Genomic DNA, 54,878 nt, shown 5'->3' on the forward strand with positions numbered 1-54,878 from the left:
TAATTGGTTTACCCATTGTTGTTACTGTACTTCACTAGATTAAGAAACGCTATAACATTAATCCCTATTAGGGATTGAAACTGATAATTCCTTATGAACAGAACTAAACTTTTTGTTGCAACTAACATTAATCCCTATTAGGGATTGAAACTTGATGTCCCTCAGCCAACAATTTCGGAATTAGCGTTGCAACTAACATTAATCCCTATTAGGGATTGAAACTTAAAAAACTGGCTCTTCAGTATCCATACTGCTCACTCAAAATCTTAAATACTGTTGCGCCCATAATGCTGCCTGAGTACGATTTTGTACACCAAGCTGACAAAGAATTTGAGTGATGTAGTTTTTTACCGTACCTTCAGTCAGATAAAGAGTTTGAGCAATTTCTCGATTGTTTTTCCCTTGACCCAATAGAGTTAAAACTTCTAGTTCGCGATCGCTAAACAAGTTTTGGTAGTTTGTGTGTTTAGATACAGGGGGATTAATTTGAGCAAAGACTTTGGGAGCGATGGTTGGCCCTAGCTGGCTGTATCCTTGATTCAGGGTGCGGATTGCTGCTGCTAATTGTCCGGAGGGAGTACTCTTGAGTAGATACCCTAATGCTCCTGCTTGTAGGGATTGCCAAATATATTCATCTTCATCAAACGTTGTTAGTACCAGAATCTTGATCCAGGGATAGCGTTGGTGAATTTCACGAGTGGCAACTACCCCATCACAAACAGGCATCCTTACATCCATTAGAATCACATCAGGCTGGAGTTTTTTAGTAAGGGCGATCGCTTCATTACCATCATTAGCTTCACCGACAATTTCTAAATCTTCTTCTAGTGACAATAAGGATGCTAATCCTTGCCGAAATAGATGTTGATCATCTACAAGCAAAAGCCGAATCATCGAGGAACTGTGATCCAAATATGAGTACCTTGACCAGGGGTACTTTTAATACTCAGCTTACCATTCAATATTTGTATCCGCTCTTGCATTCCTCGTAATCCAAAACCAGAATGAGGCAAATCAGGATTAAAGCCCAGCCCGTCGTCTTCTAACTCCAGGATAATGGCATCAAGCGTAAATTGTCCTCGCAGAATCACGTGAGAAGTATATGCATGTTTTTGAATATTTGTCAATCCTTCCTGAATAATGCAGTAAAGTTGATGACTCGTCTGAAGAGGTAATGGTGGCAAATTTAGATCCGCCTGCACCGTAAAGGATCGGTTTTGCTGGATTTGCGTAACTAGGACGCTGAGTGCCTGATTGAGATCAAAATCTGATCGGCGTATTGTTTGTACAGCACGACGTACATCTTGAAGGCATTGACTAGAAAGATACTTGGCAGTATCCAGTGCTTGTAGAGTTTGATCAGGATCACGTTGGTGCAATTTTTGGGCTAGTTCTAACTGAACATCAAGAGTAGTAAGAGTGTGACCAAGGGAATCATGGATCTCACGAGCTATACGAGTACGTTCCAAAGTTGCTGCTAAAGTTTCCACTTCTTTTGCTAACATCTCTGCTCTCTGTCGGCTTTTGCGCTCCGCCACGATCACAAAACCCAGCAAAATTATAAACAGGCTGGCTCCTATGTAATCTAGCAAACTGGTCAATAAAATTGCCTTGGCGTCATATACATACTCTGAACCACGGGATTGGAGTTTTGTAATGGTTTCTGCTATCCGTTGGGGAAGATACCAAGCTTCACTGGATAAGTAGCCAATTCCCGTGAAAATTGCTGTTAGGATGACATCTCTGCGACTGAGAAGAAAACAACTCTTGGCAAGAACAAAATACATAAAGATTGTAAACCAAAAACGTAGCCAAACAGCAGAGACAATTAATATTATTTCCACAGCAATGAAAGCTCGTCTTTGCCAGAGTGGACGCTCAAGCGGAAAAATAAAACTGAGTAAAAAGAACGCAATATTAAAAGCAATAAATAAGGGTAGTAAATGCGGGTGATCTTGAAAATAATTGCTGATCAAGCCGGAAAAGAGATTTGCTAGCAAAATCACCCATTCTACCCATCGCAATATCCAACGAAAAGAGAAAAAACGGTTTGCGAGCAGGTTCATTGAACTAGAGGCAGGGAAATATCTTCACGGGTAATATCATGCAATACTGTGTTGAATTTAAAACATGACTTTCGTCATGAATTTTAGATGACTTTTGATAAGGCGATCGCGAAGTTAACTTCGATACTCTGATGTGGAGATGATCGTTTGTCAGGAAAAAGCAAATGAAGCGCAAAATGATTCTAAATTCTTTGGTTGGGCTATCAATTCTTGTAACTGGTTTAGTCATTTCTTTTAAATCTGGAGCTGAACCTGCATCTGTTTTTAGACCTTTAATTGACGATATTCGCACTCAGTTACCAAAAGGATTGAAAATGCGTTTACCTTCTTCTCTCCCTCCCGTAGCTTCCAAGATCAAGCTTTATTCCTACATTGCTTCTGATAGTAAAGTCTTTGAAGTTCGCCTCCCAAATACATCGGATTGTTCTGCCTCAAACAACCCTTCTGCTTGTACTACTGGAGGATTTGGCGTCTTCACTCCAGAGGGAACTTCTAAAATTTGGCCTCCGAAAGGAGATAGTATCACTCCAGTAGACTTGGGGAATGGCATTAGTGGCTTTTATATCACCAGGGGACAAGGAAATAACATTAGCCAATACGTTTTTTGGAAGCAAGATGGACTGGAATACGTATTAGGATTGGGAGGTGGTTCAACTAGGGATGTGTCCCAACAGCAGATGATAGATATGGCTATCTCAATGGCAAATGAACCTGCAATTACCGGCGAGCAATAATGGAGTAATTAGTGAAGATATCAGGATGTGTTGGGGTATTGCTCAATACATTATGATCATCTATAGTATTCCTAAATAATTCGTGAACAACAAGATCCCCGACTTCTTAAAGAAGTTGGGGATCTGGATATCTCAATTTTGGCAAATTCAACTCCAAATAATAACCAACAATTTACCTATTTAAAGGCACTCTAATTAATTGATAAGCACCACTTTTTCCTAAAGTTTGATAATTATTTGCTTGCAAACCCATTTCTGGAAACTTTTTCGGTTGAGCTAAAACTAAAATTGAATCAGTTTGTGTTTTCTGCACAGCCTGAGTTCTCACATAATCTCCTGCGGCTACACTCATTTTGATGTAATTTACAGGACGGTGGCTATAAAAAACAACGGTGGGTTTTTTGAAGCCAACCATGAGTAATTCTTCACCTGGTTTTTCAGCTTTAACTGCGATCGCTGCCAATTCTCTTAAAGGTAACTGACGCTGTTGATCTATTAAAAACAAAGCTGGAGTCAAGACAAAAATTAAAGACAGCGCAAACGCCAACAAATTCACACCAATCAATAGACGCCAACGACGACGCAGTATTACCACTACTAATACCACAGCACAAACGAACCAGATCACACTGCCCAAAGTTGTTAAACTTGATTGTTGCAGCAGTTGGCGAAATTCGGGTGCAGCAGGATCAGCACCTATTAACCGGGGTACATAAAACAGCGCTACTGCGATCGCTGATACAAATACTACATTAACCCAGCCAGTCCAGAGGAGAGAGGAAGGGGACAGAGGAGTGGGAGAAGTATGGGAAGACAACACAGAAAAATTGCCTCCTTGTCCTCCTTGATCCCTTATCGCTTTGTCTTGGAAGAAATCGCTCCACAAAAGTCCCACCAGAATGGCTGCTGCTGGCATTAATGGCAAGACATAGCTAGGAAGTTTGGTGACAGCAATGGTAAAAAAGCCAAAGATGCTAGCAAACCAGAAAAAGGCAAATAAACCAAGTTGTTGCGATCGCTCTTGAGAACGCCAATACTGACGCTGCCAAAATTTTAGCCTTGCCATTGATAGGGGTAAGTATACTGAGTAAGGAGCAAAACCCAGTAATACTACCAAAAAATAAAAAAACCAAGGAGCTCTATGACCGTTGACTACTTCTGTAAAGCGTTCGATATTGTGGTAGCCAAAAAAGGAGTTAATAAAATTCCAGCCATTGCGCCAAATTACTAGCACGTACCAAGGTACTGATAAACCCAAGATAATTAGCATACCTAACAAGAGGCGCATTTCCCGCACAACCTCTCGCAATTTGCCCAGATAAAGCAAAAATACACCAATAATTAGCCCAGGTAAAACAATACCTACAGGCCCTTTAGTCAAAATTGCCCCAGCTATTAGTACGTAGCAAGCGAGATACCAATTATTGGGTAATGGGGATTGGGAAAGAGAAATTCCTCCTTGTCCCCTGTCCCCGTTAGCGTAGCGTTTCCTCTGGAGAATCCCCGATCCCTCCTGACTAGCATATCCAAGAAAAAAGCACAACAAAGCTGATGCTATACAGCCAGTCAGCAGCATATCTGAGACACCAGTTCTTCCCCATACAATCATTTCGGGATTGAGTGCCATGACAGCTGCTACTAAACCTGCTGTTAACCAGCGTCTGGAAGGACGAAAAACTTGTTCTAAGGCATCTTGTTTTGCCAGTTGCCATTGCACAGTGTAGAATGCTAAGGCAATTACACTCATTGCCGCGATCGCACTTGGCAGACGCACTGCCCACTCATTCACACCAAAAATGTTGTATGCGATCGCCTGACACCAGTAAATCAAAGCAGGCTTATCAAAGCGAGTTTTATCATTGAAAAACGGCGTGATCCAATCGCCTGTTACGTACATTTGCCGAGAAGCTTCAGCAAACAAAGGCTCAGTTTCATCTATCAGCCCAATACTACCCAAATGCCAAAAAAATGCGATCCCACCAACCAAAATCAACCACAAAGTTGACAGTGCGATCGCCAAGGCTGGACGTTTGCCAATCCTATTTAACAACTGGTCGAAAGCGCGAATTGTCATTTAGTCACAAGTCAATAGTCAATAGTCAATGGTCAATGGTCAATGGTCAATGGTCAAGGGCCACTAGTCAATACTCGTTTGACGTGATTTTTTGTTTTTTGTTCTCAAAACCAATACCAAATGATATGAGGTTTGCGGTTTCCCTGACCACTAACAAATAGACATCTGGTACAAAAACCAACAATCAACAATTAAAAACTAATAATTGACTATTGATCAAGAATTAATTCCCATTCTTTCTTTTGCGGATTCCAGACAGGAGCGGGAGTTTCGCCAACTACGTAAGGTCCCCAGTAGCGACGGGAACCATCCTGTGCAAAGGCGACTAAAACATCTCCCTTTTCGATTTTGATGCTACCGTTAGGTAGCGATAAAATTAAACCCTTTTCACTACCTTCTCCTGGAGCAAAATCCCAATGTGCTGGGACTGCATAATTTTCTTGAGAATTACTTTTAACTCCTGCTTTGCGTGCTAGTAAAGCAAGACGGACAGGTTGTTCAGTTTGATTACTCATTCGTAAACTTCCCTGGCTTGCTGCTTTGATCGTTGAGCCTTGATGATATGCAAATAAGGATTTTTTTTGAGATGTCGCTACAGAAGTATCTAAAGTAGAAGCGATCGCACTTTCTGAGTTAGTGTTTGATTGAGATTCAGAAGATTGATCCCCCTCAAAAGATACTTTCAGTTCATAGCAACCTACAGCTAACAAAAGCAATCCTAAGCAAGCAGCTGCGAGAACAGCATGACGGTAGATTAGCGGTTTCATATTGTATAGATATTACAAATAAGTATTTTTCTAGGCTCGTTCAACTGAACCCTACAAGCAGTAGACTTAGAAATAATCCGAACTAGGGAAACATTCGGTAGTCTGTAACAAAACAAGTCTCACGGGCTAGCCATCTTTTACGTTGAAAGCTGGTTCTTTCAAGCCCACACGCTCACTGTATTGAGTCAGTGTGGGTATGGGTAGTTGACATAGTAGCCTAATATCAACATTGACCAATGATTAAGTGAATATGCAAAGCATTTCACTGATCACAAATTACTGGTGACTCATTGAATTGAGGACTACAGACTTTTTGAGAATTATGGGTAGGATGTATACTTTATGCCATTATGAGCAACAATACTGAAGGAAGTTAGGAAAAATTTCCTTGACGCTTCATTTATTCGTACTAGCTCAAGATGATGATACTATATATTGATTTTTGTGTTCACCCTAAACCCAAAACAGCTTCAATTGACCTCTTGCAAAAGTCGAATGAACCCCCCTCAATCCCCCCGTGAACGGGGGGAAGATTTAGTTCCCTCCCCGTTTACGCTTAGGGTTAGGGTGGGGTAAAAATATTTTTGCAAGAGGTCTAATATTATCCACATAACTTTATGCTAAACCTAATATCTTCAAGATGGAAATATCTAATCAGATTTTGATCAATGTCACCATCATCAATCATGCAAAATACTCGTCTCAATAACTTATTCAATGCGATCGCTAGGAGGTTAGAACAGTGGATTTTCAACCCTTGGCGACGCATATCTATACTAATCATTAGTTTTTTATTTGGTTTTTTTCTAGGAAACGCACTTGCAACTACAGCTGGACAAACAGCAGAATGGGATATTGTAGTGGCTGGAACTTTAGTGTTGGCAACAGAAATTGCCAACAGGATATTTTACAATCGCAGCGTCTTAGCACGACAAGTATTTTGGGTGCAAGCAATGAACTATCTGAAAATTGGTCTCACCTACAGTTTATTTTTGGAAGCATTCAAGCTGGGATCGTGAGGAGTGGGAATCGGGGACGTATCAATTAAAAATTAAAAATTAAAAATTGTGAATGGGGAGAAGGGAGAAAATACCCAATGACAAATGACAAATGACAAATTTTTATATCCTGATGTGCTGGAATTTTGCCAAACTCATCTGCGGATGCAGCCCCAGATGGTGTCGGAGGTGTTATGTAATTTGTGGCTACCTTTAGCTACAAAGTTGGTGTCCCAGCGACAGCAATTAAATCGTCCGTTGATTCAGGGTATTTTGGGAGGACAAGGGACGGGTAAAACTACTTTGTGTAGAGTTTTGACCTTGATTTTTCAACACTTGGGATATCAAACGCTGAGTTTGTCTTTGGATGACCTATACAAAACCTATTGCGATCGCCAAATTCTCAAACAGCATGATCCCCGTTTGATTTGGCGCGGTCCGCCTGGAACTCATGATGTTGAGTTAGGCTTAACTGTATTAGACAAAGTTCGCAATTGTGAACTTCCAGTATCAGTTCCCCGCTTTGATAAATCAGCACACAATGGTGCTGGTGATAGAACTACTCCAGAAATTGTGGCAAATGCAGACATTGTGTTATTTGAAGGTTGGTTTGTAGGCGTGCAACCTATTGATCCCAGTGCATTTGATCACCCACCACCACCGATCATCACTCCTGATGACAAAGCTTTTGCTCGTGATATGAATCGTAACTTGCGTGATTATCTGCCACTATGGGAAAGATTGGATGGTTTAATCGTGTTGTATCCCCAAGATTATCGACTTTCTTTAGAGTGGCGCAAGCAAGCAGAAAGGGAAATGATTGCTGTTGGCAAATCAGGGATGAGTAATGCAGAAATTGAGCAATTTGTCAACTATTTTTGGTGTTCTCTCCATCCAGAATTATTCATTAAACCGTTAGTCGAATCTCCCACACTAGTTGATTTAGTGATTGAGATCAATTCCGATCATAGTTTCGGCAATATCTTAACTCATTAGTCAATTATTGATTGACAGTTGACAACTGTCATTGGTGTTTATTCTCCCCCTTGTTCTCCTTCCCAATTTTGAATTTTGTAGACGCGGAGCGGCTACTTACAGAAGTCGCTTACGCGCCTACCGAAGGTATTTTGAATTTTGAATTGATACGTCCCCAATCCCTAATCACTCGTTGATAAAGCTTGATTAATATGATTGAGTAAATCTTCCATAGAGATCGACCGAGGTAAAACTTGGCTTGCGATCGCACCGACAGCATTTTCTAGAGACTGTTCTTGAGTAAGATCAGGATTTAATTGCTGATCTAGTACTAAAACGGGTGGCAATTTTACTGGTAACTCTCCAAGTGTTTTCAGGGCTGAGTATACTTCTTTTTTGAGGCTGGATTCTTCTAAGCAAATTAGTAATAAGTCAACGCTTTTGTGACGGAGTTGTTGTAGCAGTTCTTCCCAAGATCTACCAATAGTCGCTTTGAGTCCGGCTGTATGTAGATACTGAATTAATGCTTGAAACCACTCTGAACCACGAGAGATAGTTAGAGGTTTAAAACCTTGATTGGGAAAATCTTTGACTTGAGAGTCTTTTTCTAAAGTTTTGCTAGTAGAATGCTTACGTTTTGCATCTGGTAAATCTGGTAGTGCTGCCAATTCTACAACTAATATACTGGAAGGACAGGAAATACCAACTGCTATTTGCAGCACTGACAATAAAGCATCTATTTTTTTGTTTTTATCGCTGTTGTTGGTATGCGATCGCGTTAAACAAGGAAACACGGACAAACCAGTTATTTGAGAAGCTGTCTGTGTAGTTTGAACATCACAGGTAACTATAGGTAGATTTGCCAAGCGAGGAAGCTTACTTAGTTTTTGCAAGTAAGCTGTTGCTGCGGGTACTTCTGGGTCTAGCAAAATGACATCAAATTGCCACACTCTACCTAGCAATTCTGCTTGTTCAATATCATCGACTTCTATAATTCGATGTTGTTGCAGTAAGGGATATAAATCGAGATTTTCTCCTTCAGGATGGACGAATCTAAGAATTCGCAGTGGTGCATGACTTAGAACAGGTTTTGTTTGTTTGTTTTGCTGCTTTTTTTGGGAAACTATATACAAACTTTCCAATAATGGTGCTAAGAACTGAGGTTCTACAGGTAAGCTTAAAAAACCATCTGCACGATTAGCAAATGCTTGCTCTTTCTCAGCTGCGGTTGCTGTCACAATTACAGGAATGTGGCGAGTTGTAGCATCAGATTTGAGTAAAGTTAGCACATCCCAACCCGAAAGCAGAGGTAGTAGGGGATTGAGAAATACAGCTTTTGGTTGCAAACGACGGGCTTTTTCTACAGCTTCACATCCGGATCGCGCTATTACTACTCGATAACCTAAACCTGTGAGTTGTTCGGTAAAGTCTTCAATATATCGGGCTACAGCTTCTACAACCAATACTAGTTGTTGGGAAGAGGTGGAATGGTGGGATGATGATGATGATGATGATGATGTAGATTTTTGTCCCCATCTGTGTTGTGTCCCCAGGCTTGAGGTAGTGGAATGGTGGGGTGAAATCTTTCTTTTGATCTCGCGATCTGGCGATCTCTTCTTCATCTGTGTCTCAATCTCTTCCTCTGCTAGTCTTCCTAACTCTTTTGGAGGACTTGGTGGTAACAACAAAGTGAACTGACTGCCTTTACCTTCGCGAGATAAAAAGTTAACATCACCACCATGCAGACGAGCAAGGGCCCTAGTTAATACTAATCCCAGTCCTGTACCTTCAAACTGGCGGGTAAGTGGATGTTCTAATTGTTGAAATTTTTGAAAGATCAGATGCTGTTGATGTTCGGGAATACCAAGGCCTGTATCCCAGACTGTAAATGTAATCCAACCTTCCCAGCGACTGACTCGCAATCCAATTTCTCCTCCAGTTTCTGTGAACTTGAAAGCATTGGATAGCAGGTGTACCAACATTTGACGCAGGCGAAATTCATCTGCGACAATTTCTTCTAAACCTGGTTCTATAGAAAGACTGAATGTGTGTTCTTCTCCACCAGCTTGAGGATGATGGGAAGAAACTGTGGTTTTGCGACTTTGAGCATGGATAGCTTTTGCTTCATCGACAGCGCGATCGCACACTGTACGAATATTCACAATTGCCAGCATCAGTTCCATTTGCCCTGTTTCCATGCGGGTCAAATCTAAAATATTATTGACTACACTCATCAAATGCCGCCCACTTTGATGAATTAGTCCAGCATAACGTGCTTGTCGCTCATTGAGTTCTCCTAATTGTTGATCTACTAACAACCGCGATAATCCCAAAACCGCCGTGAGGGGAGTTTTTAACTCATGGCTAATGCAGGCTAAAAATTCGTCTTTTAACCGATTTAGTTGCATCAAATCGGCATTTTTTGCTGCTAGTTCTTTACAAAGCTGCTGCTGTTCGGTGACATCTGTTGCTAACATTAACCACAAATCTGAGTTCAGCACGGTGTCGGAACTAGGATTTTTGACTTTCAGTTCTGGGCTGTCTAAAGGAATTTTGGCAAATTGCCAGACTCGTTCTTGACCATTTTCTACTTCTACAACACAGGTGCAAGTTCCATGCTGGCTATCTAAAAAGCAGCGATTTTTAGAAGGTAATCGTGTAGACAATATTGAACTTTCGGTTGTAGTTGTAGTTGTAGTTGTAGTTGTAGTTATTGGTAGTAGTACTTCACTACTAGTGGACAAATGATCATTTCGTACCAGAGTTTTGGCAACTATGGGCTGGGTTTGATAATGATCAGCATTATTGTTGGTGCTGATATCGGCTAGACTTTTGTGAGTTGCATATTCGAGGTTTTTGACAGCTGCGGGGTTGAGGATTGCTTCTACTTGTTGTCTAACGCCTTCTGGGTCTTTTAAAATTCCTAATTGTTCCCACCATGCTGGATTTTGAGTGACAACCTTGCCTGTGTTCGTTTGCAGCATTAAAGGCCAAGGTAATCTTTCCAAAAGTTGGATGAACGGATGATTAGGCAATGGTGCAAATGGGGGTGTTGTCTGTTTTGTCTGTTTTGCTTCTTTTGCAGTCTTGGCGGCGAGGGGTGCTTTGCGGCGACGGGATTTAGTTTTGTTAGTACTATCTTCGATTTGCGGTTGATTTTGTACTTTTTGCCGAAACACAAATTGCAGCAACCGTGAAGTATCTATTAACCCCAAAAATTTGCCTTCAGGGTCAATTAATGCCCAATCTCGGTTAATATTATTTTTGGTCTGTTGCGATCGCAATAAATGACTGAATTCCTCGATACCACAATCAGACGCTAAAGTCTGTATTGGTTGTATCAAGCTTGATTCCCGACTTGCCAATGGCTGCTGTAAGTTAAAAGACCCTGCTTGATTGCTATTTCCTTGATTTGCTGCCAAAATTTCTGGTAGCAAATGAGCAGAATAAATTACCCCAATGGGGTTTTGCTGCTCATTTAAAACTATCAAGCGATCGCACTGCTGCGCCTCAAAAATTTCCAATACAACTTTTAAAGTTGCTGTTTTTGAGCAAATGGGTACAGTGCAGACGAATTCGTATAGCGGGTACTTTAGCATTGACATAAGCTTTATAAGCTTTCGAGTATCATTCTGTCGGTATGGAAACATTTAGCATCACCAAGTAGTTAAGCTGGTGCTGTTCGCGTTTCCAGCCATATCTTCACTTTGCCATTGCGGGTTATAAGGCAATACGGTCAGCCTAGGGAATTCAAAAGTCAAAATTACTATTGTTTATGCAGCATGGCAAGAAATCATACAAAAGCTTATAGCATTGGTGTTATTTCTGTGAGCATAGCTGCTTTTAGCGTATCTATTGTTTGGTACTAAGTAGTTTGTATTAGTTATAACTACTACTAAAAATATAGCTTCCTGGTGTCAGTTGTGCTGTTGTTGTAAAAAACCCTCTTTAAGATTAGCAATACCTAAAACAATTATGGCTCCAAAGATTCGCTTTAGAACCTTTAGGAATTATAATGATTTACAACGCAATGATTATTTAACTTAGTTTAAGTATTTTATCTAAGGAGTAAAACTAGAAAATCTGTATTTAGTTAGATATGAAGAACAAGAGGCAAAATCTCGCTGATTTAGCATGAAACTAAATCTTTCCCTTTGAACTCTGATTTGCCTAAAACAGTGTCTAAGAGCAGGCATTTACAACTATTTACTCTGCGTTGATCTTCTCCTCAAAATACAGGTCAAGTGCTTGTTTGAAATAATATCTGTAACAGTTGTTAATAAGATTGTACAATTTGTTAAGAAGCAATCTTTAGGTAACTTTACAAAATGGCCATGCAGCCGATGGGACTGTGAGATTGTTTGTCAAATTACCAAATCATAACTTTATGTTCTGAGTTCAGTTGCTCAAGGAGGTACACATAAGATCATATTAATACTATGAAGCAATCAAACATTAATATTGTTTTGATATTATGATCCGATAAATTTTAGTTGGCATGATAAATAAGAAAGCTATTTATCTAATCACTATAACTAAACAGTTGAAAAAATCTCATCTTTTCCCGAATAATTAGTTACATTCAAAAGTAAAAAACAAACAATAAAATCGAAGATTTTAGATGTCACCAGATGCCAGCAGCAAGAACAATAGATTTTTTTTCAGCAAATGACGAAAGCCGAACAACAGGCATTTTTACAGGAACTTAAATTAGAATACCGCCAAATTCTTATAGATTACTTTACCACAGACAAAAGACTGAAGGAAAAAATTGATAAATTTATCAATGCAGTATTTTATGCTAATATTCCTGTGCCGCAAATTATAGAAATTCATATGGAACTTATTGATGAATTTTCCAAGCAGCTAAGATTAGAAGGACGCGGAGACGAGACATTACTAGACTATCGTCTGACGTTAATTGATATTCTGGCTCATTTGTGTGAACTTTATCGGCGATCGCTTCCTCAATAGATACATTTGATTTCAGGCTTATGCATGTTTGTGTATAGAGAGTTAGCGCTGATAGGCTAATAGTACTGTGTCAACCTAACTTTGAGAGGTTATAGATCCCCCACAACTTTTGCGAAGTCGGGATCTGGACACCCACAACTCATCAAAATAAATGGGACAGAGCAGTAGTTTTGGATAGCATCTCTATTTTCATGGCATTGTACTAGTATAGGAAAACAGAAGACAAAAAGCCTACGTTATAGCAAAGTTAAGCTTTTTGTCTTGCAGTGGGAGGTTTGCTACCACCCAAAGATTAGTACCTGAAAATGTTGTTGCGCTTGTTTGATAACTTCTTTACTCTTTATCCCAGACTCTAGCTGACTATGAATAAAATCAAAAAGAGTTATGTTCTCAAGTTGTACGTAGCAGGGAATACCGCCAACTCAGTCATGGCACTAAGAACACTAAAAAATATATTAGAACGAGAATTTAAAGGAGTGTATACTCTCAAAGTCATAGACGTACTCAAAAACCCACAATTGGCGGAGGAAGACAAAATATTAGCTACACCAACATTATCTAAAATATTGCCTCCACCCGTTCGGAAAATTATTGGTGATCTTTCAGACCGAGAAAGAGTATTGATTGGTTTAGACTTACTTTACGAAGAGTTAATAGAAGACGAACAATTTCAAGCAGAATAGATTATATAAATAGATAAAACATAAGTCTCAACATTTTATTAATATAATAACTGGGTTAAATTCCCATTTGGTAAGTATAAAACAAAGATGAGAGAAAACGACCAACCAGAGAAAAACAACACACCTTTATTTGGTGGTGTCGAAAAAATTCGTACGATGATAGAGGGGTTTGATGATATTAGTCATGGTGGATTACCTGTAGGGAGAACAACTCTGGTCAGTGGTACCTCTGGAACTGGTAAAACTTTATTTTCTCTCCAGTTTCTTTTTAACGGTATTAGCTATTTGGAAGAACCAGGAGTGTTCGTCACCTTTGAAGAATCCCCCTATGATATCATAAAAAACGCCTATATTTTTGGTTGGGATTTGCAAGGCTTAATCAATGATGGGAAGTTATTTATTTTGGATGCTTCTCCTGACCCAGAAGGACAAGATATTGTTGGTAACTTTGACCTTTCAGCATTGATTGAACGCTTGCAGTATGCTATACGCAAATATAAAGCAAAAAGAGTAGCTATTGACTCCATCACTGCTGTATTTCAGCAATATGAAGCTATTGGAGTCGTCAGGCGCGAAATTTTTCGTTTAGTAGCCCGACTCAAACTCCTGAATGTCACCACTATAATTACCACAGAACGTACCGAGGAATATGGTCCAGTCGCTTGTTTTGGAGTAGAAGAATTTGTTTCCGATAACGTAGTAATTGTCCGCAACGTCTTGGAGGGGGAACGTCGTCGTCGTACCATCGAAATTTTGAAACTGCGTGGTACAACACACATGAAAGGCGAATATCCTTTCACAATTACTAATGAAGGAGTCAATATTTTCCCACTTGGGGCAATGCGCTTAACTCAAAGATCTTCCAATGTACGTGTATCTTCTGGGGTTACAACCTTAGATGATATGTGTGGCGGTGGTTTCTTTAAAGATTCAATTATTTTAGCCACAGGAGCTACAGGCACAGGTAAGACATTATTAGTCAGCAAATTTCTGCAAAATGGGTGCAAAAACAGTGAACGGGCAATATTATTTGCCTACGAAGAATCGCGCGCTCAACTCTCGCGTAACGCCTCATCTTGGGGAATCGAATTTGAGGATTTAGAACGTCAAGGATTGCTGAAAATAATTTGTACCTATCCTGAATCAACTGGTTTAGAAGATCATCTACAAATTATCAAGTCAGAAATTGCTGATTTTAAACCTGCTCGGATTGCTATTGATTCACTCTCAGCCTTGGCACGCGGTGTAAGTAATAATGCATTCCGACAATTTGTCATTGGTGTCACGGGGTACGCCAAGCAAGAAGAAATAACAGGCTTTTTTACTAATACAACCGATCAATTTATGGGTTCGCATTCGATTACCGACTCCCATATTTCCACAATTACTGACACGATTTTGATGTTGCAGTATGTAGAAATTCGTGGAGAAATGTCACGGGCAATCAATGTATTTAAAATGCGTGGCTCTTGGCATGATAAGGGTATTCGTGAATACAATATCACGGCGGATGGCCCGGAAATTAAAGATTCTTTCCGCAATTACGAAAGAATTGTTAGCGGAGCGCCTACTCGCGTTAGTATCGATGAAAAAGCTGAACTGTCTCGAATAGTCAAGAGTTTTCAAGACAAAGACAGTAATGATGCTTCTAGTTAGCCTCGTGTTATATTCTGTGTGAAAAAACGGTATGAAGCCGCCTTATTGTTGTGTGAGGGGATGCGGTGAAAGGACAGATAATACTCTATAGTTTCTTACCTGGTGTAACAGCAGCAGTGTTAACCACTCAACCGAGTTGGGCGCAAAATGTTGTTAACCCCAGTATTTCTACCCTGAACGAGGGTGGAAACTTAGTAGCAGACAATACAAAAAATCAAGTTTCTGCTGGAAATAGTAGTTTTTCAACTAATTTGCCAACAACAATCAAAACACCAGAACCGACAGATTTTAAGACAATTAACATGCAGAGGTTTGGGAGTGATGATGTTGGGAAAATTGCTACTAAAACAATTGGTGTACCAATAGAAGAAATTTCTTTTCAAGATCAAAGAAGTACTTTCAGGGTGACATCAGCCCAATACCAAGCCCAGCCAGTAGATAGCAATCAGTTAGCCTCTGCGATTTTTGATGCCAACTTGCAGCCAGAAATTATGCAGGTAGCTCCCTTTGACTATGGTACTCAGCATCTACGCCAAAGCACTGCTGAGGCTAAAACTGGATCACCGAAAAACTCTGTCAAACCTAGATCGCCGTCTCAAGTTGGGCAAAAATTGCGTGAAGTCATAATTAGTAGAAGTTCAAATCCAGAAAAATTGCCAGTGGGTGTAAGTGATGCGATCGCTCCCCAGGAATTTACCAACTCTACCACTACACAAGCACCATCAAAGCAAAACCCTAACATCCAAGCTTCAGCTTTTTTACAAAATGTCGCTAGAGGTTCAGGTTCGGCAAAATTATTAGCGATCGATAATTGCTCTCAAGATACACTTAGTTGTCCTCCACAAAATCTCAGCCCGCAACTCGTATCGCAAGCAATTTCTCCGACAGCACCAACAATCAACAATCAGCAACAACAAACAACTCCACAAGTCCCCATCGTTTCGCCAATTTCCAAACCAACAACACCTGCACCTAATTACCTCAATCCTGACAAAAGCAATCCCTTGCTATTTCCTACCAAACCTGATGAAGTTAGACAAAAGGGAAACCAGCCAATTACCTTAGAACAAGCTGTAGATTTAGCACAGCGCAACAATACACAACTACAAATATCTTTATTGGAATTACAACGAGCTCAAGCTAGCTTGCGGGAAGCTCAAGCTGCTTTATTTCCCACCCTTGACTTGAGTACTAGCATTACCCGCAGCCAATCTGCTCAAAGTCAACTCACCTCAGAAATACGAGACGAACAAGAACGGGGTTTACCACCAGAACTGCGTACTCAATCCAACGACGATGAACCTGGTACATCCTTCAATGGTCAAGCACAACTTATTTATAATATCTTTACTTCAGGCAGACGTTCAGCCAACATAGGCGCTGCTGAAGAACAGGTACGCTTCCAAGAATTGGATACTATGCGTCAAGCTGAGGAAATTCGCCTCACTGTCGCCACAAATTACTACGATTTGCAAGAAGCAGATGAAAATGTACGCATCGCCCAATCTTCTGTGAGAAATGCTGAGGTGACTTTACGCGATGCTCAAGCTTTAGAAAGAGCGGGTGTAGGTACTCAATTTGATGTACTTAGAGCGCAGGTAACTTTAGCAAATGCTCAACAAGATTTGAGTGGAGCGTTATCTCAACAAAGAATTCGCCGCAGTCAGTTAGCAAGTACATTAAATGTTCCAGATGCATTAACTGTCAGTGCCGCAGATCCTGTAAGATTGGCAGGTCTGTGGAATTTGCCGCTAGAAGATACGGTTGTACTAGCCTATCAAAATCGTCCAGAACTGCAACAGCAGTTGGCACAACGCAATATTAGCGAACAGCAACGACGTTTAGCACTTGCAGAACTTGGCCCACAAATCAGCTTAGTTGCTAGTTATAACCTATTAGATCAGTTTGATGATAGTATTAGCGTCACCGATGGTTATTCCGTTGGAGTGCAAGCCACCCTAAATTTATTCGATGGGGGAGCAGCCAGAGCCAGAGCTAACCAGCAAAAAGCTAATATTAGGATTGCTGAAACTCAATTTAAAGATACACGCAATCAAATCCGCTTCCAGGTAGAACAAGCTTATTCGGAATTGAGATCTAACTTAGACCAAGTACAAACTGCAAATATTGCTTTAGAACAAGCTAGAGAATCTTTACGTTTGGCGCGTTTGCGATTCCAAGCAGGTGTAGGAACTCAAACAGATGTGATCGCAGCTGAAAATGACCTCACAAGAGCGGAAGGTAATAGTGTCAGCGCTATTTTGTCTTACAATCGCGCTCTAGCGACTTTGCAAAGATCTGTAACTGCTAGAGGATTAGCTAGGATTGCTCAATAGTAAATGGGGATTGGGGATTAGGGATTAGGGATTGAGGAAGGTAGAGACTCCACCTCCTCCTGCTCCTGCTCCTTCTTGATCCCCGATCCCCGATCCCCGATCCCCATTCCCCATTCCCCATTAAATTCCCGTTGTTCGCTCCCCGTAACGTAATAGCTTTTCGATCGCCACCAAACGATTTTCCCAAGCTTTGACTTGATAGGGTTCATTCACAGATTGCGATCGCATCCAGACGCGAAATTGAGACTGGAAACGAGCCAGAGTTGCTTTTGCTAGCCTATATTTACTTGCATTTGGTTCAGCAGCTAGTTGATTTAAAGTACTTTGTAAAACTTCTGCTTGAGTGTGAAAGTCCGAAACTGCGATCGCTGATAACTTCAGTTCGTCGTTTTGGTCAACAAATTTCCATTCATTTACCAAGGCATTATAACGGGCAGCAGCAGCAGCAAAAGGCTGACGAGAGGGAATCGGTTCTTTTTGCGTACCTTGTCTTCTACTTTGTGTGCGACTGAAAACTTTGTGTAATTCGTTGTTAAAATTCTCAGTAGCAAACAGAGCATAACCACTAATTGGCAAATCTCTGACTAATTGGATTTGGTCAAATGCTCCAGCAGTCGGTAAAGAAAGCAGACGAATTCCTGGTACTAGTAAGGTAGAGCCTAATTTTGAAGAAGCAATCCAAGGTTGTGCTAATCGCTCAAAGCGGAGGGTATCTTGAGCATAGGTCATGGGAATTATGACATCTACGTCACCTTGTCTTGCCCACACTTCCCAATCTTGTTGAATTTTCTGAATGCGTTCTTGTTCTGGTAAGGGAAATACTGCTACCGATAATATCAGGTTAGGTCTTTTCGCTCGCAAATTCTTGGACAATTCTGCAACAAAGCTATTTACTTGCTGAGTACGAAATTCTGTCCATTTCTGCCATAATTCCCTTTGGCTGGGAGAGATATTGATTGGATCTACACCCGTAAGTTGTTGAAACTTGGCTCTTGCTGCTTTACCATAGCCATAAGTCCTTCCTGCATTTGGATCTTGGAAAGGATAGCGAATATAGTCTAGTTGTAGGCCATCAACTTGATAGCGGGTAACAATTTCTTCATATAGTTGCTGTAAGTATTGTCGCACTTGTGGATTAGCTTGATCAAAAAAGGGTTTACCTTGACCTTGAGGAATCATTTGACCACGCTGATCATAATTTGCCCAATCTGGATGAGCAGCAAGCACTGGCCCTGGATAATCAGGTTTAAGGTTGAGAATTTGATTATGGCGTTGATTACCAGCTGCGAAAGTCCAAACCCAAGCGTGTAATTCCATACCTCTCTGGTGGGCTAATTTCACACTTGCTGCTAGGGGGTCCCAACCACGAATCAGGGGATTTTGTTGGGGTGCAACTTGACTAGGGTAGATGGTGTAACCAGAGTTGACTGTTTCAAAAAATACTGTGTTAAATCCTGCTTGTGCCAAGCGATCAAAAATTTTAGCCAATCCCTTTTCGCTACCAGCCCGCACAATTGTACCCCGATCAAGCCAGATTGCTCGGATTTCTGGTTGAGCTAATCTCTGATCAACAGGAAACTGTTGCAACAATGAAGACTTGGCCATGAACCAATTTGAGCGTGCTTGAGCATACTGTTTTTGAGCAATTAGCTGTGGCAAGTTTTTGACAACTTCCCTTGCTTGTGCTATTACCTGCTCAGTAGTCTGGACTGGTGCGCCAGATTTCACCGAAGCAAATTCTGCTTGCTGTACCTTAACAATTTGGGAATTACCATTTTGTACCGCAGCTGCTAGGTGAGCGCTTTCTACTCGACCGATGAGATTTTCTAACTGTTGTTGGAGAGCGATCGCTTCGTTACGACTAATAGGTGCATTAGATCTAGGTTCTATATCCAAACGCACTCTCTGCTCAAGTTGGTCAATAGCCTCATCGGAACGTGGGAACGTAATATTAGGTAGAGGTCTGGGTTGAGGAGCAGTGGCTGTAATTTGAGGAGGGGGTGTGCTTGGAGTGGGGGGTTTGTTTGGAGTAGGAGGAATACCTGGATTGACAGAAGTGCTAGCAATGACGGAGGTAGAGCAGTTTGATGAACCTCCTGGTACTTTACTAATAAAAATAGAAAACTTTTTGAGATGACGTTTGAGTGCAGCTTTTAACCAAGCAGTATCTGTCTGTACACCAGAAGCAGCGTCTACTCCCCAACGCCAACCTAACAAAGTAGAGCGTTCTGTGGTTAACACTGCTGGAGGTTTATCTTGAGCATCCCAAACAGCACCTGCTTGCGACGCCATAGCATTGGGAATCATGACGCCACCACGCACTGTACCCAGCAGATCATCTTGGTTGTCTAAATTACGTGTAATTACTGCTGATGGTTGTAATTTTTGGGGAGAGTTGAGGCTAAATCCCCAATATCCACCTAACAAAGATTCCAGCAGTTGGCGCACTCCCGGCGCTGATGAACTCCCCACTGGGCCACTAGCGATCAAACGTCCACCATTTCTCATCCATTCTTCGAGAGCGATCGCTTGTACTGGTGAGATACTCTCTACATTCGGCAAAAATAACACCGGGCGATCGCCCCAATCTGCTGCACTTTTAACGCTATCTAAAGAAATTACACAGTACTTGGCTCCGATTGCTTGTAAGCGATTTTCAATTCCCGCCCACTGACTGGCATTTTCTTGGGTATGGACAATACTAAATACAGGTTCTTCACTAGTTGCAGCTATTGCTGGTGCGATCGCGAATAGATTATGTAGTATAAATATAAATTTTATTTTAAAAATAAATAATCCAGTTGTTTTGATATTTTTTAATTTATTTTTTTTTATCTTTTTATTTAGCACTTCACTATTTACTCCTCAATTAATATTGGTCATTGGTCATTGGTTATTGGTTATTGGTCATTAGTAGGTAGTTAATTTCAACAACCAAATAATAACAAACCAACTATTTAATACAGGTCTTTATCAGTTCCTCTACTCCGGCAACGGGAAAGATGTTTGTATCCAATTTACGGGCTAATTCTTTCATATTTATATCATCTAAAAATACCAACTCACCATGCTTTAGCATGATACTTGGCAGCAAGATGCCATCTCCTAAATCTTGACCTTGTAAATTTAACAACAAATCATGACCAGTAAGCAAGCCTGTCACGGATATATTTTGTCCCCAATAATCACTATTAAGAGCCTGCATATTTACTTCTAAACCTTCTACCGAATTTAACCGTTCTAGAATTGGTTGAAATGCTTGTTCTACAGCGTTACCCACTACCCAAGTAAATCTTTTTTGCTCTTTTATTTTTGGCGGTAGTAATTGATCCGCAGTTTGCATAAACTGCTTGATAAACAAGCGAATCGAGCCGACACCGTTATCGATTTGGGGATAGTCTTCATATTCAGATTCACATGGTAATTTCTCTCCTGCGATTAAAAACCATTCATCAGCTAACCAAGCAAATGTAGAATCAAATTTTTGTCGAAATTGCTGCTGATGCGATCGCACTTGTTGAATCACTTCTTGAGCTTTTTCTGGTGTAACTGGTGTCAGTTCGTCTTTTGAGGGACGAAACTTGGTTAATCCCACTGGTACTACTGCTACCGAAGCAACAGCTGGCACTTCACCAGTATGAAATGACGCTAATTCTGTTAGGGTTTGTTCCAAGTGCTTGCCATCATTTATACCAGGACATACTACTACTTGGGCATGGATTTGCAGTCGTCTTTGTTGAAACCACTTGATGTGCTGCAAAATTTGTCCCGCGCGAGGATTTTTTAAGAGTCTAATTCTCACTTCGGGTTCTGTAGCATGAACCGATACATATAATGGAGACAGGCGCATTGCTTCAATACGTTGCCATTCCCGTTCTGTCAAATTAGTTAAAGTCAGGTAAGAACCATACAAAAAGCTCAAGCGATAGTCGTCATCTTTGAGATACAAACTTGAACGCTTACCTGGTGGTTGTTGATCGATGAAACAAAACGGACAACGATTATTGCACTGAATTAAATTATCAAACAAAGCGGTTTCAAATTCTAACCCCAAGTCTTCGTCGTAGTCTTTTTCAATTTCCAGATGATGAGTTTTGTCAGTAGCGTCTAAGACTTCTAATTCTAAAATTTCATCAGCGCACAAAAACTGATAATCAATTAAATCACGGGGAGGCGTACCGTTAATAGTGACGATCGCATCCCCAACTTCAAAACCAATTTCTGCTGCAATAGAATCGGGTAATACTTTGGTAATTCGAGCCGGACGAATAGTAGTCATTGGTCATTGGTCATTGGTCATTGGTCATCGGTCATTGGTCATTGGTCATTGGTCATTGGTCATTTGTTTTAAACAAATGACTAATGACTAAATAACTATTAAATATTTATCAACAATCCCATCCTAGTTGCAGCCAGTATTAATATGCCAAATATCAGCCTATACCAAAAAAGTTATCCCCGTTGCCACCTTTCCATGCGCTGCTAAAGAATTCCTGCACCAATTGCACCCAGAATTGCTGCTCCAAACCCCAGGCGATACCATACAAATACCCAGCTGCTACGTCGTTGCAGGAACTTCAGCAACCAAGCAATTGATAAATAGGAAAATACGAAGGTTGAGGCGATACCAATCAATAATGGCAGGAATATATGCGATTCTTGGAGTACGTCTTTAGTTTGAACAGCTGTGGCGATCGCCAGTGTTGGTAAGCCTAACAAAAATGAAAATCGAGCAGCAGTCTCTCGTTGTAAGCCAATAAATAAGGCTGTTGTCAGAGTTGAACCAGAACGTGAAGCTCCTGGTAGAAGAGCTATCATTTGCCCTAAACCTACAATAATTCCATCTTTAATTTTTACTTCTTTAAAACCACGCTTGCGCGAGCCGAATTTCTCTGCTAAACCCAACAATATCGCCATCACGATTGACATGACTGCAATCATCAAAGAACTTTCCAATTCAACATTTAAAATCTTGAGTACTAAACCACCTAATAACGCAGGAAACGTCCCAATCGCGATCGCCACAAACATTTTCCACTCAGATCGCTGCCATTCCTTATGCTGAAATGCGAACCAAGCACCCCCTAAAATATTGTGAATGTCTTTCCAAAAATATATTACTACTGCAAAAACGCTGCCAAGCTGAATCGCATCAATAGCTGCTTTACTCCATGTCACCTTCCAACCTAAAATGTCTCGAAATATGATCAGGTGGGCGGTACTGCTGATAGGTAAAAATTCTGTAATACCTTGGACTATACCTAAAATAAATCCTTGCACTATTTTCCCAATCAAGTTGGATTCACCTGCAACAGCATTACCAGCTGTTTGCATCAGATGATTTCCTACAGGCAAAAAAAATTCTACTCCACCTGTTACAAACATTGTTCCCATTAACCACACTCCAGAAGTAGCTGCCTAACTTTAACGAATTATCCAACTTTACGTCTTGGGAGTCAGTTGTACCGGAAGAGTATTTTCTCAAAAACACTCCTAAAGGAGGAATACAGGGATTGAAAATGTGATTTTCCTGCTCAAAATTCCCTGTAAGATAAAAGATATAATTATTATGCCCCTGGGGGGGATATGTGTTGTGATATATTAAATAAAATAAAGTTAAATAAATAATATTAATAAACTTTGGTTAACAATACATTGTCTTCATACACTGTTTCCACTGGCATCAAAACTAAGACGGAGACATTCTCCACTTCCGGACATCAGCACATGCAGGCGTCAAATCCGCTTGTAGTATTTGCTTCTGCTCGGCAAACCTGGTTAATTTTTGCAGCAGCTATATTTTTAGTAACCGTACCAGTATTTATTGAAGCGCCTCTGGTGCGATCGCTGCCGTGGTTGAGTGTTGGTCTGACATTTTTGTGGGTGTGGCTGAGTTTCTTATTAATGTCACGTTCTGTAACATACCATTGGGGAGATTTATTATTTGGGTTTAGCTGGAGTTGGTTAGCTGGTTCGATTTACTGGGGTTGGTTACGTTGGGAACCTTTATGGCACTTACCAGTAGAAGCTATCGGTCTACCATTTGCCATATGGTGCTTGCGTCGCAATTGGGGAAAAGTTGGTAACTGGTTTTATTTGGGTTCTTTACTAGGTACTGCCTTAACTGATGTGTATTTCTACTTAGTAAATTTAATGCCACACTGGCGACAAATTATGCGAGTAGAACCAGAATTTGTGCCATTAATTTTACATAATGCTGTAGCACAAGTAGAAACCCCTTGGGGAGTAGCTTGGGCATTAATTCTTGCTATGGTTCTCACAATGGTAGGAATTTTACCTTTAGGTAGAAGACAGTGGCACTGGTATGCTTTTGGCGGAGCAGTGTTAAGTACAATTTTAGTAGATAGTTTATTTTTGTTAGCTGCCCTTTTGGCCTAATACCATTTCACTTTTTTGATGATACAAATACATGAGTAGGGGTGTAAGGCTGTACAGCCCTACAGTAAATCCAGTATGTATCAGGATTTTTGTGAAACGGTATAATTCCAGTGAGTTCAACTTTGCTAATCAGGATTTACAAAATCGCTCTTTTCAAAAGCGTAATTTGATTGGTGCAGACTTTAGCGGTGCAGACATTCGTGGTTGTGATTTTAGTAAAGCGCTATTGCGAGAAGCTAATTTTAAAGAAGTCAAGGCTGGTCAAACTCTTACACACTTGATAATTACGATTATTGTGGCAGTAGTTGTGGCGATCGCGACGTTTCATGCAATTAGCCAGATATTATTTAATGTTCTGGGTGTAACTCCCGAAGAACCTGCCTGGTTTTATACTCTCGTTTTTTTCTCGGTTTTGGGTATTGTCACAGTTGCTTCTGCTGTAAGAGTTATTAATCATACTAGATTATTCATCAAGCGTGTTGCAACAACAGTTTCCGGCGCATTATTAGGCGCATTACTAGCTTTGTTTTATCGCGGAATCACCACGATCCAAAATCAGCCGCAGGTTGGTATCAAAACTTTAATTTTGAGTGCGGTGATTACAGGATTGCTCGGTTTTTGCTTTCCCAGGGGATTAGCTGGTGTGGGAATTGGGGTTGGTGGTACGGTTGCAGCGTATGGGTTTGCTTTTTTACTAGCAGCAGTCGCATTTGCACACTTAAGCACCCTGCATCTAGTTTGGGGATTGGTATGGGGGAGTTTGTGTGTAGGAGCGATCGCACTAGTCATGCTTTTGTTGGTTGAGAATGTCAAAGAGATTACACGCTGCTTCGCCACATCATTTCGCAGTGCTGACTTGACAAATGCTAATTTTGAAAATGCCAAACTTGGAAATACGGATTTTTCTAAAGCAGTAGGATATCGATCTTGATTTAATTAGGGAACGGGGATCGGGGATCAGGGAATAGTTATACTTCCCACAGTCATTGCACCCCACCCCTTAATCCCCTCCCCGCAAGCGGGGAGGGGAGGTTTTGGCGTTAGACAAAACCGGGGTGGGGTTCTTTGAGAATTCCTAAGTTTTGTAGGGTGTGTTGTCGCGCAGCGCAACGCGCCATTCGGTGATTTTCGGTGTTCCGTCCATAATGCACTTTTGTATATTGACAGAAGCTTCGAGTTCAAAACAGGAAGCTTTGGGTTTGAAACAGGAAACTTTGGGTTTGAAACAGGAAGCTTTGGGTTTGAAACAGGAAACTTCGGGTTCTGATTCGGGAGCATCCCAAATGTTCAAAAAACGCCTGCGATTGAAATCGCAGTCTCATAGTGAAACTCTGCTGAAGCAGACTGTTTGATTTTATGAAGTCGTCTGAAGACGACTTGCGCTATTAGCAAAGGGTTTAAACCCTTTGGTTTATGGTATTTTGAAAAAATTGGGATGCTCCCTGTGATTCCGAAATTCGGTGATTATACTGGGAATAACAAGATAGTGACTTTATATTAATCTTGCTATGCCTCTCACCTTCAGCTTTGCTCTCAGTCAAAATCAGACGTTTGAGTTACGGTGTGATTATGATTCGCGGCGTTTGGATAGTGTGGAGTTGGGGGCGCTGATTGATGTATGTGAAACAAAAGTTGCTGGCGCGGTTGAGTGTGTTTCAATTGCCAGTGAGTGAGGATATTGTGAAAGCCGCTTGGTGGACTCAGCAACGCCTCAATGATCCAGAGACATTTAAACCCTGTAGAGACGTTGCACTGCAACGTCTCTACATGTCCAAAATTATGACGAAAAATTCTTAACCGAACCGTATTGCGGGATATGGGGTTGGTGCAAGATATCTGGGAACGAGAACTTTCTCACTTGGAACGAGAATTTTCCCACTTGAAACGAGAACTTTTTCACTTGAAACGAGAACTTTCCCACTTGGAACGAGAACTTTCTCACTTGGAACGAGAATTTTCCCACTTGAAACGAGAACTTTTTCACTTGAAACGAGAACTTTCCCACTTGGAACGAGAAACTTGGAGTTCAAAGCTTCAACATCCGAGTTTAGAACCAATACGCTTGGTGTTAAGGCTAAAAACTAGAACTGATGTAGGTTGGTTTGAGGAACGTAGACGCGCTCATTAGGATATGAGACGCGATAATACTCTTACGAGAAGCCGCTCTTACGAGCGTCTACGCGTCTCTACAATACAATCTCAAAATTATGATGACTAAAAATTTTCTACAAATTCAGGACGACTTGATTGAGTCAACTTGAGCTTTTCTTCTAAACCTGTCCAATTTTTTTGCTCAATCAGGTGAATTAATTCATCAATATTATGACGATATTGTTGGAGCGATCGCAATACTTCTTGTTGATTATACTGTGCCATCATCATTCCTAGTTCTGGATTACCGCCGCCGACACGACTAGTATCTCGAAAGCCAGAACTAGCTAATTTTTGGGCTAATTGCAAGACTTGGGGATCACTTTCACCCAAACAAGCAGTAATTAAAGCAGCACTCACCATGACTGGTAAATGAGAAATCCAACTTACGGCGCGGTCATGATGTTCGGGAGGACAATAATAAAGTTTAGATCCCAGTTGTTTGACTATTGTCTCTACGGTAGATATTGCTTCTGGGGGTGTTGTAGCAGTTGGTGTCAACACATAAGGTCTATCAACAAATAGATGTCTTTGTGCAGCTTCAATACCACTTTCGGCTGTACCCGCCATCGGGTGTCCACCGATAAAATTTGTCCATAGGGGAGAAATGGCTTTAACTATCGGTGTTTTGACTGAACCAACATCGGTGATCACAACATTAGCAGATAGATAAGTGATCAACTGCTCAACAGTAGGAATAATAAGTCCAATCGGTGTACAAATAAATACAACCTCTACAGCAGTGAGCAAGCTCATGTCAACAGATGCTTGATCTACACTACCAAGAGCGATCGCCTTGGTACAGGTGGATTGCTGACGACTGACTCCTACAACATAATGTCCATGCGATCGTAAATCTAAACCCAAAGAGCCGCCAATTAGTCCAAGTCCTAAAATACCAATATTCATTGTGATTTTGACCGAAATTCAATTACCAGTCATTATATAAATTAATATTTAGTAGTTAATAAATAGTAAATAGTGGTAAATAAAAAACTATATAACCACTGACCAAATATTAGGAGTAAAAAATGCGTGATTCCTTTAATAGAATGATAGGTAAGACTCGCTATGTAGTGTGTCGTATTATGTTACATTTAGCAGGATCTGAAGTTGCACCAATCTTGGGAATATTAAATCATGGTGCGCGAGAAGCAATAGATTCTGATGGTGATTTAAATATTTTGGGAGAGGGACTAGTAGAACTCAGCCAAACTCTCTTGCAATACGATGAATACTGGCTTTCTGCTGCCAATGAAGGTGATGTATTTTGGAATGAAGGCGAAGCGGGAGATTATGTGAATGAGTTGTTTACAGACTCAGCCCAACGTTACAAGAGTGAGCCAGATTTCAGTTCTGAGTCTGATTATAATGACTCTTTTTCTATACCTGTAACGCGCAATGTTGTTGTCATGATTACAATTGCTTATCAAGGAGAAGTACCAGAATTAGAAACCGATCTCGCCAATACTTATGCTTTGAAAGAAGCTTTCAAAGCCTTAATTAATTTGCATTATAACCATAAACTCCAAGCAATTCAGGTACATTTTTCACCTGCTCAATTAGGTGATGAACTTACTAACGACCAACTTTTGCAATACTATCCAGAGTTGATACCTTTGTAATGGTCTTAGTATATGGTTGATTGTTATTTGGGACAATTAACTAACAACTACCAACACCCATCAATTCCCAATTTGATTGAGAAATTGTTAAGCTCGAAGATGAGAAGATAGTTAAATGCTGATGAAAATTTTGCGTAAATTAACAGTAATTGTTCTAACATTGAGTTTGTGTTTAACCACAGTTGCCTGCGGTGGTGGAGCAAATCAAAATCAGCCACAAGCTAATAATGGCAATCAGACAACAAACATCAGTAAGTTGAAAGATGGTCAGTATCCAGTACAACAAGCTACTTATGACGATGGTGATGGGGTATACACTCTATTTTTGCTCAACACTACGCCCCCAACTGTGAGAACCGAAAATTTGCAAATGGCGCGGCTGACCGATGATGAAGTCAAACAGGGTAAAAAAACTTACCTGAAAGTGGAAAACGGACAGCCAGCGATGTACTTAACAGAAGATTTTAAAATTGAGTACGTCCACAACGTCACCCAAACTCAAACAAATCCTCAAACTGGACAGCAGGAGACGGTAGTCGTCCGTCAACAAAGTAGTTTTTGGACACCTTTTGCTGGAGCTTTAGCTGGTCAAGCCCTTGGTAGTCTGTTGTTTAGACCCCAGTACTATGTACCACCTGTGTATCAACCAGGAGTAACTTTGACTGGTTACGGCGGTTATGGCAGAAGCTATAACGATGCAGTTTCCAGCTATCAGAGTCGTTACAATCAGCCACCAGCAGCAGTCAGAAATCGCACTGCTTTCCGTACAACAGGGAATATTCGCAGAACTCCCAATACCTCAACTGTACGCACAACACCACGTACCACTACTGGTAGTCGCCCCACTGGTTCTGGTTATGGTAGCAGTACCCTCAGACCATCTGGTAACTCTAGTTCTACTAGACGCAATTCTGGTAGAAGTTTTGGTAGCGGACGTAGTTCTTCAAGTCGTCGTAGCAGTGGTTTTGGTAGCAGAAGACGGTAGTTAATTTGATATTATGTCTGCTTGAACACTTATACTATCCGTTGAGGTCGGTAATGAGTAATGGTAATTAAGCATCAATACTGCAAGGGATAGGATTTTTCGTCATAATTTTGGGCATGTAGAGACGTTGCACTGCAACGTCTCTACTCTGTGTATTACTTTAAGCCAAAGCCACAGCTGGTTGTGGCCAACGTCCCACAGCCTTACCAATGACTGCTAGTTCTTGCATTAACTGATCGAAAGCCTCTGGTGTCAGAGATTGAGGCCCGTCTGACAAAGCCTTCTTCGGGTTGGGGTGAACCTCAATCATTAAGGAATCACACCCAGCAGCAATAGACGCCATTGACATCGAAGGTACATAAGCAGCCCAACCAGTACCATGACTAGGATCAATCATGATCGGTAGGTGAGTCAGGTTTCGCAACACTGGTATAGCTGATATATCCAAAGCATTACGCGTATATTGGCGGTCAAAGGTACGAATTCCTCGTTCGCACAAAATCACATTTGGATTTCCCGCCGCCAAAATATATTCAGCAGCCATCAACCATTCTTCAATAGTTGCCGACATTCCCCGCTTTAGTAAAACTGGCTTTGGTTGCGCTCCGACTTTTTTGAGTAGAGAGAAATTTTGCATGTTTCTTGCTCCTACTTGGACAACATCAGCAATTTCTGCGATTTTGTCCAGGTCAGCAGTGTCCATAACTTCTGTAATAATACCCAGCCCGCTAGCTTCCCGTGCTGCTGCAAGTAATTCTAAAGCGCTTTCACCATGACCTTGGAAGGCGTAAGGCGAAGTCCGGGGTTTGTAAGCACCACCACGGAGAAATCTAGCTCCCGCAGCTTTGACACGTTGCGCCGTCTCAATAATCATTTCTTCATTTTCGACGGAGCAGGGTCCAGCCACAACTACTAAGGGGTGGTGTTCGCCAAAGGTAACAGGCCCATCAGGAGTGTTGATAACTACTTCAGACGCTTCTCCGTGACGGTATTGACGGCTAGCGCGTTTGTAAGGCTTTTCTACCCGCAATACTTGCTCAATCCAAGGACTAACTTCCTGAATTTGCAGGGGGTCTAAGTCGGCTGTTTCACCAACTAGACCAATTACGACTTTGTGTTTACCAACAATTCTTTCTGGTGTCAGCCCCCAAGTGGTGAGTTCCTCACTAACGCGGTTAACTTCCGCTTCAGGGGAACCAATTTTCATGACTACAATCATGTTTCAGTTGTTAATTGCTAGTTGCTATTAATTATTATCTAATATCTAAGAAATTCAGTTATATTTTGTGGTTTCTAGTTTTTTCTTTACGCTTTAATACAGATCTCTTTTGATTTTTACAAATTTATAATATTTTTTTAATAATTCACTTTGAGAAAACAAATCAAAAATAGAGCGCTCAGAAGTTTTGCTGCTTGTATTGGGTTAAAAGAATATTAATTTTTGCTGAGTTCAGCAATGTTGAAGTTATTAAACTTCAACACTTTTTTTAAATCTACCCAATACGCTGGAAAAATGTTTATTTCCAGATCAGCAATTATCTGAGTCTCTGAGCGCTAGCAATTATGTATTCTTTTTTTGCCGAGATTCACGCCAAGCTGAAACCATCCGCCCAAAGTTGGTAATAAAGTCATTCCAACCCAAGAGAGTTCCGGTTCTATCTTCATCCCAAGAAGCAGAAAGAACACCGTAAGATATCCCCAATACACCTAAACCAAAAAATCCCATATTCACCAATAAAACGGCGACGGGAGGTAGTTTGATGTCGGTGTTGGTGAGAAGGAAATAGCTCACAACCAAGGTCATTATCCCCAAAGAGGTTGGCACTCCAGCAAAACCAGCCACACGACGCATCATTCGTTGGCTGACTACTTGGGGAATCGCAACTTCTTCTTTGCTATAACGTGGTTTTTTCTTTTCCTTTTTTACAGGCTCTTGCTTAACAATTTGAGCTTTACTTTCTGCCTTGGCAGGTTTTTGACGCTTTTTATTCGGTTCAAATGGCAAGCGATCAGATTCAGCAGGCATAATAAAGAGTTCCTATCCACGAATGCCGAGACGAGCAATCAAAGCTTGATAATGTTCTCGACTATCTTTCTGTATATAGGATAAAAGACGTTTACGCTGACCGATCAACTTTAACAATCCCCGACGGGAAGAAAAGTCTTTCTTATTGGCTTGCAGATGTTCACTAAGACGGTTAATACGTTCCGTCAGCATGGCAATTTGAACATCGGCAGAGCCAGTGTCGGTTTCGTGTACTTGGTATTGGGAGATAATCTCCAGTTTGCGCTGTTGCGTCAGAGCCATGATTGAGTTAGTTGTCTGTTTCTATAAATTATGCAGCAGTCTCCCATATTATCACAAACCTCCATGAATCTTTGAAGACAGTGATTATCCAAGAATGCCAACATTGTTTGGCTCATCTCATCCGCAAGGCGATCGCTTGAACCGAAGCTGTAGATGTATATAAGGAAACGGGGGATTTGGGAGTTAATGTAGATCGGTACAAATAAACTTGACTCGTTAGAGTGATCATTGATCATTGGTGGTGCTTCATTTTTATTTTATGATTTTGGTATGACCTTAGCGCTGAAAATTAAGATTTCTCAGACGACGTAATAATCTAATCAGAGGTGATTCGATCTTGAGTTCAAAAGCTAAAAATTGAGTACGTTGCAGAGAATTAAAATTGTTGTCGCTGACAAGAATTAATGAACGCTGTCCATTTGATAATTTGGGACCAAGAGTTAAACCTTCAACATTATCTAAAAATACGTCAAGATTTCTCAAGTCGAATAGTAGTTTTTTTTGAACTGGTTTAATATTTGGAGAGCCAGATGCTAAAAGACTGTTAATATTATGAATATCTGTTGCTCCTTCTAGAGAAACTTGAAACAGCGCAATATAAAATCCTAAGCCAGTAAAACTCCGTTCTAAACTCAGAAAATGTCCTTGATTGTCAAGGGCAAATAAATCAGGTATCCCACTAGCAAATTTGCGAGAAATATTAAAAAATGGTGCGATCGCTTCAGTCTGATAAACAAATTCTTTTTCTGGCTGATTTGTCAACAAATTATATTGCAAAATTCGACATGGACTACTAGTATTTGGCTTTGCTTCTGAACCATCTTGAATTAGAGCATTTTCGGTGGCTGTGAATAAACTATTTTCATCAGGTGTAATCGTGAGACTCTCAAAAGCTAAATTGTTGCGGATACCTTTTTTCCCATTTTTATCTGGCAAAAATTTGCTTGGTATGGGTAGTGTTCTTAATTCGCTCCCAGAAGATAGAGAAAACTCTTTGATAAAAGGATTTATTAATTGATTAGCATCACCTTCAGAAGAAATAAATACTGTTGACTTGCTGGTTAAGGCTATTCCTTCTGCATCTATACTACCAGCACCAAAGTTTTTACCAGTTTCATTAATTAGTGGATTAACTCCAACAATAGTAACACCACCATCTTGAAGAGAACCTTTACTCAGGTTGATTTTGAGAGTATAAAAACGAGCCGCACCTTTGTTACTACGGTCATCAGATATGGCATAGTACAGGTCATTTTTAGTATCATAGGTGATTCCAGATAAACCACCTACTTCAGTTTTTTGAAATAACAAACCTTTGGGTAAAGTAGTAGAACCAATAAATTTTATATCTGCGATTTCAACAGCCGATGTTCTGAAATTACTTAAAAAAAGACTGATGATGAAAATCGTGAGCAAAAATAAAATAAATTTGGGAAATTTCAATATTTTTTTGACTAAGTGCATTGGTAAGTGTTGCTAAGAATAAAATTCCACAACACAATATCATAACTCAGTTGGCAAAAAGCTAACGAACCAATCTTTCACACTGCGCGTCGCACGACAATCATCTTCATTGTAAGATTGGATTTTTTCTAATAAAGTGCGATCGCCTGTTTTTAACCACTGATCGTACCAGTATATACATTTAGCACCGCTAGCTTCGGGATGACGCCATTCAAAACCCAACCAACGGGCGATCGCTTTTAAGGCGTAACTTTCTACAGGCAATGCTACACTTTGGGTTAGTTTTTCATATACATCTACAAACCGATTTAGTATGGGTTTTACCACAGCATTTGGAGTATGGTAAAGTTTAGACAGTCGTTTAACTGTGTCGTATTCGTAGATGCAAAAATGGTAAATTGGTGCATGAGGATATTGCCACACCAAATCCAAAAATTGCTGCCATATTAACTCTTCGTCTTCTAGCTTTTCTGCTAATAAAGAATAAAATTGCTCTGTGTTGTTTTGTCTATCAACAACCAAAACACCTAGTAAGTAATCTAAATTCAAGTCTGGTTGAGCTTCAATATCAAAGTAAAGCTCAATCGGTGCTGTAAATATATCTGGAGACGAACTAGTCAAACTCAGGGAATTAATTTGCTGTTGAGAAAATAGCAGTAAATTCTGCTGTTGAGCAATACCGCTTGCTCTATTAGATCCATTTGTAGTGATGTTATCCTTAGCAAGAGTTAAAATTTTGTCACTAGCAGGTAAGATAAGCGGGCGATTTTCGATGACAGATTGAGCCTGGACTATAACTTTACAAGCAATTTGGCTATCAAAACCAGGTAGATTTTCTAGTAATGTTGGACTTGTTTGAGCTAAAGATTCTAATGTGGTGATCTCTAGTGCTTGTAGTTGAGTGTAGCGAATGGGTGTGATTCCTGGGAGTAGAGACAGGTGTTTTTGAGATTGAGCGATCGCATAACAACTGCTGTACCAATGACAAAGATTGCACTTTTGACGACTAATAAATATCTCTGGTGCTTTATTTTTTTCTAGAGTTTGAATCAATTCCCACAAAATACGATGCATTTGTGGCATTGCTTTGGTTAAATCTACTGGATATCTAGTTTCTTTACCGCGTAAAATTAGCCAAGGCGTTTCTGGTTCTGCTTGCTGCACCATCGCCAAAACTTGGGCGTGAAATGCTGCTACACTTTGATACTCTTGTTTAGGACGTTTTCCTAGTTCGATATTCACCGGAACATACATCCAGTCTCCAAAGCAAGAATTTCCCGGTTTTTTAATTAGTAAATCTGGACGACTTAATAGGGTATATCTTTCTAAATCAGGATAAACAGGTGAAGCTGAAGGAAAAATGCGGAAATCCTGACGAGGGGACACCGAGAAATCTTCACTTTGTGTATCTGTAACTTCTTGGGTATCTATCAACTCGTATAAGTGTAAGTGTATATCAGAGTACTGAGTTAACAGCACACCATGATAAATACACTCTACGCCCTGCTGCATTAATTCAATAGTCGCAGTTTGACCTCTGTACCAATCACCTTGGGGATAATTGGGTCGCAAAGAATTCCACTGTGTGAGGACTGTTTTTTGATAAACGATTTTGTCTCGCTGCAACTTGATCAGCAAATCATTTGCACCATCTGTTTCTCTGAAGTCACCGTAGAGATCTAAATAAGGTCGGCGCTTACAGCGATGGTATTGCAGCAGTAGTTCAGCACTAATTAACATTTAGTATATTGTAACTCCCAGAGGCTGATCACCTTGGGATTTTGGGATTGAAGGCACCAGTTTTGGTTTTCCTAGTCCTGGTATTACACTTTTGTATTCTTTAACTTTGGTAGACTACCAAAGAGCGTGAATTTTTGTATAGTCTATCTTATTTTAAGATACTTTTAACAGAGTGATCGCATGAAACTTGAGTCAGGGTGTAGGGTGTGTTACGGGTGAATCAAATTGTTTGTTTTCTCACTGATGCTCAGGTAGGTAATTCTTGAAGATAGCTTTTTCACTATACTAAGTGTGCTTTGCGATGAATTTATCATAATGACTATAGCGATAAACCACACCAGAAATGCCAGCAATAATTAACCACGAAAGAGTATTGAGTCGCAAATCAAAGAGCGTGACATCTGCTGTATTAAATAATACCCATACTCCAAATACAACTTGATAACTAAAAAATATTAATTTATCTTCGGCTTTGAGGGCTTTTGAATTTAATAACAGTAGCATACCTGCGATGAATATCCAGCCTAATAAAGCACAAAATAACAAAGTTGCGGGTAATCCGGTTTCAGCAGAAAGCATCAAAAAAAAGTTATGGGGATGACCTAACCAAATATGCATTTTTGCTTTATACAGTTGTGTAAAGTTGCGTAAACCCCACCCAGTCCAAGGACGTTCCTGAGTTAATGACCAAGCAAAATCCCACTGAGTTTTGCGGAGGAGGGCGACTGGTCTATCGGGATACATTTGGTCATTTAACCGCGCCCAAAAGTAAGCAGGTACTAATTTACGAAACAATTGAGCAATGGGTGGAGGAGCAAAAGCAGCTACAAGTATACTTGTGGCTATGGCAGTGACACCAGTTACCAAAAAATGCCAACCTTGATAAAGTGCATAAATTAAACAAGCAAAAACAGCGATCGCCCATGCATTACGCGAATTGGTTAAAATTAAGCCCACAAAATCAATCATGACTATGAGAGTCAGCAAAACAACTGACACAGCAGAAGAAGACAGACGCAGAGGTATGGAGAGACGAAAATTTAGGGAATCATTAACTCTTAACTTCTGATATGCTTCTAACCACAAACCCAACCCAAGCACAAACACAATCACCAGATAACCAGCCAAAGTGTTAGCGTACATGAAACTAGAAGCCATACGACCGGGTGGGTTTCCTCCAGCTGCGATCGCCCAACCAAAAATACTTTTCCAATGTGGTGGTGTAGTCCAACCCCAAAACAATTGTCCTAAACCAATTATGACTACTGGTACAGAAGTAATTACCAAAATCCAAGATAGTTGACGCAGTTGTTGTGGTGTTTGGATTAAGACACTAAAAGCAGCAAAAAATAAAATAAATGGTAGGAAATTCCATAGACCGAGAATAGCCTCCTTTTGCTCAAAAGCAAAGACAGTACTAATGACGAGCAATATACTTAAAACCGCAAATCCCAAATTTTGGGGTTGACGAATAATTCTGCGGTATTTTATTAACCATGTTCCTAACAATGCCACACCTAGAAACACACTCCCCAATAATGGAAGTAATGGAAAGACTAGCAATCCAAACTGGGCGCAATGCCACGAAAATTGCAGTTTAGGGTCAGGATGGCGTAAAAATGGTAATTTATACTTGGTCATTTGTTGTTTGTCATTAGTCATTAGTCATTTGTTATTTGTCACTTGTCTGTGGTTTATGGTTAGTTGTTTCTTATATTCCACTAATCAATCGACCTCTTGCAAAAATAATAAATAACCTTCCCCTACCCTCTTTGAAACGGAGAGAAGATTTATTCTCCCCGTTTCAAGGGGACTGAGGGAGGTTAATTCGACTTTTGCAAGAGGTCTAATAACCAATGTGACCAATGACTAATGACTATGTCGTCAGGCTAATTCCCAACATTCCATACGAGTAAGCCGAATTTGAGCTAAGGCGAAGATAGTTGGAATAATTCGACCATAGTTAACAGCGATCGTTCTCCATCCCAAATCTGCAAAAAACCAAGCCCACATCATCGGTCCTACAAATGCAAACACACTCCTGACAGTACCATAACGAGCTGCATTTACAGCCATACCCCGCTTTGCCATCTGCAATGTTACGTAGTTTTGAAACTGTACTGTAGCAGCAGCCCCACCTTCAAGTGCAGCTTGTTTGGTGACTTGATAGGTAGCAAAATGCATTGCAAATTGACGGGCAATTTGCTTGAGTAACAATGGCTGGATCACAGAGGTGACAGCCAAAGCACTACCCCCTTTGAAAAGTAAACCCAAAGGATCATGCTGCAAAGAAAGCGGTAGTGGTTCATTCAGTTGTGATTTTGACAACTGATGCTGAACTTTTGCAGTCAACTTTTGTTTATCTTTCTCCGGCAATTTTTTCCACACCCGTCCTAGCAGGTGTAAAAACACTTCTGCTTCTAAATCAATAGTTGATAAATCATCAGAATAAGGAATTTTTAAATACTTACAGACCTGGATTAGTGCTTGCCGATATGTTACTTGGTTTGTACGTCCTCGCAATACAGTCACACCATCGGCTGCTAAAAAGCGAAAGCGTTCCTCCAGTGCATTTAGCCAAGCTTCACGACCTTGGCTTTGTATTTCTATCGGTTCAGGTGTCTGAACATAATCTAGGGGATTGAACTTACGGCTAAACATAATTGCCGTTAAGTCTTGCAATTCATCTTCAGTGGCAAGTTCGAGTACCGCCCTCAGTTCATCCAATTTCCCTGCCTCCCTTCCATGCAGCTTTATCCTGTACCTTATTCTACTATTAGCCTTCGGCACTCATTTGTTTGTTATTAGGCAATATCGTACTTGAAAATAGCTGGAACAAAGCACAAAAGCTGATTGGTAGCGTATTTGGACTTACTCTTTGACGACTCTAAATAAAAAATATCCAATTGCAGAGGGACAGGGGATTGGGGAAACGGGATTGGGGACAACGGACAGGGGATTGGGGAGGGAAGGGGGAATAAATTGTGTTTGATGCAAAAGTTTAGGGTTGGATAATTTATTTTTTTGAGTTCCCTAACCATTTTCGTCTTTTATTCGTCTTTTAACGGATCATGTCCCCAATTCATTAATGAGTAATGCCAGTGTGTATTCTTTATATCTCCACTGGGTTTTTGTGCTAAGTGACGATGGATATAACTGATGACTTTTTTCATATGCGATATTTCGTCATCATTATATTCATCTTTTTTGTTTTCCAATAACTTAACAATTTCTTTCCCAGATTTATGTCCTATAGATTCTGAGTCTCCATTTTTTTGACCAACCGATTGAGATTCTTCTGTTTGCAACCAAGATTGTAATTCTTTGACTGTCATATTAACTGAGCTACGAAACTCATCAATTACTGATTTAGTATCTTTACTCATAAAACTATAATTATTCCTCTATTTTTTCAAGGGCATCTGGTTTGTGAGCAGCTTGTTTCCCTGTTTTGTCACTTTCAACCAAGTATTCTGGATTCTCTTTAGACGCTGCTACGTGATGTCCTTTTATTTCTGTGGATGAGGTGAGTTTTTCTTTAACTTCACCAGTAGTTTCGCCTTGAGAAGTGTTCCACTTAACTTGATCTCCCTTTTTTAATTTTTCAGTCATAATTTATGTTTTTGTTAAAGTTTTACACTTGCTAATTATGTTCGTAGTAAGTAGAGCAATTAATCAGCCTATTGATAGAAAAAACAGAAATTATGTGGATGATAATCAATAATTTTTCTCTAAGAAAAGTCTTTTATATTCCCTGAGCGATCGCATTTCGCAATTAAAATAAACAGTATAATCTAATACGCGTGTTTCTAAAAAAGAGGTATCATACACTTATTTAATTATTTCTATATTGAAATTAATGTTATTTTTACTGATATATCTGATTATGATTCCGAAATGCTACAAAGAAAAATTGTAGCTGTTTATATCCCCACAACAGTGGGATTTACGCTTTTTTCTTATTCACGCACTTTTTATGAGCAGTAGTAGTTCCACATTGACAAAAGTTGCGAGAGTTTCTGGTATTGCTTTGCTGACAATATCTACGATAGCTGCAATTGCCAATCAGCCTAGTTACGCCAGTGGTACAACCTTCTTTTGCGCTAACAGCAAAGGTTATCCTACAACCTTTGCTAAGACTTACAATGGCCGGAAAATACCAATGATTCGTTGGGTTCCAAATAATTACTTTGCCTCTAAGTTGTCTCCTGCACAACGTTGTCGGGAAGTATCAGATAGATTTCAAAGAAGCTACGATAACGGCACTCTTAAAACCATTATTTCTGGTACGCTCAACAAACAACCTGTTGTATGCGCTGCTGCTAGCACATACGATACTTGCAACAAGAATAATCTCTTATTTACTCTCCAGCGTGGTACTAATGCTAAACAGGCTGTCGAAAGGCTGCTTGATCGTGGTGGTTTGGCGGCGGGGAGAATACTTAATCAAAATAGCGATAATACGCAGATTTATGTAGATTTTGATACGTATCTCAACAGCATCAAGCCTGAATAATAAGGTAATACCTCTTTCTTACTTAATAGTGATGAATTTGGTGATATAGGCTTTGTTTTCTGGATTTACTGGAAGCAAAGCCTTTAGTTTTAGTTCAGACAAATGTAGGATTAATTTTTGCAAAATGAACCCCCCTCAATCCCCCCGTTCACGGGGGGAAGATTTAGTTCCCTAAGCGTTTACGCTTAGGGTTAGGGTGGGGTAAAAATATTTTTGCAAGCCGATACATTCATAATGCAAGCCGATACATTCATAATGCAAGCCGATACATTCGCAATGCAAGCCGATACATTCGCAATGCAAGCCGATACATTCGCAATGCAAGCCGATACATTCACATTGTAAGCCGATACATTAAGTGAACTACCCAACACCGACCCTATCGGGTACGGTGTGGGCTTCCCAATTCATTAGGGACTGCCTCGACCTTCGTAGATTTTTTACGTCCAGAAGACTTTGGTCTTACATCCCCTCCAAGGGCAGAAGAGCTAGTTCCTAACTCCAAAAGTCGCAATCCTACCCTTCGGGAACGCTTCGCGAACATTTCTAATATTTATGGCAGCGTTGATGTCTCTATCATGCTGTTTTTGGCAGTGTGGACAATCTACAAATCTTACACCCAATGAATCATACCCTTTCTGTAGCATTGGGATTGGTAAAATGCACTCTAGTAATCTCCCCAACTTTTTGAAAAAGTCGGGGAGCTATATGTTTTGTGTAGGTTGTGCGATCGCCCCCGGCGCTGCGCTCCGCGCAATCGCGTAGCGGTTACTAATGCTTTCGGCACGCTTGCGCGAAAGCAGCATCGTCATTTTTGGATATTATATGTCCTAACTGAGTTAAACAAAACTACTTATTGCAATTGCTGTGATTGGAATTAAGATATTATCTATTTCTTTGGGGCTGAATCCCTCTACAACCATCGTGACAAGAGCAATTATTAAAATCCGGTTAATATTCAAAGCACTGGGAATAATCAGCCATACAAAAAATATACTAGCGACAAAGGCAAAAATAAACATTGTCAAACTTCCTTCGATTGATTTATCGCTCAAGATTTTATATTTCCATTTGCCAAATCTTGAGCCAATAATTGGGGCAAAACCATCACCCCAAGCTAGGCATGTCATAGCAACAATTCCAGGGAAAGTTTTATAAAATAAAGTTCCACAAATAATAGCCACAATGACAAAATAAAGTGGTCCTTTGAGTAATTCACGCCTGTCTCCTGTACGAGTCATGGTTTGAACTGCTTCATCATCAGAGTTGGCAAAAAAACCTTTTTGAATTAAAAGAATTAGCCACACTACCATAATCAAAATATTCAGATATTTTGACCAATGTAAATCGTTATAAAGTGGCAAAAAAACAATTATTGAACCAGCACCAATATGTGTAATTTTGCGGCTAAGATCTTGGGGTAGACCGAAACGAGTCACGCAGAGATTCATGAGGGCTACTAACCCAAAGACATAAATAAAAGTCAGCACAGTGGCAAGTAAATTTCCAACCAACGGGCTGACTCCTAAAATAATAGATAGCATACTCAGCAGTTAGGATTTAGATTTGGTATATGTTTATCTTCCCAAAAATAGTAGTCTTGCTCAAGATGCCGAGTTTATATTGTGTATTTCTTAAGCTAATCAAATAACATGTAAAATAATCTATCTTTTGCCTGCTACCTTCTAATTATGAGTGATGTCTCCCCCTTATCCACCAACTCTAAAAATCAAGAAATAAATTCCCCTCTGCGGCTGTTAGTTTTAAGTAATGGTCATGGAGAAGATGCGATCGCAGTTCGGATATTACAAGAACTCCAGCGACAACCTCACCCACCAAAAATTTTTGCTTTACCTTTAGTAGGAGAAGGATACGCCTACCAAAAGTTAAATATTCCCGTTATCGGCTCAGTACGTACCATGCCTTCTGGTGGTTTTATTTACATGGACGGACGACAATTTCTACGTGATATGTGTGGGGGATTAATACAACTAACTTTTAACCAAATTCAAACTATACGCACTTGGGTCAATTCTCAACAAAAATTTGGCAAAAACCACGCTATCTTAGCTGTAGGGGACATCATACCGTTATTGTTTGCTTGGATGAGTGGTACTAAATATGCTTTTGTAGGTACGGCGAAATCAGAGTACCATGTACGGGATGAAAAAGGATTATTGCCACGCAGCAGTCAACTGGCACGGTTAGGGCATTTTTCTGGTTCAGTTTACCATCCTTGGGAACGTTGGTTAATGAGTCATCGTAATTGTAAGGCGGTGTTTCCCAGAGATTCGTTAACAACAAAGATCTTAAAACAATGGCCTATTCCCGCTTTTGATGTTGGTAATCCCATGATGGATAGTTTAGAACCAACTTTTCCGACGGCACGATTTTATAGTAATAACAGCGAAAATCCAGGATTGGCTCGACCATTAATTATCACTGTTCTACCAGGTTCCCGCCCTCCAGAGGCTTACGCTAACTGGCAAAAAATTTTGATGGCGGTGTCTGCATTAATTACTCTTCCTCAAGAACTAAGTGTACAAGCCTACACTGGAGGCAAACTTGTATTTTTAGGTGCGATCGCTCCTAGTCTACATTTTGCCAGTATGCACCAAATTCTTCAATCCCACGGTTGGCATCCTTACCCAGATTCTCCTGTGACAATTCCTGACACCGATGCCTTGACATTTAAACAAAAAAATGCATATTTTATCTTGACACAAAAAGCTTATAATGATTGCCTGCATATGGCAGATATGGCGATCGCGATGGCGGGAACAGCAACCGAACAATTTGTGGGTTTGGGTAAACCAGCGATTACTATTGTTGGAAAAGGGCCGCAGTTTAACTCCAAGTTTGCCAAAACACAAAGTCGGCTTTTGGGGCCAAGTGTAATTTTAGTGGAACAATCAAATGAAGTTGCTCAAGTAGTGCGATCGCTTTTTGCCAACCCCGATAAATTGCATGTGATCGCTGAAAATGGTTTGCGACGGATGGGGAAAGCGGGTGCAGCGAAGCGGATTGCAGAATATTTGATTGAAACGATTTTTTGAGGGGAAGGGGATCGGGAATCGGGAATCGGGGACAAGGGGGACAAGGGAGACAAGGGAGAGAATAAACACCAATATCAATCCCCTATTTTCCATTCTCTGTTGCCTGTTTCCTGTTCCCCGATTCCCGATCCCTGTTCTTCACTTAGACGCAAGCAGTTGTGACACCTCTGCATGTGCTAAGACAACGCCAGCTTCACGTTGCAAAGCTGCGTAGTATTTTCTGGCAAATCCGTTACCTTCTTCTTGTGGTGTCAGCAATACGCGAACATCAGTAATCATATTTTCGACATCTTCTAGTGACATCGGTTGATCTGCTTGCAGCATTTCATCGATTTGCACAACTATTTCAGATATGCGATGTAGCCAAGCAAATTGTTCATGTTCGATGACAAGTCGCAGCAGTTCTCCGTTCGATACTCGTCCACGCGCCTGTTCGTAAGTGATGCGTTCTGTCTCCAGCAACATTCGATGAAGATGGAGCAATTTATTTCGCAAATCGCGTAGATATTGATGTTGATGTATTCGCTGTAAAAGTGTGTTAGAAGTCAATGGAACCCATCCTCCCGTTACAATAGTTTTAAGGGCTGGAATGATTTCTGCTTGAGAGTTGGTTGAGTGGTACGCCAGCAATGAGCAACAAAGTCAATAGTTATTTTGCATCTGGTAAATTGGCGATCGCCACTTCCTCACTTTTCAATTCAATTTGTAAATCCTCAACGGCCAAAACTTGTAGTCTGAGTCAATCTAAAACCGGGTAGTTAGGTTTTTTGTCAAGTACGCCGTCATCAAGGTTACTTTGGTGGATGATTCTTATATATGATTAGTCTTATATTAGCATCTATATTAAAAATGACACATAAGTAGCTCAACCTACTTTATATTCGGAAAACCGTCTATGTCGCTAGCATATGCAATTATGGGTCTGCTTCAAGAAGAACAGAGGACAGGCTACGAGTTGAAAACAAGCTGTTTCGATCAATGCATTGCTCACTTGTGGCCAGCAGATCAAGCACAGATTTACAGAACTCTTGATAAACTCCTTGAGCAGGGTTGGATTAACTGTACCGTTGAAATTCAGTGCGATCGCCCTAATCGCAAAATCTATAGTGTAACGGAGGCCGGAAAAGCAGAATTAATTAGATGGTTACAATCTCCCCAGCCTTTACCAACATTCAGAGAACCATTGCTAATTCAATTATTTTTCGCCACACAATTATCCAATGAAGCGATCGTGCAACTTTTAGAACATCAGCTAGCTGCACATATTGAAAAACTAACTGAGTGTGAAAAGACTAATTTACCAGTACTTGGAGATAAATATGCAAGTCGTGAGCAGATTATGCAAAGGCTTGCATTAGAGTTGGTGTTACGCAGAGAACAAACTTATATAGATTGGTTGAAGACGGCTATTGAAATTATTGATCATCAGTAGACTATTGTTTTATTTTCATTCTTTTTTTTGCAAATACTCTGGCGGGACATTATCTACTAACCAGACTCCATTATGAGGCGAGAATCGTTCATGAATTCAATACTTGTGTCAAATCAACATTTCCACCGCTAAGAATTATACCAATTCTGGCATCTGAAGCTTTGACAACACCTTCTAGTAAAGCAGAAGCAGCTAACACTCCAGTGGGTTCCACAACTATTTTTAAGCGTTCCCATAAAAAGAACATGGTGCGAACAATTGCTTCTTCAGATACCGTCACCATATCATCAACATAATTTAATACTAAAGGAAACGTAATTTTACCTAAGCTGGGAGTCCGCGCACCGTCAGCGATAGTATCAGGATTATTTACTGTGTGGAGAGTTTTGCTGTGAAAAGAACGGGTAGCATCGTCGGCGCATTCTGGTTCTACACCTATAACTTTACACTTAGATGTAAGTATTTTAGTGGCGATCGCACTCCCGGAAATTAATCCACCACCACCACAACACACTAACAATAAATCTAGTCCGCCGACTTCTTCTATGAGTTCTTTCGCTGCTGTTCCCTGTCCCGCTATTATATGGGGATGATCGTAGGGAGGAATAATTGATAAACCCCGATTCTGTGCTAAACTTTGCGTTAATTCTTCCCTATCAGTTGTTTTGCGGTTATATAAAATTACCTCTGCACCATAACCACGAGTTGCTGACTGTTTGACAGTGGGGACATCCTCTGGCATGACTATAGTTGTAGAGATGTTGAGCAAATTTCCAGCTAAGGCGATCGCTTGAGCATGATTTCCTGATGAAAATGTGATTACACCTTTTTGTTTTTGGTCTTTTGTTAACTGTAACAGTGCGTTGTATGCGCCACGAAATTTAAAAGAACCTGTGCGTTGAAAGTTTTCACATTTGAAGAAAACTTGGCTATTAGTGCGTTGATTAACAGTTGTTGAAGTCATCACTGGTGTACGATGAGCAACACCAGTAAGATGCTTGGCTGCTGTTTCGATATCAGCAAAAGTGACAGAATTAAACTGTGACATGTTAATAAACTTGATATTAATCCTGATTCAGTTAGATACAAAACAGTAATCATGCAAATTACCTACAGCTTGATAACCAATTAATTGATAGATATGGTTACTGGTTGAATTTGCTAAATCTGTAAACAAAAAACAGTATTTATAGCCTTGATTAAGTAAAGTCTGACTCAAATCTGCCACGCAAGCACTGGCATAGCCATTTTTGCGATATTCTGGTGGTGTGTACACCATACTCACCCCTGCACCATTGGGTGTAATACCAGTATGACAAGCTATTGAGACGGGGGTTCTATCTTCCCAAATATAAGCAGTACCGCGCTGCAAATGGTTGTCAACAGCACGTTCTATATGTGTTGGAGATGTTTGCAAAGCTTCTAGTACAAAAGCTTCAAACCAACGGATGAGTATTTCGCGATCGCTTTGTGTCGCTTGACGCAAGTGACCATTTACTTTGGAAATCGTCTGCACCTGTTCGAGTTGAAAAGCACACAGCGCCATTTTTAATTGGTATGATTGGCCTGTGATTGAATGCCAATTCTCTGCAAAGGCTTTTGCCTCGGCTGTAGGAGCATTGACTCCTGGTGGTAAATTTTGGTTAAAGTGCAGATTTTGTGCGATCGCTTCTATGACCGCAAAATCTTGTATTTTTGATAATAGCAAGTTGCGAGCTTTTGTCTTCATGGCTACTGCAATGATATCTCTATCTGCCTCCACAATTGCTAAATAGGGTTTTTCGTTGAAGCGTTCCGGATTGTGAATCAAGGCGTGACAAATTGCAAACTGTACGTTATGCATTGCTTCATGAATCAGCAAATAGTCTTTCACCTTCTCATAAAATTCTCTTGCATCTTCAAACTGTTGGAGTTTCATGAGATTCTTCTGATTTTGCGCTATTGTTCGCACTTTCCATTTGTTCTCGCAAAGCAGCAACTTGTGAAATAATACTTTGCTCCATACCACCAATTTTCATCTCCGTTATCCATTGCATCATGGCAGAAAGAAATAGTTCTTTAAGATAAGCAAAAGAAAAACCCTCGGTTATTTCTGCAATCTGATTCATACTTGTATCTGATAAACGCATAGCAGAATTAAATTTTTCGTTCCACAAGTTAATGTAAGCAATACGTTCTGTTAAACCTGGTAATTCAAAATAATATTTACGATCAAAGCGACTTGGACGATCTAAAATTGCTGAATCGATTTTTTCTGGATGGTTTGTTGAGGCTAAAATCACTATCCCTGTATTAGCAGCAAAGCCATCAATTTCATTCAAAAAGAAAGAACGATTTTCCCCTTCAACGAGGGAATCAAGGTCTTCTAAAACAAGAATACATGGAGCAGATTGTCGCGCTCGTTTGAAGACTTGCTGAATATTATGATGAGGATTATCATACTGAGACTTGAGACTTTTAACGTATAAGCATGGCACTTGCATTTGATTAATTAAAGCTTTAACCGTGTGGGTTTTACCGTTTCCAGGAGAACCGATCAATAAAATTCCACGCTTCCAAGGAACACTGTAAGCTTCGTAAGTTTCTCGCGCAGCCAAGAAGTGCGTTAGGTCGTTTTGAATCTCTTGCTTGAGAGTTCCACTCAGAATTAGATTATCAAAACTCGCGTTTTGAATAGACTCAAATAAATCGGAATCTTTTGACCAAAAACCATCTTCAAAAACTAAAATTTCACTTTGAATTTCTGAGTTACACTCGCATACAGACGCAAAAAAGTCTTCAGCCAATTCTAGGGTTTTGGCTAAAATCCAATAGTATCTTACTTTACAAAAACCTTGCTGCCAACTGAGCAAAATTACTTCGAGTTTGTTTCCTTGCCATGTTACCTCAAAGCAGGCATTTTCTGTATAATTACAAATTGCATTGTCCATACCATTCCAACCAGAAATAATCTGGTTATGGATTGATGGATCATATTCGATTGTACAAAAGTTAGCGTCAGCATATCTTTCGATATCAAAGCTAGAGTCACTACCTTCTAATATCACCTTGCGAGGATATAGTGCTGCTAATTCCTGACTGACATGATAAGCGATCGCATTATTAGGAAGTTTCAGTGCTTCTGAAATTAGTTGTTGTATGTTCACTGGAATCTCAATCCTTATACGATTTTAGATTTTAGATTTTGGATTTTGGATTAGGAATTTTTTATAGATCTGAGTTTTGTCAATTTATCTGTGGTATGGAAAGCATCCCAATTTTATTAATCACTAATACAACACCTTCAGATTCAATTCCCGAAAAATTTACGCCTGAAATAGATATTTTTCCAACTCTTGCAGCAAAGGGTCAATGGTTTTTTGCTGAATCGTATGTGGTGGGTTCCATTCTACCCACATAAAACCACTGTGTTCACTGATTTCGATCAAAACTTCATTTTTTAGCCATGCTAAAAATATCACAACTTTTTTCTCTACTTTTTTGTTTTGAGTCCGCTTAGATTTGACTAGATAACTAACATGAAACCGGAATTGCTGATCTAATTCAATATCATTAGAACTAATTCCAGTTTCTTCAAATAATTCGCGTAAGGCGCAACTGATGTCATCTTCACCTGTTTCTATATGACCTTTAGGTAAGTCATAACGCTTAGGTTTTAACAGGAGTAAAAAGCTCATTTGTGGTTGCGATCGCATAACAAGCACACCACAAGATTTGATTTCACGCATTATCTAATTTAAACAAATAAATGAGTAAATTCATATATTAAATCTACCCTACCTCGACGCAACATCGCAGGATCTAGTCTTTCTGTGGTGTTACAAGTCATCAGTACTACCAACCTTTGTTGTATTTGAATTCCAGAATCGTCAGCAACACTTTGGTACAAAGTGCCATCTAGCAAGCTTAAAATATGCTCAGTCTTGTTACTTTGTTGTGCGATTTCGCTAGCACGGTCTTGAGCTAAATTGTCTGCCTCATTAATAATAATACAAATTCGCTCTAAGTATGTAGGTGGTACAAAATTGGCGATCGCATCATGATCCAAAATAAAAATCACAAAGCCAAGTGAGACCAAAACTTCTTTGGCGAATGCTTGTGTCCACGCAGTTTTACCTGTTCCTGGTTTACCATGTACTAAAACCGCTAATTGATGTTGATTCAAAACTGTCTGCTGAACTATGTCAGTAAAATTTTGAATATTTTCTGGAAAGGTGCGAATTTTAAATTGGTTTTGTACCTTACCAACACGACTTTGATATCCACTCAACATGATTGCTAAATTATAAGTTGCTTTGTTAATTAATGGAGATAAGTTTTTTCCCATCAAACTATAGTGTCGTCGTCCTCGGTCATAGGGATCAATTTGTAACCATACATCATCTTTTGACCAGTATGCATAAACAGTATTAATGATATCTAGTCGCTCCCAATTCACAAATTTATCGATGGGAAAATAAAAATTCCTTTCTAAATAATATTGGGTGATAATATCAGGAGTTCCTAATAGTTTTAAAACCCGCATCACCGTAATTTCTTGCAGGCGATTGAGAACATAGTCAATGGGAATACTGTTACGATTGACAAACTGAGTAATGGGTGTGTCTGTATTTAAAACATCCTGGTAACGGTAATCAGGTGTTAGTGGATCTGGTGTGATATAGTTTCAATATTTTTCAACTTCGTAGCGCGTATTTTCGGAAACAATATTTAATAAATTTGCCCACCAAGTATAATTATTGCGTCCCAATGTCTCGGCAATGCTACTTGCTAAATTTAGACTTTTTTGAGTTAACTCCTGTGTGTCACTAAACATCAGTTGACCTAAAAAATCCCAGTCAAATTCCCGTTGCAAAGGTCGCCAACCACTGGAGAGTAAACTTTGGCGGTTGTTATTAACAGGAGAACCTTCATTGTGTCTGAAGTAATCAAATTCCATATTTTCTATAATGCAATTTTAATGGATTTATATTCAACAGATGCACGTCTTTAAATTATACTTTTTCATAAAATAAACTACTTGCGTGTAAGTCGCCAGAGCAAAGCGTCTATCACATAGAAAAAACTCCACTGGTGAGTTATTACACACTCTTTCAAGGATAGCTACTTTTAAGCCAACCTCCCAGATTCTTAGTAATTTCCTTGTGTCTACGCACCCACCGCTTTTGAGTAACGGTACATTTCCTCTCATACTATGTATGTAAGCTCTGAACTGTTGGGACACGCAAGCAGTAAATTTGAGATAATTTTTCTACATTACTAAAAATAAATTTGAATTATGTAGTCAACCGAGAGACGTTTTGCCAAGGTTAACAATGATTGAAACTGCTATGAATTATGACCCTACCTCAAAAGGTAATTTTACAAGAGATTACAAAATACTACATTAGTAGTAAATGTGTCAAGTTACTCAATTTTGGAGTCGCGATCAGAACTGATTGAACTGCATTAATATCAAAAATTGTAACTTTCTGTGAGAGTGGTACTTAATATTACAGTTGAAACATTTATTAGGTATGCGATCGCTTTGGCTAAAGCCTGATGTAGAATAACTGAGAAGTTAAATTTAACTTTTAACCGTTGACAAAGTTGAAATGTCGTAATTTTTACATAAAATCAGGTTTAATAATGAATTTTTATTTGTTTAACACAAGCTCATAAGTAATTACACGTCAGCAATACTTCCTTACGAAGTTTTACAAGTAACATATTTTGCTCCGGTTAGTCTTTTAGTTCTTGGTAGAGATTATAAACAGGGTGCTAGCCCTATGTCCTAAATAGAGCTTTTCTATCATGACTCGCATTATTGTCATTACATCTGGAAAAGGCGGCGTGGGTAAAACCACCATAACAGCCAACTTGGGCATAGCTTTAGCCAAGATGGGTAATCAGGTTGCATTGGTTGATGCTGATTTTGAATTGAGAAATTTGGATTTGCTGCTGGGACTAGAAAAACGAATAATATACACATTATTTGATGTCTTGGCTGGGGAATGTCGCTTAGAACAAGCTTTGGTAAAAGATAAACGCCAACCAGGTTTAGCACTTTTACCAGCAGCCAAAAAACGTACCAAAGAATTAGTAACTCCAGAACAGATAAAACCATTATTGAATGACTTGGCGCAGAAGTATGAATACATACTAATAGATAGTCCAGCAGGTATTGATGCAGGATTTCAAACTGCGATCGCATCTGCAACTGAAGCATTAGTTATCGCTACACCAGAAATTTCCTCAGTACGTGATGCTAACCGTGTAATTACCTTATTACAAGCACAAAAGATAAAACCCATTCAATTAATTGTTAACCGTGTTAGACCTGGAATGGTACGCGATTTAAATATGATGTCCCCAGAAGATGTCCAAGAACTTCTGGGAGTTTCGCTTATAGGATCGATTTGTGAAGACGAGCGTGTGATCGTTTCTACTAACCATGGTCAGCCTTTAGTATTAGGAAAAAACAAATCGCCTGCTGCAATTGCTATTGATAAGATTGCTCAGAATTTAGGAGGTAAAAAAAATAACAAATCTCTTGATTTTGACTTATCCAATGACAGAATCTTGAATAAAGATTCTACTATCGATCCAACTACTGAATTTATAAGTTTATATCCCTATTTTTAGGAATCAGGGATTGGGGATTGTGGGGCCCCCTCTGGGGATAAGGGGTAATGGGGATTGGGAATTAGGTAGTAAAGAGACAAGGACGAAAGAAAAGACTGGGAGGTTCTGTAATTTGCATAAGGAACAATATTATTGATTTTAACGACTTCAACTTTCAGAATACTGATGTTTATTCTCTGTTGAAAACAATGAAGTCTGCGAATCTTCGCCAAGTTACAGAACGAGACGAGGCGATGGAAAATCTATCAAAACGCCAAAAACATGCTTTAGCTATGGCTTTGTGGATGGAAAACAAAAGCGATCGCACAAATCATGTTTTTGCTCGCCGGATAAAGCAGTTGCTGTTGCGTGCATTTGTGATTTATCAGCATCGTCAGCAGTTATTGCCAGATCAATTAAACAAATATCACCTTGATTATAAAAATCGATTAAAGCGGTGTTTAGATATCATGCCAGAAAGCAGAATTTGTTGGCAAGGAGACAGATTCAATATCAAAATTCCGTTTTACTTGCTTTTATTTTTAGAAGAAATATTTACTGTTTATCCTAATATTGAGGACGAAAAAAGTTTAGAATCTAACAATATTTCTCAGCCATCTCAGTCTGTTGCTGACAAATCCAATTATACAAAATTTGGGTTTGATTATTACATTATTTGGGGAAAATTTGTAGAGTGGTTAATTGATATTTCTGGGAAAAAGTCAATCATTGTAGAATTAAAGAAAAATCTTGGTTATATCAGCTTAATTCCGATTAGTGTTGGTGGTAAAAATGTCAAAATACGTGGTATTGGAATTAATTACCATGATTTGTATCATCTAGAAGTTGCCCAACTAAATAGAATTCAGATAGGTAAAAATTGGGTCAGTGGAATACATGGAATTAATGCAGGAATTTTCCATGATCTCCCAATTGTAGAAGAGTATGATGGTTATTTAGATGAGGCTAGGGTTGCAATTCATGAGGGTTTAACTAGACCTACAGCCTTTAGTGTTTTGAAGACATTCTGCTGGTTGATTTTGCTAAGTCTGCATGGGATAAATTCTTTAGCAGTCTTGATCCGTCATTTAAAAAGTTTGAAAACAAAGCAGGAAGATTTGATCAACGCGATCGCGCTTTGATGAGATGGTCAAAGAAACCCCGCTTACCCAACCGAGCGATCGCACCAGCAACTGGTAATCTTGGCATATCTAAAATTTCAGCAGTTTTACTGCTATCTAAATGTCCTATTTGCTGCACAGTTTCCAAGATTTTTTGGTCAAACTCCAAATTAGAGAATTCATTTTGCAATACACCTACAATTTTATCGATCACATCTTTGGCATTGGTAACTGCTACACATTGACCACCTGTAATTTGAGCGATTGTCCTGAATGCTTGTTGTGCCAGCATATCACCACTCATACATAATCCATGAATAATAACTTGGTGATTTTCTGCCGTTGCAGTTATTGACTGGACATCCAACCCACTAGGACAAGCATCAGGCCAAGCATCACCATTATGATACTTGCGCCCATCAAACATTTTTTCTTGTAGCCATTTGCCAAATCCATGAGGTGGTGCATCACCTACAAGTAAAATGAAACGGCAACTGTGCCGACGCCAATTCATTTTTGTACAAGCGTCGTAGACACCGCTATATAATGCTTCCGGCCCATCACCACCACCATCAGCTCTGAGTTGATTGATGACTTTCTGCATTAGTTGCAATTTAGGCGTAAGCGAATAAACACGGGTAACAAAAGAGTTATCTTGTGGAGGATGGTCGCGGTATTCTACCAAACCAATCTGCAAATCAATATTACTATTAGTTGACAGCACCTTGATGGCATTTAGTAATTGTTGCTGTGCTGACTGAATAAAACTACCCATACTGCCAGTTGTATCTACAACAAAGCACAAGTCAACGTAATTAAGAGGTTTCATGGAATTTTGAATATTAATTAACTTGCTTGAATCTTACAAATTTGTGATAAACTATGAACGGAAGTTTAAATTCGGTTGTGCGGTTTGTTTTTATTTGTACTTATATTACAGACTTCTCCGGATCTAAAACTCTACGCCATGTGATTCTGGAGATGTTTTATGTCGATTTACGTTGGTAACCTTTCCTATGAGGTTGAACAAGATGACCTCAAGCAGGTGTTCTCAGAGTATGGAACGGTTAAAAGCGTTCAATTACCTGTAGACCGCGAAACAGGTCGTGTGCGAGGATTCGCCTTTGTAGAAATGGGATCAGAGGCAGAAGAAGCTGCGGCAATTGAAGCGCTTGATACTGCTGAATGGATGGGTCGTAGTCTGAAAGTTAATAAAGCAAGACCAAAATCAGAGGGAGGTTCCTTTGGTGGTGGTGGTAGACGTGGCGGAAATAATGGCGGAGGATACTCCCGTCGTTACTAAACTTTAAAAACAAAGTTTAACTTTTAAGTCTCTTGGGCAGGCTAGGAGTCTGCCCATTTTTGTTCTCAGTTGACTGGATTGACGAAGAAAAAGTGCATTTGAATGGCAAATTTTCGGTTTTGAGGTAAACAGGAAAACATTAGTTGAGTATTCCCTTACTTTTCCCCTCACCAAAAAAGCAAATAAAATGTTTATGAACTGACCGCTATCCAGTAGTAATATCTAAGTAGGAGATAGAATGACCCAAATAGTAGTGGGCGAAAACGAAGCACTTGAGTCAGCTTTACGTCGATTTAAACGCCAAGTTTCAAAGGCGGGAATTATGCCTGACTTAAAGAAACATCGTCACTTTGAAACTCCTCTTGAGAAAAACAAGCGGAAAGCTAAAGCGGTTGCTAATTCCCGGCGGTATAAGAAACGTTTCCGCTCTTAATGTTTGTAAATTTATTATAAACAATACTCAATTAATATCTAGCGGCAATGCCGCTAGACATTAAGTCTACTTGTCATCCCGCACGGGTAGTACTGTATCTAAAATCTCCATGAGCAATTCTAGTCGGGATGGACGAGACAACAACGGTACCAAATTTGGCAAAGAGTAGTAGTCTCCCGCGAAACTTAAGGTGTCTACAGGTATTTGCTTCTCCTTCAAATTGCGTTCAATGTAATCACACCAGCCTCCAACTCTGACAATAATCACATTTGGGATAACTCCCAAATCGCGCTGATAAGCTTGGTAAGTAGCAGCAAAGTATGGTTGGGTGTTTTCACCTTCGTCGGTGACGATGATAATTTGTTCTACCACCTGCTTTTTCAGGCGCATAGTTTCTAGCCCCGCACCAACACTAGTTCCACCGTTGGGGAAAATATGCTGAAATGCCTTTTCCCAATCTGATAGTTGACTACCAGTGGCTTTGACTGGATAAGCAATGGTGTCGAAAGCATAAACAAATAAGTTTGCTTCAGTAATACCAGAAATCAAGGCAGCTATTTGCTTACCGACTTCTAACGCTACATCCATACTTCCAGACTTATCAACTAACAAAGCTGTCGGCTTGACAATTTTACCACGCTTCTTAACTTGTTCGTTGGCGACTTTTTCTAGTCGTGCCGCAGTTTCTGTATCCAGTTGGGTGACATCAGCAGCGACTGTGGCTTTGAACGCAGATATCCGGTCACTCTTAGTCGCTTGTTCTAACTTCCCATCAATCAACGCCTTGACTTCAGGGTGATCCATCGCACCGCGTTGCTTCAGAGATTTGAGGTTGTTAATTACCTCCTGTGGTGACATGGAGTTAATCAGCGCCACCAAAACGGTTGGGGTAAGTTGCTTAACTGCACCAATGGCAATAGTGTAAGGAATATTATGCTCAACAATTAAAGCTGCTTGTGCAGATGTTGTTTCTGCTTTTGCCAACTGTTTGAGAATATAAGCCAAGCTATCTTCTGGTGGTGCATCTTTGAACAGCACCGCATCTGCACGCATACTTGGTTTAATATGCAAAGTTGCATAGAGGTGCTTCATAGCCTTACGTCCCCGTAAAGCAGCACGATCAAAAAACTGGGGTTTTAGTTCTCGCGATCGCAAATAGCGTTGCACAGCAGTACGTGCAGAACGGGGAACTTTACCGCGTTGCTGCTTCATAAAGTCTACAATCCGCGCCACTTGATAAGGTGGAAACTCTTGCAGCAATATAAAACCAGCATCACGGTGTGCAATCACATTGCTTGTTAGCAGATGTCCCAAAAAGACTTCCTTGTGATCACGGACATCACCGTTGCGTTGATACCATACAGCCAGATGACCATAGAAAATGGGATCAAGTTCTATGATTAACTTGTGGAATTCTGCTACCTTCTCCAACTCGCGGTGAGGCGTAGTTAGCAAGCTGTTGAGAAGTTCTAAACGCAAGTCGCGTTCTGCTGTATTCATGGGTACTACCTCCATTAGGGATTTGGGATTTTTTTATTGCAACCAAAATCTAAAACCGTGGAGTGTAGTTGTCACATGCTACGAGGTGAATGAAATCACCGCGCAAGTTGAGAAAGCTATTGGTTTATACACAGGAATTGAACCTATTACCATCGGTTAATAGCCGACTGCTCTACCAATTGAGCTAGTATGTAAGCTTTTTCTGTTAGGGCGCGGTGACAACTACTGTTGTAACTGCAAGAAGCTTGGATATCAAATGCTACATTTAGACTTAGTATTAAGATTGCCGCACAAGTAGAGGAAGCATAAGCCTGAAGACGGCTTCAGACGTAGACTCTGTTTTTTTGCTTATATTAGGAGTATGTAAGCTTCCGCGATTAGGGTACGGCAACAATTACTAAAAAACATCAAGATGTTGCAAATCTGGTTTAACCCAGCTATTTCTAGCCTCCCAGGACATCAACAAATCCCGGCTGTAGTATTGCAGTGGTAGATGCTTATTACCATAACTATCAATGAGTCCGTTAGTTAGCTGCAATAAAGAGACTTGCTGTTGGTTAACCAATAAATAACGACGCACCATATAAACCCAGAACCGGGTGAGAGTTTCGTGATAACCACTGTCTTTGGTGGTTTGGATACCCATAGCTGCGTTATAGCGTTGGATATCTTGGCGAATGCGTTCGCCTGCTTGTTTTTCCCCGTAATATATGAGGTAATATAATGCCACTGTCAAATGTGCAATATGATTCCACTGACATCGTGGTAATGTGCTATTTTGGAATGCAGTTACAAGATTTTCGATTTCATGAATTGTCTGGTATTTACCGTTTTCATGACTCATTATTGATGATTTCAGAGCAAGTTTGCTCCTATTGGTTCTGGCTGATGTTTAATCTACTTATTTATTAAGTTGCTGCATAATACACTAAACATCTCCAAAATAGTATATTTTGTGGTAAAAGAACGTCAATAGAAG

The 54,878-nt window shown here is 40.0% G+C and carries 50 protein-coding genes, 1 tRNA gene and 1 pseudogene; 22 read left to right on the forward strand and 30 right to left on the reverse strand.

Going from position 1 to position 54,878, the window contains the following annotated elements; translation table 11 throughout:
- Positions 1 to 258: 258 nt before the first annotated feature.
- Entirely contained in the window at positions 259 to 894 is a 636-nt protein-coding gene (locus tag AC5JMK_RS15550; RefSeq protein WP_096675804.1) for a response regulator transcription factor, read from the reverse strand.
- Entirely contained in the window at positions 891 to 2,066 is a 1,176-nt protein-coding gene (locus AC5JMK_RS15555; protein WP_096675805.1) for a sensor histidine kinase, read from the reverse strand. Before AC5JMK_RS15555 ends, AC5JMK_RS15550 begins: the two co-directional genes overlap by 4 nt.
- Positions 2,067 to 2,230: 164 nt before the next feature.
- Here AC5JMK_RS15555 and AC5JMK_RS15560 point away from each other — a divergent pair, with 164 nt between their 5' ends.
- On the forward strand, positions 2,231 to 2,800 hold the full coding sequence (locus AC5JMK_RS15560) for a hypothetical protein (RefSeq protein WP_495910499.1): 570 nt from the start codon (positions 2,231 to 2,233) through the stop codon (positions 2,798 to 2,800).
- Positions 2,801 to 2,972: 172 nt separating this feature from the next.
- On the opposite strand, the gene AC5JMK_RS15565 is transcribed toward AC5JMK_RS15560, so the two are convergent.
- Both AC5JMK_RS15565 and AC5JMK_RS15570 read right to left on the reverse strand, forming a co-directional pair.
- Positions 2,973 to 4,874, reverse strand: coding sequence for an ArnT family glycosyltransferase (locus tag AC5JMK_RS15565; protein WP_495910500.1), 1,902 nt, complete (start codon positions 4,872 to 4,874; stop codon positions 2,973 to 2,975).
- A 209-nt stretch (positions 4,875 to 5,083) separates the two neighbouring features.
- The gene (locus tag AC5JMK_RS15570) at positions 5,084 to 5,641 is read right to left on the reverse strand and encodes a hypothetical protein (RefSeq protein ID WP_096675808.1); all 558 of its coding nucleotides are present in this window, start codon (positions 5,639 to 5,641) and stop codon (positions 5,084 to 5,086) included.
- A 686-nt stretch (positions 5,642 to 6,327) separates the two neighbouring features.
- Between AC5JMK_RS15570 and AC5JMK_RS15575 the strand changes: the two genes are divergently transcribed.
- Both AC5JMK_RS15575 and AC5JMK_RS15580 read left to right on the forward strand, forming a co-directional pair.
- Positions 6,328 to 6,660, forward strand: coding sequence for a DUF565 domain-containing protein (locus AC5JMK_RS15575; protein WP_495910521.1), 333 nt, complete (start codon positions 6,328 to 6,330; stop codon positions 6,658 to 6,660).
- Between the two features lie 84 nt (positions 6,661 to 6,744).
- A complete protein-coding gene (locus tag AC5JMK_RS15580) occupies positions 6,745 to 7,635 on the forward strand; it encodes a glycerate kinase (protein WP_495910501.1) in 891 nt (296 codons plus the stop codon).
- A gap of 161 nt (positions 7,636 to 7,796) precedes the next feature.
- On the opposite strand, the gene AC5JMK_RS15585 is transcribed toward AC5JMK_RS15580, so the two are convergent.
- Positions 7,797 to 11,213, reverse strand: a complete 3,417-nt coding sequence (locus AC5JMK_RS15585) for an ATP-binding response regulator (RefSeq protein ID WP_495910522.1) — start codon at positions 11,211 to 11,213, stop codon at positions 7,797 to 7,799.
- A gap of 1,069 nt (positions 11,214 to 12,282) precedes the next feature.
- On the opposite strand from AC5JMK_RS15585, the gene AC5JMK_RS15590 reads away from it, so the two are divergent.
- The 4 genes from AC5JMK_RS15590 to AC5JMK_RS15605 all read left to right on the forward strand — a co-directional run bounded on the left by AC5JMK_RS15590 (position 12,283) and on the right by AC5JMK_RS15605 (position 17,263).
- Positions 12,283 to 12,588, forward strand: coding sequence for a circadian clock protein KaiA (locus AC5JMK_RS15590; RefSeq protein WP_096675812.1), 306 nt, complete (start codon positions 12,283 to 12,285; stop codon positions 12,586 to 12,588).
- 362 nt (positions 12,589 to 12,950) lie between these two features.
- Positions 12,951 to 13,271 carry a circadian clock protein KaiB gene (gene kaiB, locus AC5JMK_RS15595; protein WP_096675813.1) on the forward strand — a complete coding sequence of 107 codons (321 nt, stop codon included), beginning with the start codon at positions 12,951 to 12,953 and terminating at the stop codon, positions 13,269 to 13,271.
- 87 nt (positions 13,272 to 13,358) lie between these two features.
- Positions 13,359 to 14,927, forward strand: a complete 1,569-nt coding sequence (gene kaiC / locus AC5JMK_RS15600; protein ID WP_096675814.1) for a circadian clock protein KaiC — start codon at positions 13,359 to 13,361, stop codon at positions 14,925 to 14,927.
- A 65-nt stretch (positions 14,928 to 14,992) separates the two neighbouring features.
- The gene (locus AC5JMK_RS15605) at positions 14,993 to 17,263 is read left to right on the forward strand and encodes a TolC family protein (protein WP_495910502.1); all 2,271 of its coding nucleotides are present in this window, start codon (positions 14,993 to 14,995) and stop codon (positions 17,261 to 17,263) included.
- Between the two features lie 120 nt (positions 17,264 to 17,383).
- Here AC5JMK_RS15605 and AC5JMK_RS15610 read toward each other — a convergent pair whose 3' ends face one another.
- The 3 genes from AC5JMK_RS15610 to AC5JMK_RS15620 all read right to left on the reverse strand — a co-directional run bounded on the left by AC5JMK_RS15610 (position 17,384) and on the right by AC5JMK_RS15620 (position 22,657).
- The gene (locus AC5JMK_RS15610; protein ID WP_495910503.1) at positions 17,384 to 20,113 is read right to left on the reverse strand and encodes a family 10 glycosylhydrolase; all 2,730 of its coding nucleotides are present in this window, start codon (positions 20,111 to 20,113) and stop codon (positions 17,384 to 17,386) included.
- A gap of 103 nt (positions 20,114 to 20,216) precedes the next feature.
- Positions 20,217 to 21,542: a TIGR03279 family radical SAM protein gene (locus AC5JMK_RS15615; protein ID WP_495910504.1), complete on the reverse strand. Its 1,326-nt coding sequence runs from the start codon at positions 21,540 to 21,542 to the stop codon at positions 20,217 to 20,219.
- A 203-nt stretch (positions 21,543 to 21,745) separates the two neighbouring features.
- Complete coding sequence (locus AC5JMK_RS15620) at positions 21,746 to 22,657, reverse strand: undecaprenyl-diphosphate phosphatase (protein ID WP_096675818.1); 912 nt, start codon at positions 22,655 to 22,657, stop codon at positions 21,746 to 21,748.
- Positions 22,658 to 22,990: 333 nt separating this feature from the next.
- Between AC5JMK_RS15620 and AC5JMK_RS15625 the strand changes: the two genes are divergently transcribed.
- The 5 genes from AC5JMK_RS15625 to AC5JMK_RS15645 all read left to right on the forward strand — a co-directional run bounded on the left by AC5JMK_RS15625 (position 22,991) and on the right by AC5JMK_RS15645 (position 25,790).
- The gene (locus tag AC5JMK_RS15625; protein WP_495910523.1) at positions 22,991 to 23,662 is read left to right on the forward strand and encodes a DUF3120 domain-containing protein; all 672 of its coding nucleotides are present in this window, start codon (positions 22,991 to 22,993) and stop codon (positions 23,660 to 23,662) included.
- A 91-nt stretch (positions 23,663 to 23,753) separates the two neighbouring features.
- Entirely contained in the window at positions 23,754 to 24,593 is an 840-nt protein-coding gene (locus AC5JMK_RS15630) for a pentapeptide repeat-containing protein (RefSeq protein ID WP_495910505.1), read from the forward strand.
- A gap of 214 nt (positions 24,594 to 24,807) precedes the next feature.
- On the forward strand, positions 24,808 to 25,014 hold the full coding sequence (locus tag AC5JMK_RS15635; RefSeq protein ID WP_495910506.1) for a hypothetical protein: 207 nt from the start codon (positions 24,808 to 24,810) through the stop codon (positions 25,012 to 25,014).
- Positions 25,015 to 25,276: 262 nt separating this feature from the next.
- Positions 25,277 to 25,459, forward strand: coding sequence for a hypothetical protein (locus AC5JMK_RS15640; protein WP_495910507.1), 183 nt, complete (start codon positions 25,277 to 25,279; stop codon positions 25,457 to 25,459).
- A gap of 19 nt (positions 25,460 to 25,478) precedes the next feature.
- Entirely contained in the window at positions 25,479 to 25,790 is a 312-nt protein-coding gene (locus tag AC5JMK_RS15645; protein ID WP_495910508.1) for a hypothetical protein, read from the forward strand.
- A gap of 86 nt (positions 25,791 to 25,876) precedes the next feature.
- On the opposite strand, the gene AC5JMK_RS15650 is transcribed toward AC5JMK_RS15645, so the two are convergent.
- Positions 25,877 to 26,722, reverse strand: coding sequence for a prephenate/arogenate dehydrogenase (locus AC5JMK_RS15650; RefSeq protein WP_495910509.1), 846 nt, complete (start codon positions 26,720 to 26,722; stop codon positions 25,877 to 25,879).
- A 122-nt stretch (positions 26,723 to 26,844) separates the two neighbouring features.
- Here AC5JMK_RS15650 and AC5JMK_RS15655 point away from each other — a divergent pair, with 122 nt between their 5' ends.
- Together AC5JMK_RS15655 and AC5JMK_RS15660 are read left to right on the forward strand one after the other, a co-directional pair.
- Entirely contained in the window at positions 26,845 to 27,438 is a 594-nt protein-coding gene (locus AC5JMK_RS15655) for a DUF1517 domain-containing protein (RefSeq protein WP_096675824.1), read from the forward strand.
- 115 nt (positions 27,439 to 27,553) lie between these two features.
- Complete coding sequence (locus AC5JMK_RS15660; protein WP_495910510.1) at positions 27,554 to 28,423, forward strand: hypothetical protein; 870 nt, start codon at positions 27,554 to 27,556, stop codon at positions 28,421 to 28,423.
- A gap of 160 nt (positions 28,424 to 28,583) precedes the next feature.
- Here AC5JMK_RS15660 and aroF read toward each other — a convergent pair whose 3' ends face one another.
- From aroF to rpsO, 3 genes are all read right to left on the reverse strand, one after another.
- Entirely contained in the window at positions 28,584 to 29,642 is a 1,059-nt protein-coding gene (aroF, locus tag AC5JMK_RS15665; RefSeq protein ID WP_495910511.1) for a 3-deoxy-7-phosphoheptulonate synthase, read from the reverse strand.
- 342 nt (positions 29,643 to 29,984) lie between these two features.
- Positions 29,985 to 30,449: a PAM68 family protein gene (locus tag AC5JMK_RS15670; protein ID WP_096675827.1), complete on the reverse strand. Its 465-nt coding sequence runs from the start codon at positions 30,447 to 30,449 to the stop codon at positions 29,985 to 29,987.
- A 12-nt stretch (positions 30,450 to 30,461) separates the two neighbouring features.
- Complete coding sequence (rpsO, locus tag AC5JMK_RS15675; protein ID WP_017309568.1) at positions 30,462 to 30,731, reverse strand: 30S ribosomal protein S15; 270 nt, start codon at positions 30,729 to 30,731, stop codon at positions 30,462 to 30,464.
- Positions 30,732 to 30,742: 11 nt separating this feature from the next.
- On the opposite strand from rpsO, the gene AC5JMK_RS15680 reads away from it, so the two are divergent.
- Positions 30,743 to 30,871: a hypothetical protein gene (locus AC5JMK_RS15680; RefSeq protein ID WP_495910512.1), complete on the forward strand. Its 129-nt coding sequence runs from the start codon at positions 30,743 to 30,745 to the stop codon at positions 30,869 to 30,871.
- A 136-nt stretch (positions 30,872 to 31,007) separates the two neighbouring features.
- Here the strand turns inward: AC5JMK_RS15680 and AC5JMK_RS15685 are convergent, their stop codons facing one another.
- From AC5JMK_RS15685 to AC5JMK_RS15710, 6 genes are all read right to left on the reverse strand, one after another.
- The gene (locus AC5JMK_RS15685; protein ID WP_096675828.1) at positions 31,008 to 32,195 is read right to left on the reverse strand and encodes an esterase-like activity of phytase family protein; all 1,188 of its coding nucleotides are present in this window, start codon (positions 32,193 to 32,195) and stop codon (positions 31,008 to 31,010) included.
- Positions 32,196 to 32,234: 39 nt separating this feature from the next.
- Positions 32,235 to 33,935: a TM0106 family RecB-like putative nuclease gene (locus tag AC5JMK_RS15690; RefSeq protein ID WP_495910513.1), complete on the reverse strand. Its 1,701-nt coding sequence runs from the start codon at positions 33,933 to 33,935 to the stop codon at positions 32,235 to 32,237.
- Between the two features lie 285 nt (positions 33,936 to 34,220).
- Positions 34,221 to 35,597 (reverse strand): O-antigen ligase family protein, encoded by a 1,377-nt coding sequence (locus AC5JMK_RS15695; protein WP_495910514.1) that lies wholly within the window; start codon positions 35,595 to 35,597, stop codon positions 34,221 to 34,223.
- A gap of 222 nt (positions 35,598 to 35,819) precedes the next feature.
- Positions 35,820 to 36,662 carry a YaaW family protein gene (locus AC5JMK_RS15700; RefSeq protein WP_096675831.1) on the reverse strand — a complete coding sequence of 281 codons (843 nt, stop codon included), beginning with the start codon at positions 36,660 to 36,662 and terminating at the stop codon, positions 35,820 to 35,822.
- A 323-nt stretch (positions 36,663 to 36,985) separates the two neighbouring features.
- Positions 36,986 to 37,321 (reverse strand): DUF3140 domain-containing protein, encoded by a 336-nt coding sequence (locus tag AC5JMK_RS15705; protein WP_096675832.1) that lies wholly within the window; start codon positions 37,319 to 37,321, stop codon positions 36,986 to 36,988.
- A 10-nt stretch (positions 37,322 to 37,331) separates the two neighbouring features.
- Complete coding sequence (locus tag AC5JMK_RS15710; RefSeq protein WP_096675833.1) at positions 37,332 to 37,547, reverse strand: hypervirulence associated TUDOR domain-containing protein; 216 nt, start codon at positions 37,545 to 37,547, stop codon at positions 37,332 to 37,334.
- 364 nt (positions 37,548 to 37,911) lie between these two features.
- Here AC5JMK_RS15710 and AC5JMK_RS15715 point away from each other — a divergent pair, with 364 nt between their 5' ends.
- Positions 37,912 to 38,451, forward strand: coding sequence for a COP23 domain-containing protein (locus AC5JMK_RS15715; RefSeq protein WP_096675834.1), 540 nt, complete (start codon positions 37,912 to 37,914; stop codon positions 38,449 to 38,451).
- 488 nt (positions 38,452 to 38,939) lie between these two features.
- On the opposite strand, the gene AC5JMK_RS15720 is transcribed toward AC5JMK_RS15715, so the two are convergent.
- Both AC5JMK_RS15720 and AC5JMK_RS15725 read right to left on the reverse strand, forming a co-directional pair.
- Positions 38,940 to 39,098, reverse strand: coding sequence for a zinc ribbon domain-containing protein (locus AC5JMK_RS15720; protein ID WP_495910515.1), 159 nt, complete (start codon positions 39,096 to 39,098; stop codon positions 38,940 to 38,942).
- 192 nt (positions 39,099 to 39,290) lie between these two features.
- A complete protein-coding gene (locus tag AC5JMK_RS15725; protein ID WP_096675836.1) occupies positions 39,291 to 39,995 on the reverse strand; it encodes a diacylglycerol/polyprenol kinase family protein in 705 nt (234 codons plus the stop codon).
- Between the two features lie 147 nt (positions 39,996 to 40,142).
- On the opposite strand from AC5JMK_RS15725, the gene AC5JMK_RS15730 reads away from it, so the two are divergent.
- The gene (locus AC5JMK_RS15730; RefSeq protein ID WP_495910516.1) at positions 40,143 to 41,507 is read left to right on the forward strand and encodes a lipid-A-disaccharide synthase-related protein; all 1,365 of its coding nucleotides are present in this window, start codon (positions 40,143 to 40,145) and stop codon (positions 41,505 to 41,507) included.
- A gap of 138 nt (positions 41,508 to 41,645) precedes the next feature.
- On the opposite strand, the gene AC5JMK_RS15735 is transcribed toward AC5JMK_RS15730, so the two are convergent.
- Complete coding sequence (locus AC5JMK_RS15735) at positions 41,646 to 42,056, reverse strand: hypothetical protein (protein WP_495910517.1); 411 nt, start codon at positions 42,054 to 42,056, stop codon at positions 41,646 to 41,648.
- A gap of 346 nt (positions 42,057 to 42,402) precedes the next feature.
- Here AC5JMK_RS15735 and AC5JMK_RS15740 point away from each other — a divergent pair, with 346 nt between their 5' ends.
- A complete protein-coding gene (locus AC5JMK_RS15740) occupies positions 42,403 to 42,939 on the forward strand; it encodes a PadR family transcriptional regulator (protein WP_495910518.1) in 537 nt (178 codons plus the stop codon).
- A gap of 88 nt (positions 42,940 to 43,027) precedes the next feature.
- Here AC5JMK_RS15740 and AC5JMK_RS15745 read toward each other — a convergent pair whose 3' ends face one another.
- The 5 genes and pseudogenes from AC5JMK_RS15745 to AC5JMK_RS15765 form a co-directional block, all read right to left on the reverse strand.
- The gene (locus AC5JMK_RS15745) at positions 43,028 to 43,987 is read right to left on the reverse strand and encodes a threo-3-hydroxy-L-aspartate ammonia-lyase (protein WP_096675839.1); all 960 of its coding nucleotides are present in this window, start codon (positions 43,985 to 43,987) and stop codon (positions 43,028 to 43,030) included.
- A gap of 27 nt (positions 43,988 to 44,014) precedes the next feature.
- A complete protein-coding gene (locus AC5JMK_RS15750) occupies positions 44,015 to 44,857 on the reverse strand; it encodes a GNAT family N-acetyltransferase (protein ID WP_495910519.1) in 843 nt (280 codons plus the stop codon).
- Positions 44,838 to 46,085: an AAA family ATPase gene (locus tag AC5JMK_RS15755; protein WP_096675841.1), complete on the reverse strand. Its 1,248-nt coding sequence runs from the start codon at positions 46,083 to 46,085 to the stop codon at positions 44,838 to 44,840. Before AC5JMK_RS15755 ends, AC5JMK_RS15750 begins: the two co-directional genes overlap by 20 nt.
- Positions 46,086 to 46,244: 159 nt before the next feature.
- Positions 46,245 to 46,667, reverse strand: a complete 423-nt coding sequence (locus AC5JMK_RS15760; protein ID WP_096675842.1) for a bis(5'-nucleosyl)-tetraphosphatase — start codon at positions 46,665 to 46,667, stop codon at positions 46,245 to 46,247.
- A gap of 8 nt (positions 46,668 to 46,675) precedes the next feature.
- Positions 46,676 to 47,878 (reverse strand): annotated as a pseudogene (locus AC5JMK_RS15765) (AAA family ATPase).
- An 854-nt stretch (positions 47,879 to 48,732) separates the two neighbouring features.
- On the opposite strand from AC5JMK_RS15765, the gene minD reads away from it, so the two are divergent.
- Both minD and AC5JMK_RS15775 read left to right on the forward strand, forming a co-directional pair.
- Complete coding sequence (gene minD, locus AC5JMK_RS15770; protein WP_495910520.1) at positions 48,733 to 49,563, forward strand: septum site-determining protein MinD; 831 nt, start codon at positions 48,733 to 48,735, stop codon at positions 49,561 to 49,563.
- 188 nt (positions 49,564 to 49,751) lie between these two features.
- Positions 49,752 to 50,684 carry a hypothetical protein gene (locus AC5JMK_RS15775; protein WP_096675845.1) on the forward strand — a complete coding sequence of 311 codons (933 nt, stop codon included), beginning with the start codon at positions 49,752 to 49,754 and terminating at the stop codon, positions 50,682 to 50,684.
- Here the strand turns inward: AC5JMK_RS15775 and AC5JMK_RS15780 are convergent.
- The gene (locus AC5JMK_RS15780) at positions 50,665 to 51,492 is read right to left on the reverse strand and encodes a vWA domain-containing protein (protein ID WP_096675846.1); all 828 of its coding nucleotides are present in this window, start codon (positions 51,490 to 51,492) and stop codon (positions 50,665 to 50,667) included. The genes AC5JMK_RS15775 and AC5JMK_RS15780 overlap by 20 nt on opposite strands.
- A gap of 159 nt (positions 51,493 to 51,651) precedes the next feature.
- Here AC5JMK_RS15780 and rbp point away from each other — a divergent pair, with 159 nt between their 5' ends.
- The gene (gene rbp / locus AC5JMK_RS15785) at positions 51,652 to 51,966 is read left to right on the forward strand and encodes an RNA-binding regulator (RefSeq protein WP_053454929.1); all 315 of its coding nucleotides are present in this window, start codon (positions 51,652 to 51,654) and stop codon (positions 51,964 to 51,966) included.
- Positions 51,967 to 52,204: 238 nt separating this feature from the next.
- Positions 52,205 to 52,399 (forward strand): 30S ribosomal protein S21, encoded by a 195-nt coding sequence (gene rpsU / locus AC5JMK_RS15790; RefSeq protein ID WP_016859922.1) that lies wholly within the window; start codon positions 52,205 to 52,207, stop codon positions 52,397 to 52,399.
- Between the two features lie 66 nt (positions 52,400 to 52,465).
- Here rpsU and AC5JMK_RS15795 read toward each other — a convergent pair whose 3' ends face one another.
- The 3 genes from AC5JMK_RS15795 to AC5JMK_RS15805 form a co-directional block, all read right to left on the reverse strand.
- On the reverse strand, positions 52,466 to 53,899 hold the full coding sequence (locus AC5JMK_RS15795) for a vWA domain-containing protein (protein WP_096675847.1): 1,434 nt from the start codon (positions 53,897 to 53,899) through the stop codon (positions 52,466 to 52,468).
- A 124-nt stretch (positions 53,900 to 54,023) separates the two neighbouring features.
- Positions 54,024 to 54,091: transfer RNA gene (locus AC5JMK_RS15800), tRNA-Asn, on the reverse strand.
- Between the two features lie 205 nt (positions 54,092 to 54,296).
- Positions 54,297 to 54,743: a hypothetical protein gene (locus AC5JMK_RS15805; RefSeq protein WP_096675848.1), complete on the reverse strand. Its 447-nt coding sequence runs from the start codon at positions 54,741 to 54,743 to the stop codon at positions 54,297 to 54,299.
- Positions 54,744 to 54,878 lie beyond the last annotated feature (135 nt).

Source organism: Pelatocladus sp., from assembly GCF_059505505.1.

Coding starts and splice junctions, on each gene's coding strand:
- AC5JMK_RS15550 (WP_096675804.1), bottom strand. CDS start 894: ATGATTCGGCTTTTGCTTGTAGATGATCAACATCTATTTCGGCAAGGA.
- AC5JMK_RS15555 (WP_096675805.1), bottom strand. CDS start 2,066: ATGAACCTGCTCGCAAACCGTTTTTTCTCTTTTCGTTGGATATTGCGA.
- AC5JMK_RS15560 (WP_495910499.1), top strand. CDS start 2,231: ATGAAGCGCAAAATGATTCTAAATTCTTTGGTTGGGCTATCAATTCTT.
- AC5JMK_RS15565 (WP_495910500.1), bottom strand. CDS start 4,874: ATGACAATTCGCGCTTTCGACCAGTTGTTAAATAGGATTGGCAAACGT.
- AC5JMK_RS15570 (WP_096675808.1), bottom strand. CDS start 5,641: ATGAAACCGCTAATCTACCGTCATGCTGTTCTCGCAGCTGCTTGCTTA.
- AC5JMK_RS15575 (WP_495910521.1), top strand. CDS start 6,328: ATGCAAAATACTCGTCTCAATAACTTATTCAATGCGATCGCTAGGAGG.
- AC5JMK_RS15580 (WP_495910501.1), top strand. CDS start 6,745: ATGACAAATGACAAATTTTTATATCCTGATGTGCTGGAATTTTGCCAA.
- AC5JMK_RS15585 (WP_495910522.1), bottom strand. CDS start 11,213: ATGCTAAAGTACCCGCTATACGAATTCGTCTGCACTGTACCCATTTGC.
- AC5JMK_RS15590 (WP_096675812.1), top strand. CDS start 12,283: ATGACGAAAGCCGAACAACAGGCATTTTTACAGGAACTTAAATTAGAA.
- kaiB (WP_096675813.1), top strand. CDS start 12,951: ATGAATAAAATCAAAAAGAGTTATGTTCTCAAGTTGTACGTAGCAGGG.
- kaiC (WP_096675814.1), top strand. CDS start 13,359: ATGAGAGAAAACGACCAACCAGAGAAAAACAACACACCTTTATTTGGT.
- AC5JMK_RS15615 (WP_495910504.1), bottom strand. CDS start 21,542: ATGACTACTATTCGTCCGGCTCGAATTACCAAAGTATTACCCGATTCT.
- AC5JMK_RS15620 (WP_096675818.1), bottom strand. CDS start 22,657: ATGGGAACAATGTTTGTAACAGGTGGAGTAGAATTTTTTTTGCCTGTA.
- AC5JMK_RS15625 (WP_495910523.1), top strand. CDS start 22,991: ATGCAGGCGTCAAATCCGCTTGTAGTATTTGCTTCTGCTCGGCAAACC.
- AC5JMK_RS15635 (WP_495910506.1), top strand. CDS start 24,808: ATGCACTTTTGTATATTGACAGAAGCTTCGAGTTCAAAACAGGAAGCT.
- AC5JMK_RS15640 (WP_495910507.1), top strand. CDS start 25,277: ATGTATGTGAAACAAAAGTTGCTGGCGCGGTTGAGTGTGTTTCAATTG.
- AC5JMK_RS15645 (WP_495910508.1), top strand. CDS start 25,479: ATGGGGTTGGTGCAAGATATCTGGGAACGAGAACTTTCTCACTTGGAA.
- AC5JMK_RS15650 (WP_495910509.1), bottom strand. CDS start 26,722: ATGAATATTGGTATTTTAGGACTTGGACTAATTGGCGGCTCTTTGGGT.
- AC5JMK_RS15655 (WP_096675824.1), top strand. CDS start 26,845: ATGCGTGATTCCTTTAATAGAATGATAGGTAAGACTCGCTATGTAGTG.
- AC5JMK_RS15660 (WP_495910510.1), top strand. CDS start 27,554: ATGCTGATGAAAATTTTGCGTAAATTAACAGTAATTGTTCTAACATTG.
- aroF (WP_495910511.1), bottom strand. CDS start 29,642: ATGATTGTAGTCATGAAAATTGGTTCCCCTGAAGCGGAAGTTAACCGC.
- AC5JMK_RS15670 (WP_096675827.1), bottom strand. CDS start 30,449: ATGCCTGCTGAATCTGATCGCTTGCCATTTGAACCGAATAAAAAGCGT.
- rpsO (WP_017309568.1), bottom strand. CDS start 30,731: ATGGCTCTGACGCAACAGCGCAAACTGGAGATTATCTCCCAATACCAA.
- AC5JMK_RS15685 (WP_096675828.1), bottom strand. CDS start 32,195: ATGCACTTAGTCAAAAAAATATTGAAATTTCCCAAATTTATTTTATTT.
- AC5JMK_RS15690 (WP_495910513.1), bottom strand. CDS start 33,935: ATGTTAATTAGTGCTGAACTACTGCTGCAATACCATCGCTGTAAGCGC.
- AC5JMK_RS15695 (WP_495910514.1), bottom strand. CDS start 35,597: ATGACTAATGACAAACAACAAATGACCAAGTATAAATTACCATTTTTA.
- AC5JMK_RS15705 (WP_096675832.1), bottom strand. CDS start 37,321: ATGAGTAAAGATACTAAATCAGTAATTGATGAGTTTCGTAGCTCAGTT.
- AC5JMK_RS15710 (WP_096675833.1), bottom strand. CDS start 37,547: ATGACTGAAAAATTAAAAAAGGGAGATCAAGTTAAGTGGAACACTTCT.
- AC5JMK_RS15715 (WP_096675834.1), top strand. CDS start 37,912: ATGAGCAGTAGTAGTTCCACATTGACAAAAGTTGCGAGAGTTTCTGGT.
- AC5JMK_RS15720 (WP_495910515.1), bottom strand. CDS start 39,098: ATGCTACAGAAAGGGTATGATTCATTGGGTGTAAGATTTGTAGATTGT.
- AC5JMK_RS15725 (WP_096675836.1), bottom strand. CDS start 39,995: ATGCTATCTATTATTTTAGGAGTCAGCCCGTTGGTTGGAAATTTACTT.
- AC5JMK_RS15730 (WP_495910516.1), top strand. CDS start 40,143: ATGAGTGATGTCTCCCCCTTATCCACCAACTCTAAAAATCAAGAAATA.
- AC5JMK_RS15740 (WP_495910518.1), top strand. CDS start 42,403: ATGTCGCTAGCATATGCAATTATGGGTCTGCTTCAAGAAGAACAGAGG.
- AC5JMK_RS15745 (WP_096675839.1), bottom strand. CDS start 43,987: ATGTCACAGTTTAATTCTGTCACTTTTGCTGATATCGAAACAGCAGCC.
- AC5JMK_RS15750 (WP_495910519.1), bottom strand. CDS start 44,857: ATGAAACTCCAACAGTTTGAAGATGCAAGAGAATTTTATGAGAAGGTG.
- AC5JMK_RS15760 (WP_096675842.1), bottom strand. CDS start 46,667: ATGCGTGAAATCAAATCTTGTGGTGTGCTTGTTATGCGATCGCAACCA.
- minD (WP_495910520.1), top strand. CDS start 48,733: ATGACTCGCATTATTGTCATTACATCTGGAAAAGGCGGCGTGGGTAAA.
- AC5JMK_RS15775 (WP_096675845.1), top strand. CDS start 49,752: ATGAAGTCTGCGAATCTTCGCCAAGTTACAGAACGAGACGAGGCGATG.
- AC5JMK_RS15780 (WP_096675846.1), bottom strand. CDS start 51,492: ATGAAACCTCTTAATTACGTTGACTTGTGCTTTGTTGTAGATACAACT.
- rbp (WP_053454929.1), top strand. CDS start 51,652: ATGTCGATTTACGTTGGTAACCTTTCCTATGAGGTTGAACAAGATGAC.
- rpsU (WP_016859922.1), top strand. CDS start 52,205: ATGACCCAAATAGTAGTGGGCGAAAACGAAGCACTTGAGTCAGCTTTA.
- AC5JMK_RS15795 (WP_096675847.1), bottom strand. CDS start 53,899: ATGAATACAGCAGAACGCGACTTGCGTTTAGAACTTCTCAACAGCTTG.
- AC5JMK_RS15805 (WP_096675848.1), bottom strand. CDS start 54,743: ATGAGTCATGAAAACGGTAAATACCAGACAATTCATGAAATCGAAAAT.